Source organism: Gordonibacter sp. RACS_AR68 (assembly GCF_030418485.1).
Taxonomy (GTDB): Bacteria; Actinomycetota; Coriobacteriia; order Coriobacteriales; family Eggerthellaceae; genus Gordonibacter; species Gordonibacter urolithinfaciens.
Map to the genome: position 1 here is coordinate 57,380 of NZ_JAIPUP010000006.1, position 55,851 is coordinate 113,230.

The following is a 55,851-nucleotide window of genomic DNA, read 5'->3' on the forward strand; positions in this document are numbered from 1 at the left end:
CAGCTTCTTGAAGCGCGCCATGGCGGCGTCGTTCGTGTGCGAGGCGTCGCGCATGAGGTCGCGCTCCTCGGCGCTCTTGTGGGCGCGCGCGTCGTCCACCACGTCGGAGGCCAGCACGAAGGCGCTTGCCGCCCCGCGCTCCATGAGCGGGATGAGGAAGCGCGCCGCAAGGTTCTTGTCGCAGCCCAGCGGGCGGGACGGGCCGAGCAGCCCGGCGGCCAGCGCAAGGGGGTCCTCCGTGTCGTTGAACGTGAGCGTGGCGCAGGAGAGGTCGCTCGGCACGGCGAACATCTCGTTATAGACGAGCGTCGGCGCGCCGCCTTCGGCCAGAACCAGGCCCAGAAAGCGCTCGCCCGGCTCAAGGTATGCGCCGGTCAGGTACTGGATGGACCGCGGGTCGCAGACGAGCATCTGCGAGAGCCCGCGCCGGGCAAGGTTCTGCATGACGGTTTCGATACGCGCTTCGTACATGGCTGGTTGCCTCCTTCGTGTCGCGCCGTGCCGCCGCCGTGCGGGCGGGGGGCGGGTGTTTTGCGTTCAAGGCGATGATAGGGCAAAAGCGATGCGTCGCGATGAGAATTCTGCCGCGGCGCCCGTTCGGCGGCAGCCCGCGCGCCAGCGGCCGCAGGCGTCTCGCGTTCCGTACGCCGGCGGGCACATGGCCTTCGCCCTCCCGTGTGTTGGCGGCCGCGCCGTACGTCCTCTTCGCTCGCCTTCGCCTGCGCCGCGCGTGCCAATGCCGCACCATGGAAGATTCCCGATTCCCCGCCGCCGTCGTGGCCTGGGCGGTCGTGTTGGCGTATCATACGCACCATGGCTAACGGACTGACCTACATACGCAAGACCACCTCCACGGAGGCGACGAAGCAGCTGGCCTCCACGCTTGCGCCCTATCTGCACGCGGGCGACGTCATCGTGCTCTCGGGCGACCTGGGTGCGGGCAAGACCCAGTTCGTGCAGGGGGTCGCCGCTGCACTTGGCGTGCGCGACCAGGTGACCAGCCCCACGTTCAACATCCTGCTGCAGTATCCGGGAGGCCGGCTCCCGCTGTACCACTTCGACCTGTATAGGCTGGAAGATCCCGACGAGCTGGAGGACATCGGCTATTTCGAGACGATCGACGGCGACGGCGCCTCGTTCGTCGAATGGGGCGAGAAGTTCCCCTCGGCCCTGCCGTACGGCTACCTGGAGATAGCGGTCACCGTCGACGCTGACGGAAACCGCGACGTGCGCGCGCAGTCGTTCGGCGACCGTGCGCGGCAGCTGCTGTTCGTATGGGCGAAGGACTCGAAATCGCGCCTGATGAAGGCAGCGGGGTGCTGCGGGTGAGCGATCGAGAGTTCCCGGCTGCGCGTGCGGCGGAGGCCGGCGCGGCGCACGGTGCCCCAGCAGGCGCACGGCCACGCTACGCGCTTGCGTTCGACACGGCCAACGAGGTCATCGCCATCGGCTTGGGCGTGCTGCACGCGGAAAGCCTCGAGGTGGAGGTCGTCGCTTCCGCCGAGGCGTCGGCGCATCGCGCCTCGAACACCCAGCTGCTTCCGCGCATCGACGCGCTGCTGGCCGAGCAGGGCGTGGCGCGCGGAGAGCTGGCATGCATCGTCGTCGGCCGCGGGCCGGGGTCGTTCACCGGCGTGCGCATTGCCATGGCCACGGCCAAGGGCGTCGCGTCGGCGCTGGGCGTGGGGCTCGTGGGCGTGTCGTCGCTCGATGCCGTGGCGTGGAACGCGCAGGCGGCGGGCGTGCGCGGCCCGCTGGCCGTGGTGGCCGACGCCATGCGCAAGGAGGTGTATCCCGTCCGCTACCAGCTGACGGACGAGGACGCCTGCCGCCTTGGGGCCGACCGTGTGGTGAAGGCCGAGGCTGCGGCTGCCGAGCTGGTCGCGCATGCGACTGAAACGCCCCACGCGGCCGTCACCGGCGACGCGCTGGCGAAGTACGCCGACCTGTTCGCACCGGCGGGCGAGGCCCTGCCGTCGGAGCTGTGGGCTCCCACGGGCCGCGGCCTGCTGCGGGCGCTGCAAGCCGCCTGGCGCGCGGGCGAGGCCGATCCCTTCGACGCCGCCCGGCACAACCCTGCCTTTGCGCTCCCCGTGTACACGCGCCTGTCCGATGCGGAGGAGAACGAGCGCATCCGCTTGGCGAAGAACGATCCGAAGAACCTCGCCGCCGGCGTGCAGGACGTGGCCCCGCGCCGCGACCAGCGGGCGAGCATGCACGACACCGCCATCCTGAACGCCCGCCCAGCCGCCGACGGCATCGTGTACAAGCCGCTTGATGCCGCGCATGCCGCCGCTGTCGCCGCGTTGGAGGCGCAGGTCATGGGTTCCGACGCCTGGAACGAGCACCTGGTTGCCGACGAGCTCCCGCGCCCCGACCGCATCTGGTGGGCGGCTTACGATGGCGAGCAGCTGCTCGGCTATGCGGGCGGGTGGGTCGTGGACGGGCAGGTGCAGATCCTCAAGGTGGGCGTCGACCCGGCGCAGCGCCGCCGCGGCATCGCGCGCGAGCTGCTGGCCCGCGTGGTGGCCGACGCGCGCGACCTGGGCGCGGCAACGTGCTCGCTCGAGGTGCGCGCGGGCAACGCCGGCGCGCAGGCGTTCTACGGGGCGCTCGGCTTCCATGCGCTGGGCACGCGTCCGCGCTACTACTCGGACGGCGAGGACGCCCTCATCTTGGAGGGCCCGCTGCCCCTGGCCCCGCACGACGTGGCGGGCATGCAGCTGCAGGTCGACGCCGCCCGCGCCGAGGCCTCTCGCAAGGAGGTGCCCCGCACGGAATCTGCCTGCCCCGCTGTTGCGCGCCCGCTTATCCTGGCTATCGAGTCATCCTGCGACGAGACGGCCGCCGCCATCGTGGACGGCGACGGCAACCTCGTGGCCGACATCGTGGCCTCGCAGGTGGACTTCCACGCGCGCTTCGGCGGCGTGGTGCCCGAGATAGCCAGCCGCAAGCACATCGAGGCCATCTGCGGCGTGTGCGACGAGTGCCTCGACGTGGCGGCCGACCATCTGGGGCTCGCACACCTGACATGGACCGACCTCGACGCCGTGGCCGTCACCTACGCGCCCGGCCTCATGGGCGCGCTCGTGGTGGGCGTCGCCTTCGCGAAGGGCGCGGCCTGGGGTGCCGGCAAGCCGTTCATCGGCGTCAACCACCTCGAAGGCCACTTATACGCGAACAAGATCGGCGCGCCGGACTTCGAGCCGCCCGCCGTGGTGTCGCTTGTGTCAGGCGGCAACACCATGCTCGTGCACATGCGGGGCTGGGGCGACTACGAAACGCTCGGCGCCACCATCGACGACGCGGTGGGAGAGGCGTTCGACAAGGTGGCGAAGGCACTCGGCTTGGGGTATCCCGGCGGCCCCGTCATCTCGAGGCAGGCGGCGCTCGGCAACCCGGATGCCATCGCCTTCCCTCGTGCCATGATGCATTCCGGCGACCTGCGCTTCTCGCTCTCGGGCCTCAAAACGGCGGTCGTCACCTACATCAACAACGAGCGCGCCGCCGGCCGCGAGCCCCACGTGCCCGACGTTGCCGCCAGCTTCCAGCAGGCGGTGGTGGACGTGCAGGTGAAGAAGGCGGAGATGGCGCTGCGGCAAACGGGCGCGCGCACGTTCTGCCTCGGCGGCGGCGTGGCGGCGAACCCGGTGCTGCGCGACGCCTACAAGGCGCTTTGCGAGCGTCTGCATGTGCGCCTGACCCTGCCGCCCTTGAGCGCCTGCGGCGACAACGCCGGCATGATAGCCCTTGTGGCCCTCGATCGCTTCCGCGCCGGGAAGTTCTACCCCCTGGACGCCGACGCCCAAGCCCATGCGAATCTGGACGATCCCTACTAATTAGTATAGAACATAGGTTCGTTTTATGATATACTCGCGTCATCGATAAATCGCATGGCGTTGTGCTCGACCAAGCACCCTCCTGTCCAAAACGCCCCGGACCGAAGGAGGGAATCATGGTCGATTCTTCCGTAAAGCTATTTGAAAGCCAGGAAATCCGCTCGGCATGGAACGAGGACGAGGAGGAGTGGTACTTCTCTGTCGTCGATGTGGTCGGCGTGTTGACGGAGAGCCAAGACGGCCGAAAGTATTGGAACAAGCTCAAACAGCGCCTCAAGTACGAGGGAAATGAAACGGTGACAAATTGTCACCAGTTGAAATTGAAGGCCGCCGACGGCAAGATGCGCCTAACCGATGTGGCGACTACCGAGCAAATCCTGCGCATCGTGCAGTCCATTCCCTCCAAGAAAGCCGAGCCGTTCAAGCTGTGGCTCGCGCAGGTGGGATCCGAACGCATCGACGAGATCATCGACCCCGAGTTGACGCTCGACCGCGCTCTGGAAACGTACCTCAAAAAGGGCTACGACCGCAACTGGGTCAACCAGCGCCTGCAAACCATCCAAGTGCGCAAGGGGCTCACCGACGAGTGGGAGAGGCGCGGCGTCGAGAAAGGCAAGGAGTACGCTATCCTCACCGACGAGATAACGCGCGCCTGGTCGGGGATGACCACCCGCCAGTACAAGGATCTCAAAGACCTCAAAAAGGAGAACCTTCGCGACAACATGACCACGCTCGAGCTGGTGCTGAACACGCTGGCGGAAGTGACGACAACGGAGTTCTCGAAAGCCAGCCAACCGGAGGGCTTCGAGGAGAGCTGCCAGGTGGCACGCGAGGGCGGGAGCGTGGCCGGCGCGGCCCGCGCGCAGATAGAGGCCCGCACGGGCAAGCCGGTGACCACGTCGGAAAACGCCCGCGACTTCGCGAACCTGATAGAAGACGTGCTCGAGACCGATTACGAGCTAACCGAAGGAACGGAGGAGCCCGAAGGGGACTGATCTGCAAAACTGCAGAGCTGGAGAGAGCCCTGCTGAACCGAAAAGAATGCAGTGGACTGAGGAAGGAGACCTCAGCGTATCGTTCGAGGAACATTCGAAGTTGGAAGCAATGCGAGCACCTGTGGGAGGCTGCGCCGAGAAGCCGGTAGCGCGCTGTGAGGAGCGAATCTGCCATGCTCCGCACAGCGCGCCCTGCTAGGCTTTCTTGTGCTCGCGCCTGGTACTCGGGTACGAGAACCAGGCGACCACCCAGGCGGCCAGGATGCAGCCCATGACGCAGCAGATGGTGGCGGGGAAGCCGGCAGCGTCGTTGACGAGGCCCCAGACGATGGAGCTGACGCCGATGCCGACGTCGCTCGCCAGCAGGTAGAGGGCATTGGCGGCACCCCAACGCTCGGCGGGAGTGTTCTTCACGGCCACTGCCTGATTGAGGGGCATGCTCACGCCGAGACAGACGCCGTACAGGATGCCGGCCGCGTAGTAGGCGAGATCGCTCGATCCGGCCACGAACAACAGCAGGAAGCCGGCGAGCCCGCAGGCGGTTGAGGCGGTGCATATCTTGATAGGGGCCACACGATCCATGAACGACTTCGACTTGAGGCGCACGGCTATCATGCTCAACGCCGAGAGCGTGTAGAACAGCCCGGGGTTCGCCACGCCCAGAGACGTGCCGTACAGCCCGACGAAGAAGATGCCGAATCCGAACGCCGGGCTCAGCACCACCATCGGCAACGCACCTGGCAGCGCACTCAGCTCGAAGAAGCGCCCGAGGCCGCGAGCGGAGGGCTCGGGCGCAGCGCCACGTGCCTGCCGGTTATCGGCGACGCGGGCAGCGCACGGGTCGGTCGCGTGGCCTCCCCGCGCGCTGCCGTGCTCCAACTCTCGGTGCTCCTCGTGGAGACGCCGGTATGCCGCGGTGGCGGGCAGGCGCGAGGGGTTGCGCTCGTAGCGGCAGAGCGCGGCGAGCATCAAGCCGAGCGCGGCGATCACGGCGAGGCCCAGGTAGAGGTTGGCGGCGGGGTCGGTGTTCACCAGGAACAGCGCCAGCGCAGGGCCAACGGACATGGCGAGCGCCTGGCCCAGCCCGTAGTAGCCGATACCCTCGCCCAAGCGGGAGAGGGGCAGCACGTCGGCTGCGGCGGTTGCCGAGGCCGTGGTGGCGGCCGAGAAGCCCACGCCCTGCACGATGCGGCAGACCACGAATACGGCGTCGTTGGAGCTTACGGCAGGCACCAATGTTCCGGCCAGCAGCAGCGCCGCCCCGCCGACCATCACGCGCAACCGGCCAGCGCGGTCGACGAGCGGGCCGCACACGATGCGCGCCGCTGCGGCCGCAGCCGAGAACACGGCGGCCAGCACGCCGGCGAAAGCAGCGCTGCCGCCCATGTGCGCGATGAACACGGAGGTTCCCGAGTTGAGGCCCTGGCCCACCATGAAGCAGCAGAGCGTGCCCGCCACCACGATCACGAACAGCGGCGACCACAGGCGCTCGCGGCTCCGCGCCCCGCGGCGGTCTTGCGCCCCGGCTCTCCAGGGAGCTGCACCTGCGCCAGGCGATCCGATGGGGGCGTGGTTGCCGCCAGCGCCCAGCGCGTCGGGGTTGCCGAATTCGGCAATCCCTTCGAGCGCGTCGTACGCGTCGGGCTCCTCGAGTGCGGCGGCACCCTCGGATATATGAGCAGTTTTTGAGTCCATGATGTCATCCTACGCCTTTCGGCGTGCTCCGCATCATACCGAACGCTTGATTTCCCGCTCTGCACGCAAGCCGGTTGCGCTCGGGACGGTCAAAAACCGCGCAGGTCGGGAGCGCGGCGGTTTCTTGGACCGTGGGGGCATGCCCCCCACGGCGAACACAAGTTCTTATCCAAGGAAGGAGCCGAGATGTACTCGAAAGAGGACAGGGAGAGGATCCTGGCCGACCTGGGCGCGAGCGGGCTCACGGACGCCGCGTTCTCGAGGATGCCCGGCAGCCCCGGCAGGCAGTGCCTGCGCGAGTGGCGCCGCCAGGCCGAGGCCGGAGAGCTGGACGTGCCCGAGCGCAGGGTCCCGGGGCGCTGCGAGCACGGGCGGCACGCCCGCTACCCCGAGGCCACCAGGCGCGAGGCCCTGAGGCTGAGGGCCAAGGGCATGGGCTGGGCCGGCATCGCCCGCAGGCTGGGCATCGCATCCGGAGACGTCGTCGCCTCCTGGGCGCGGGCCGCCGAAAGGGCTAAGATGGGCACCGAGGAGGCGGGGCCCATGGAGAAGAAGGACGTCAAGAGCCTCGCGCGCGGGGAGCTGGAGGCGCGCGTGGCCGAGGCCGAGCTGGAGAACGCGGTTCTGCGGGAGCTGATGCGCGACCCAAAAGCAGGAGACCCGGAGAGCCTCTCCAGCAGGCGGAAAGCCGAGTTAGGCGAGAGGCTGAGGAGGGACTTCGGGTACTCCCTGCGAGAGGTCATCGGCTTCTTGAGGATGCCGAAGAGCACCTACGAGTACAACAGGAGGAGGAACGCCGGGCGCGCGGAGAGGGATGAGGAGCTCGCCCGGCGCGCGAGGGAGGCGTTCGAGGCCAGCGGGCGCACCTACGGATACCGGCGCGTGAGGGCCGCGGTCCTCGCCGGCGCCGACGGCGGCGAGGCCATGGTCGTCTCCGAGCGCGAGGTACGGCGCGCCATGCGCGAGGGCGGCATGGCGGCGCGGCGCACGAGGAGGAGGCTCGCGTACTCCTCCTACGCCGGGGAGCCCGACGAGCGCCCGGCCAACGTCCCCCTGCTGGAGGGCGGCGGCCACGACTTCCACGCCGGGCGCCCCGACGAGCTGGTCGTCACCGACGTCACCGAGTTCAAGGCGGGAGGGGCGAAGGTGTACCTATCGCCCGTCGTCGACTGCTTCGACGGCATGCCCGCGGCCTGGTCGATCTCCCTGCACCCCGACTCGGCGCTGTGCGACTCGTCACTGCTGGCCTACCTGGGGACCCTGCCCGAGGGCCACCCGCCCGTGGTCGGGCACTCCGACGGGGGCTGCCAGTACCGGGCGGGCTCCTGGAAGCGCATCTGCGGGGAGAACGGGGTCGTGCGCTCGATGTCCAGGAAGGGGTGCTGCCCGGACAACGCGCGGGCCGAGGGGTTCTTCGGCCCGCTCAAGGAGGAGTTCTACCACGGCCGCGACTGGTCGGCGACCCCGCCCGCGCGCTTCATGGAGGAGCTCGACGGCTTCCTGCGGTGGTACAGGGACGAAAGGCTCAAGGGCTTCCGCGAGGAGGGTCGGATGGTGTACGATACGATCACGGGCCGCAGGAGGCGGCTCGGCTACGCCGTCTAGGCGGTCCAAGCGGGCTGCCGCACTCCCGTCGGCTCTATCTGCCGGCTTCCTCGCCACGTGGACCGCGGCGATGCCGCCGGTATAGTTCTTCCAAGTCACATCTTCGAATCCGGCCTTCTCCATCATGGCCGCCAAGCCCTGCTGGTCGGGGAACGCCTTGATCGAGCGCGCCAGGTACACGAAGCCCTCGCGGTCGCCCGTGATGAGCCCGCCCCAGAACGGGATGAGGTGCTTGAGGTAGAACCCGTACAGCGCGCGCCACACGCGGTTCGGCGGCGTGGAGAACTCCAGGCACACGAGCGAGCCGCCCGGCTTGAGCACGCGGAACATCTCGGCGAGCGCCCGGTCGCGCTCGGGCATGTTGCGGATGCCGTACGCCATCGTGATGGCATCGTAGCTGGCGTCGGCATAGGGGATGTCCTGTGCGTCCACCACCTCGAAGTCAACCGGCACGCCGCCCGCCTTGCCGTCCGCGTAGTGCATGCGCGCCACGTCGAGCATCTCGTTCACGAGGTCGGTGCACTGGATGTGGGCCGGGCGCTTCGCGCGCGCTACGGAGAACGTCACGTCGCCCGTGCCGCCCGCGATGTCTAGCACGTCGGCGTCCGCCTCTATGGGAGCCTGGCGCATCATTCCGGCGAGCCATGCCTTGTACGCGCCGAAGCTCGACACGGCGTTGAACCGCTCGTACTTCTTCGCGATGGCCGAGAATATCTCCTTCACGCGCGCGGACGAGAGGTCTGCGGGCGCTTCCTTGCCGGTGGCGGTGTCGATGCTCACAGGTGGCGCTCCATCAGGTAAACGTGGTCGGTCGATTGGCGAAGCCCCAGTATAGCGCGACGCTCCGAGAAGTCGGTCGTTATCTTGCAGGTTCTCCTTAGATGGTCGGCCAGATACGCCACCGCAAACCCAATGGCTGGACAAAATCGAAGGCTCTGGTAAGGGGGAGGCGGGTTGTAGGAGCGTCCTGCTTACGCGAAAGCACGAAACCGCAGGTCGCAATAATCCGTGACGAAGCGGGCGAACGGGGAGGCCCCAAATCCCCCCGTTATGTCCATGATGAACTTGGTTATAAAAAAGTGCGGTCGCCGGGGAAGGCAGCCGCACTCTCCTACTTCTCCTTGCGATCCCGCAGCTCGCCCAGCTTGCGGGCCTCGCGAGCGCCCTTCGCGCCGCCGGCCCCCTGCAGGCCACCGGCGTCGCGCGGCACCGTGCGCGCCACCTCGCCGCGGGCCAGGGCCTGCTCGCGTTCGCGCTCCTCGGCCATCATCTGCTCCAACAGCGGGTCGCGCTCCACGGTGCGCGCGGCCTCGGCGCGGATGGCGGCGTAGCGCCCGGCCTCCACGCCCGTGCCGGCGCGTCCGGCTTCCAGCTGCGCGTTCGCAGCGTCGAAGGCCTCGTTCGTGTTCGCCTCGGAGAACCCGGGCGCCACCACGCTGCCGAACGCGGCCACCTGCGCGCCGGCCTCGTCGGCGAGCGCGCGCCCGTCGCCCATGCCGTCCACGGCCAGCCCCTTGAACGTGCAGTTGGGCGTGCCGTCGGCGTTCCAGGCGGGCGAGAGCTCGCCGGTGGTCTGGTCCGGGTAGTCGAAATCGCTCTGCGCGGGCCGCCATGTGCCGGTCAGCTTCGCCAGCGCGTTCGCCGGCTCGTTCGTGAGCCACAGCTTTGCCAAGTGCTTCGCGTGCACGGGCTTCACGTCGAACGCCCAGTTCAACTCCGATTTCTCGGCCACCGTGTTCTCGGACAGCCGCTCGAACTCGGCCTTCAGGGCCCCCAGGCGCGCGTCGATGCGGCCGGTGCCGTTGTACAGCACGTCGTCCAGCCGGTTCATCTGCTCGCGCGCCTCGCGGATGCGCTTGTCGGTGGCGGCCGCCATTCCCGCGTCTAGGATGCCGTGCTCGCCCTTGATGCGGTTCAGGTCGAGCGCCGCGTCGTAGGTGGCGTCCACCATCTCGTCCACGCTCATATAGGTGCTCTCGTAGTTCATGATGTGCTTCCACGAGGGCAGGATCATGCGCTCGCGGTGCTCCTCGAACGTGCGGGCGCGCAGCTTGTAGCCGTACTTCTCCGGGTTGTCGAACGCGATGGACCCCACGTCCAGAAACGGCGCCATGGGCGAGGTCAGCACCACGAGCCGCGGGTCGTACCCCACGCGCTCGTACAGGTGCTGCACGTAGGCCCCGGTCTCGCGCACGCTGGCGGCCGTCTGCTTGGGGATGCCCGTCATGAAGTACAGGTCGAACCGCTCGCAGTTAGGGTGCGAGAGCGCGTCGACGATGGTGTCCTCCAGCTCGGCCATGGTGTAATGGCCCTTGCCGAACGCCTTGCGCACATCGTCGTCGTGGCTCTCGGCCGAGATCTCCACCGACCAGTTGCCCAGGTTGTCGTCGAGCAGCTGGTAGAACTCGTCGCCCCCCGGCGGCGGGCCGAAGAACTCGAAGCCGATAGGGTTGTGCACCTTGCCCTTGAGTCCGGTGATGAACTCGTGCGTGTACGCCTCGCCGGCCTGCAGGAAGTCGTTCAGCACGAAGATGGGGCCCCACACGTGGTTCTGCACGTTCTCGATGTCGCGAATGAGCAGTTTCGGGTCGCGCCACGCCACGCGCCGGCGGCCGAAGTGGTTCTTGAACGCGTAGGCGCTGCCGCCGCAGGTGGCGCAGTTGCGCGCGCAGCCGCGGCACGTGAGGCTGGCCGTCACGGGGTAGGAGAGCCACCCCTTCATGGGCAGGTAGCTGGTCATGTCGTGGTGGCGCAGCACGCCCTTCATGGGGTAGGCGTAGTCGAGCGAGATGGCATCCATGTCGTCGGGCACCCAGCTCAAAGGGTTGATGCGGATGGCGCCCGAGGCGTCCTTCCAGGTGAGGTTCGGGATGTCGCTCAGGTCGCCCACCGGCGTGTGCGTCTTGGCCGCCCGCGCCACACGCTCGATGAGCATGCGCATGGGCTCCTCGGTGGAGTCGCCGCGGAACACGTAGTCGATGCAGTCGTACTTGATCAGGTCCTCGTGGAAGATCGACGACGACAACCCGCCGAACGACACCGGCACGTGCGGGTGCAGCCGCTTGAGGATCTTCGCCACCTCGATGGAGCCGTGGCAGTGCGGCATCCAGTGCAGGTCGATGCCGAACATGTGCGAGTCCAGGCGCGCGAGGTTCTTCTCCACGTCGAAGTTCTTCTTGTGCAGCATCATCGACGCCAGGTTGTAGATGCGCGAGCGCAGCCCGTGGCGCTCCAGGTACTCGCAGAGCGTCGTGAGCCCCAGCGGGTACATCTCGAAGATGGGCGTGGAGGGAACCATGTCGGACACGGGCCCGTACATGATGGAGCGCTCGCGGAAGTCGTAGGTGGCGGGCGCGTGGATGTATGTCATGTCTAGTGTTTGCATGCGGCCATGAAGTATAGCAGGTTCCGCCGGCCTTGCGGCCGACGGAACAACTCGACGCTGCGCGAGACAGGGACAGGGCGAGACAGGGGGAGAGACAGGGGGACGGTTCTCTTGTCGCACCGAGTTCGTGCGACAAGAGAACCGTCCCCCTGTCTCGCGCCACCCCGCCACCCCGCCACCCCGCGATCCCGCGATCCCGTGAATCTCGGGCACGAGGGGGCTTCTCGCTGACTTACTGCGCCAACCTGGGGGCGTATGCTTCGCCTCCCGCCACGCTTCTTCCCCCGGCCGATTGCCCTGTGTGCTTTCGCCGGAGAGCGCACCGGCAATGCTATGATACGCAGCACACGATTATTCTTAGAGATTGGTGGGCCGTCATGCTGTTGTGCGCACAATATATTCTCCCCATCACTTCAGAACCGTTCCAGAACGGCGCCGTGCTGGTGCGCGACGGCCGCATCTGCGACATCGGCACCACCGACATGTTGAAGCTCCGCTACCCCGACGAGGAGGTCGTCGACTACGGCTTGGCCGCGCTCATGCCGGGCCTGGTCGATCTGCACACCCACCTGGAGAACTCCGTCATGCGCGGCATCGTGCACGACGTGCCCTACACCACCTGGATCACGTCCATGCTGGAGAAGAGCGCGAAGATGGACGTGGGCGACTGGTACGACTCGGCCATCCTGGGCGGACTCGAGGCGCTCTCCAGCGGCATCACCTGCGTCGCCGACATCACCGCGACGGGTGCGGCCTGCACGGCCACGCAGAAGCTCGGCATGCGTTCGGTCATCTACCGCGAGGTGGGCGCCATGGACAAGCGCCGCGTGGACTACGCCATGCGCGTGGCGGAGAACGACATCATGCACTGGCGCGAGGAGGTCGACTCGTCCCGCATCACCATCGGCATCGCCCCGGCGGCCATGTACGTGTGCCACCCCTCCATGTTCGGCAAGGTGTCCGACTTCGCCCGCCGCGAGAACGTGCCCGTGGCCATGCACATGGCCGGCAACCGCGAGGAGTTCAACTTCATCAAATACGGCTCGTCGCCGTTCTCCGTGCACACCATGGACCAGAAGCGCGGCTACGTGGAGGTCCCGCCGTGGCTGCCAACGGGCACGACGCCCGTGCGCTATGCACTGAACTGGGGCGCGTTCGAATCCGACAACGTGCTGGCCATCCACTGCGTGCATGTGGACGACGAGGACGTGAAGAAGCTCAAGGAGTACGACGTGGCCGTGGCCGTATGCCCGCGCTGCAACGCGCAGCTGGGCATGGGCGTGGCGCCGCTCACCGAGTTCTTGCGCTCCGGCCTGCGCACCGGCATCGGCACCGACTCGCCGGCCGCCACGGACTCCACCGACCTGCTCACCGAGATGCGCATCGGCATGCTGGTGCAGCGCGCCGTGAACGTGGGCCAGTTCCTGGACTCGGCCACCATGCTGGAGATGGCCACCATCGGCGGCGCCCGCGCGCTCAAGCTGGACGACAAGATAGGCTCTCTCGACATCGGCAAGCGAGCCGACATCGTGGCCGTAGACCTGTCCGGCTCGCACCAGACGCCCACCACCGACCCCGTGTCGGCCGTGGTGAACACGTGCAGCGGCGCCGACGTGCTCATGACCATGGTGGACGGCGTGCAGCTGTACGAGAAGAACAAATGGCATGTTGACGTGGAGGTGGCGAAGAACATCGCCCGCGTCATCGAGATCCGCGGGAAACTGAGGATGTAGCAGCATGGCGAAGCAGCAGAAGCTCACGGCGAAGCAGAAGAGCGAGCGCATCAAAGCCGCGCAGGAGCGCGAACGGAAAGCGCAGGAGCAACGCAGGCGCGCGGAGAAGACGAAGCGGATATTCACCGTGGTCATCTGCGTGATCCTCGTGCTGGCGCTGGGCATTCCCACCATGGCCCTCATGGTCATGGGCGGGGGATCGTAGGACGCTGGCTACTGGGGCTCACCTGCCGTGTTCGAGTGATTCGCCCGGCCCGTGCGCGGACGAGCACCGGCGGCGCGCCCGCAATGCACGCGCCCGGCCCGTGGCGCGTATCCGGCTCGTGCTTGCGGCGCTCACGACGCGCCGCCTAACCCCTTGTTTTTTCTGTAGAGCGCCCGCAGATGCGTTGCCCGAACGCGTTTGTGATACTATGAGTCGTTGCCGCGCGGGGCGCGGCTGATACGTTGAGAGACACCGCGCAAAGGGGTTTGCTTTGTTTGGTATAGGTCCATTTGAGCTTTTTCTCATCCTGCTGTTCGGGTTCCTCATCTTCGGGCCCGACAAGCTTCCGGCCATGGCGAAGACGCTGGGGAAGGCCATCGCGAAATTCAGGGACGCCCAGGAGGAGATGAACAAGGTCATCAAGACGGAAGTCTACGATCCGAACTCCGACGAGCCGTTCAAGAACCCGCTCGACGCTTTGGCGAAGGTGGGAGAGATCGGCAAGGACGAAAAGAAACAGGCGCCGGCCGCCTCCGGGAAGCAGGAGAGCTTCTCCGAGCGCAAGGCCCGGTACGACAAGGAGCGCGCCGCCAAGAAGGCCGAAGAGGCGAAGCAGGCTACGACGGCCGCGACGGCCACCGCCGCCGGCACTGCCGCAGCGGCGGCGGCGAAGCCCGTCGCACGGCCCGACGGCTCGTTCGCGAAGCCCGAGGAAGCCAAGCCCGCCCCGACGGCGGCGGCCGGAACGTCCCCGACGAAGGCCGAGGCTGCGAAACCGGTGGCCGAGCCGAAGGCGAAGCCCTCGGCCGACGAGCTGTACGGCACGAAGCCGGTCGCGAAGAAGCCGGCCGCAAAGTCCGCGACGAAGCCCGCAGCTGCGTCGGGGGAGAAGAAGCCCTCGGCAGCGAAGCCCACCGCAGCGAAACCCGCAAAGACCGAGACCGAGAAGGCGGCGGCTCGCTCGGCTGCTGCGAAGAAGGCCGCGGCAACGCGCGCTGCTAAGAAGAAGGCGGCCGAGGAGGCCGCCAAGGCCGCGCCCACGACGACGAACGAGAAGGGGGAATAAGCCATGCCTATCGGACCGGCACGTATGCCCCTTTTCGACCATCTGGGCGAGCTGCGCATGCGCCTTGTGCGCATCGTGGCGTGCCTCGCCATCGCCGTGGTGGTGTTCTACATGGCCACGCCCACGATGGGCCAGTTCCTGCTCCAGCCCATCTTCGATTTCCTGCCCAAGAACGCCGACGGCTCGCTGGCGCTGATCGCGCTCGACCCGTTCGAGTCGTTCGCCACGCGCTTCAAGATATCCATCTGGGCATCCATCGTGGCCTGCTCGCCGGTTATCCTCTGGCAGATCCTTGCATTCTTCCTGCCGGCGCTCAAGCCGAAGGAGCGCAAATGGTTCGTCCCGACATTCGGAGCGGCCGTGGCCCTGTTCGTGTTCGGAACGGTGTTCTGCTATTTGGTCATCCTGAACCCGGCGTTCGAATGGCTCACCGACCAGGCGGCCGGCCTGGGCGAGATAGCCCCGCGCATGTCGTCCTACATCGATATGATCATCAAGTTCGAGATAGGCTTCGGCTTCGCCTTCGAGCTGCCATTGGTGGTGTTCTACCTGGTGATCTTCGATATCGTGCCGTATAAGAAACTGCGCGGCGCGTGGCGCACCGTGTACGTGGCGCTCATGGTCATCTCTGCTATGGTCACCCCTGACGCCTCGCCCGTCACCATGCTGCTCATGTTCGCGGCGCTGCTGGTGCTGTACGAGGGCAGCCTGCTCATCTCGCGCATCGTGCTGGGCAAGCGCATCAAGAAGCAGAACGAGGAGCTCGCGCGCGAAGAGGCCGAGGAAGAGGAGCTGAAGCAGGAGATGCTGGCCAGGAAGAAGGCCAGGGCAGCGAAGAAATAACCGTGCCGACAATCAGGCCCGCCGCTTGATCGGCGGGCCTTTTCGTTAAGGAGCGCATCATGCACGAACTGGGCATCATGACGGGCGTCCTGGACGCCGTTCAAACGTCCGCGAGGCAGGCCGGCGCCGACCGGGTGCTCAAGGTGAGCCTGTCGGTGGGCGAGATGACCGAGGCCATCGAGGACGCGCTGCGCTTCGCCTTCGAGGCGCTTTCGGAGCAGCAGGAGTACGCGCTGTGCGCCGGCGCCGAGCTGGACATCGCCATGGTCCGTCCACGCAGCCGCTGCCTGGAATGCGGCGCGGAGTACGACCACGACCGTTTCCATATGCTGTGCCCCGAATGCGGGAGCTTCGCCACCGAGCTCGTCGCCGGCCGCGAGCTGCAGATCGACTCGATAGAGGTGGATATCCCCGACGGCGAGGAAGAAGGGGCCGCCGCCGCGGAATCCGTTTCTGCCGACGCGTAAGTTTGCTATGCTGGGCGCGACCAATAAGGAGCCATCATGCAGATAGATATGAAACAGCCCATCCTCGACAAGAACGACCAGCTGGCCTCCGAGCTTCGCGCGCGGTTCGCCGAGAACCGCGTGTTCGTGCTCGACCTCTTGGCCAGCCCCGGATCGGGCAAGACATCCACCATCCTGGCCACCATCGACGCGCTGCGCGACGAGTTCAACATCGCCGTCATCGAGGGCGACATCGCCAGCAATGTGGACGCCGAGCGCATCAAGGCCCAGGGCATCCCCGCCGTGCAGATCAACACGGGCGGCGCGTGCCACCTGGAGAGCGCCATGCTCAAGCGCGCCGTGGACGTGCTGGATCTCGCGCGCCTGGACCTCATCATCGTGGAGAACGTGGGCAACCTCGTGTGCCCCACGGATTTCGATCTGGGTGAGAACGCGAAGGTCATGATCCTGTCCGTTCCCGAGGGCGACGACAAGCCGCTCAAGTACCCCGGCGTGTTCCAGGTGGCCGAGGCCGTGGTGCTGAACAAGGTGGACACCCTGCCCGTGTTCAACTTCGACCGCGAGGCGTTCGAGTCCGCCGTGCGCCAGCTGAACCCGCAGGCTCCCATCTTCCCCATCGCCGCCACGAAGGGCGACGGCGTGGAAGCCTGGGCCGAGTGGCTTGCCGACCGCATCCGGGAGATCCAGTAACGGGGGAGCGCCCGCAACCGTGTTGAAACAATCGGCGCCCATACTGGCCGCAACGGCAGGCGCGAGCGAAAGGCTGGCATATGGAAACGAGCGAGCGGTACCGCCTCTGCGTCGAGGCGCTGCAAGGCTATGCGGACGACGCTGGGTTCTCCGACGTGGTCATCGGGCTGTCGGGCGGAATGGATTCCAGCATCGTGGCGGTGATGTGCGTGGATGCGTTCGGCGCCGATCACGTGCACGGCGTGCTGCTGCCGGGGCCGTACTCGAGCGAGCACTCGGTGGAGGATGCGCGGGAGCTGGCGGGCAACCTGGGCATCGAGGCGCAGGTCGTGTCCGTCTGCGAGCCGTACGAGGCGTTCGAGCGCGTGCTGGCGCGCGCGTGCGGCGGCGAGCTCTCGGGGTTGGCGGCCGAGAACACGCAGGCGCGCTGCCGCATGGTATGCCTGATGGCGCTGTCGAACGCACATGGCTGGATGCTGGTTAACACGAGCAACAAGAGCGAGGCCATGATGGGCTACTCCACGCTCTACGGCGACACGGCCGGCGCGTTCGCCCCCCTCGGCGGCCTGTACAAGACCGACGTGTACGCTGTGGCCCGCTGGCGGAACGTCCAGGCCGAGGCCGCGGGCGCGGTGCCGCCCGTGCCCGAGCGCGTGTTCGCGAAGCCGCCCAGCGCCGAGCTCTCGCCCGGCCAGGAGGACGAGAAGAGCCTGGGGCTGGACTATCCCACGCTCGATGCGCTGCTGCTGGCGCACGTGGAGCGCGGCCTAGGCGCCGACCGGCTCGTTGCCGAGGGCTTCGACGCCGCCACCGTCCAGCGCGTGCTGTCCACCGTGCGCGCCACCGCCTTCAAGCGCGCGCTGGAGCCCCCGTTCCCCGACGCGGCCTTCTACGCGTAAAGGGGCGCCACGCCTTTATTCCTTGGCGGCTTCCTTGCGAAGATTGCGTGACAACCCTCCGTCGTCCTGCCGCGCCCGCCCGTGCGGTCACTATACTCGGCGCATCCGGTAATGAACTGCAATTCCCATCAAAGGAGCCGCCGCCTCATGGAACGTCGGGCATTCTTCAAACTCGTGGGTGCGGGTGCCGTCGTCGCGGCGGGCGGGGGCTTGGCTGCCTGCTCGTCGGGCGCGGTGCCGTCGCCGCTCGCCCCCGCCGCCTCGGAGGAAGAGGGGCCGCGCGTCTTCGAGAACCCCGACGTCAGCTTCTCGTCCGACGTGGACGTGCTCGTGGTAGGCAGCGGCATCGCCGGGCTGTCAGCGGCCATGGCGCCGCTCGAGGCTGGGCGCTCGGTCATGATCGCGGAGAAGCTGGAGCTGCTGGGAGGCGAGAGCTACTCGTCCACGGGCGTCATGCACGTGTCCGGCAGCGCGTTGCAGAAGCAGGCCGGCATCGAAACCACGGCCGAGCAGGCATGGGACACACGCCGCCAGGAGTTCGCCGATGCCGGCATCACCGATCTCGACTTCGCCAAGCGGTTGTTCGTGACCGCGCCGGAATGGGTCGACCATCTGGTGGACGAGTACGGCGCCCAGTTCGAGAACCCCGGCGACCACGTGAAGGCGGGCGCGTCGGATCGTATCCTGTTGCCGAAGCGCGGATTGGGCGACATGGAGAGCATCATGACGCCGCTGCGCGACGGGCTCTCGTCGAAGGGCGCCGCATTCGTCACTGGCTTGCGCGCCTCGGCGTTCGTGGTGGATGCGTCCGGCGCGGTATGCGGCATGCGCTTGCGCGATGCGAAGACGGACGCCGCCACCGACGTGCGGGCGCACGCCGTGGTCATGGCCACCGGCGGGTTCGCCTCGAGCCAGCCGCTCGTACACGCAAACGTGCCTGCCCAGGAGCGTATCGGTTGCTACACCACCGCCTCGATGGGCGAGGGCCAGCTGCTGTGCGCTCACCTGGGAGGCCAGCTGGGCGATATGGGCAAGGCCGCGCCCCTGACGAGCGACCTGCCCGAGGCTGCGGCCTGGGGCCTGTTCGGCCCTGTGCTCATCGTGGATGCGCTCGGGCGTCGCTTCGCGCGCGAGGACGACCTGAATGCCGCCGCCGATGCCTGCGTGGCCGACGACCGGGGCTACTGGTGGACGCTGTTCGGCAAGAAGCTGTCCAGCGGCGCCCAAGCGCGCAGCATCGCGCAGGTTACGACGAAGAACGCCAAGCGCTTGGCAGGGCCGTTCGACGACGTGGAGGCGCTGGCGGGCGGCCTGGGCATCGCGCCCGAAGCGCTCAAGGCGGTGTTCGACGGTTACGGCGAGGCGGTTGACGCCGGCAAGGACGATGCGTTCGGCCGCACGGCGTTCCTGCAGGAGATCGAGCCGCCGTACTACGCGCTCAAGCAGTTCCCCGTGCGTTACAAGACACGCGGCGGCGTGCGCACCGATGCCGACGGCCGGCTGCTGAACGCGGCGGGCTCAGCCATCGCGAACGTGTACGCCTGCGGCTCGGTGGCGGCCGGCAGCGTGGAGGGGTTGGCGACGAACGGGGCGTTCGGGTTGATCGTGGGACGGGCGGTGGCTAAGGCGCTCGACGAGGGGGATGCGGGGAAGTAGCTTTCGGCTCGAAGGATGGTCGCGACCGCGGCGGGGAGGCCTGCGGCTCGGGCAGTCCTGGGCTCGCACGAACAGCCCGCTGGGCTGTTCGGCTCGTGCGGAACTCGCTGCAGGCCTCCCCGCCGCGGTCGCGACCTCGCCTTTGCCGAAGACGAGCAAGGGCGCCTCGTTCGGTCGGCAGGTAGAGAGAGGGCGGGGCCCCGGCCGGAACGGCCGGGGCCCCGCTTGGGGAGGGGTGGAGGGTCGCCTCGTTTACGCCTTCAGCGCCTCGACGACGGCCTTGCCGCTGACCAGGCCGCTGCCGGCGTTGGGGGAGAGGTCGCTGCCGCTGTCGGCGACGGTGGAGCCGCAGCAGTACACGTTGGGGATGGGGTTGCCGTCCTTGTCCGTGAGCTGGCTGTCCGTGGTGATCTTCATGCCGCCGTGCGTCTTATAGCGGAAGGGGAAGTGCTTCATGGCATAGTAGGGCGCGGCGAGCGACTTCAGGAACAGCTTCTTGCCGAACTCGGTGTCCTCGCCGGCGGCCACCATGGCGTCGTACTTCTCGAACGTCTCCTTGAGCGTGCCGGCAGGCACGTCCATGGCCGCGGCCAGCTCGTCGAGCGAGCCGCACGGGCCCACGAGGCGGTCGGGGCTGCCTTTCATGTTCAGCTCGACGTTCCACTTCTGACTGCCGTTGATGGTCTGGTCGTCGAAGATGGTCCACCAGTAGCCCAGCTCGAGCTCGGCGGCCTTGTCGGGCGAGTCGTGGCTCTGGTCCTCCTTGATGAAGCGGCGGCCCTGCGGCGTCACCTGCACCTGTGGCGAGAAGTAGCCCCACACCGTGACCTGGGCCAGGTCGCTCATGCGGTTGGCCTCCATGTCCATGTGCGTGTACACGCCGCCCAGCGCCCGGCACATCTGGTGGCCTTCGCCCATGGAGTGCACGGTGAGCGGCCCGAGGCGCTGCTGGCTGGGCAGGTAGGCGGACACCATCTCCTGGTTGCACGAGAAGCCGCCCGTGGCCACGATGATCTTCTGCGCCTTGATGTCGACGGGCTTGTTGTTCTTCTCGTCGTTGAAGCGCACGCCGATGGGGGTGCCCTCGCCGTCCACGATGAAGTTCGTAGCGCGCAGGTTCAGCTTGTACGTGGCGCCCTTCTCCTCCAGGCCCTTCTGCAGCGGCGTGAGCACGGCCTGCATGTCGCCGATGCCGTTGCCGGGCAGCAGCATGGACGTGGGCGCGCCCGTGTCCATGTAGTCGGTGATGGGCTGGAACACCGCGCCGTAGTCGGATGCCACGCGGTCGGCCCATTCGGTCTGATAGACGTAGACGTTGTGCTTGTAGTCCATGTCATCGGTCTCGCCCTTCTTTTCCAGAATGGGAGCGTAGGCCTGCCACTTCGTCTCCGGGTCGCCCTCGATGCCGGCGTCCTTCTGCATCTTGGAGCCCGCCACGTTCATGACGCCGCAGGCGATGAAGCTCTCGCCGCCCACGCGGTCGAGCTTGTCTACGAGCATGACCTTGTGGCCCGCCTCCACCGGGTCCATGGCCGCCGACATGCCGGCGATGCCCGTGCCCAGGATGAGCACGTCGGTCTCCTCGGTGAAGTTGACGGGCGCGGTGCCCACCACGGCGTCGCCCTCGCTCGCGCTGCCGCCCTTGCCGCCGCCGTTGGGCGCGCAGCCGGCCAGCGCGCCGCCAGCCACGAGCACGGCACCCGAAGCCACGGCTGCCTTGAGGAAGTTGCGTCGGTTCATGCTGCTCTCCATAATAATCCTCCCTGTTCCCTCTGCTTGTCCGCCTTGCGCCGGTCGTTGCCGGGCGCAAGGCGGAATCCCTGTCGATCGTCCTCGCGACGATGCCCCCACTCTAGGTCCGCGGGCCGCCCCCGTCACCGTCCGTTTCGGGCTATATTGCCTTCTGCTGCCGTTATCCTGCGGTTTCGCCTCTCGCACGTGCAGGCGTTTCCGGTATCATGGGCGCATGATGAATGCGGGGAGGGGAAAGCGCGCCGCAGGGCACGCGTCGAGCGCAGAGGGGTCGGGGCGCGCAGCGCCGGCCGCTTCGCCGCGCGCGGTGGACCCGCGGCTGTTCTCGCTCGTGGTGATCGTGGGCTACGGGCTGTTCCGTGGCGTGAACGCCAACTCCTACCTGTCGGCGTTCGCCTCGGTGGAGGCGCCGTTCCTGTTCGTCCCCGACCTGTTCTTCAACGTGGTGGTGGCCTGCTCGGTGGTCGTGTGCTCGGTCACCGTCATCGCGCTGGTGCTGCGCGGGCGGCTGGGCCCGCTGTCCATGCCCTACGTGGCGCCCGCGGCGCTGTTCGTGGCGGCGAGCCTGTGCGCCCTGTTCGGCGTTTTCTCATGGATGCCATCCGATCTGGCGCTCATCGTGCCGGGCGTGCTGCTCGGGGCGGCGTCGGTCATGCTGTCGCTCGTGTGGGTGGAGGTGCTGGCCTGCCAGGAGCCGCGCGCCATCGTCACGCAGATCGCGCTCAGCATGCTGGTGAACATGGTGACGTCGTCGGTGCTCTCGGGTCTGTCCGGCGGCGCGCGGGCGGCTGCGAGCTGTGCGGCCCTGGTCGTCATGGTGCTGTGCGCGCGGTACGTGCGGCGCGCGTTGCGCACGGGTGCGGCGGGCGCGAGGGCAGGCGGCGCGGTCGTGACGATGGCGGTGGGAAAAGGCGCGGCGGGCGATTGCGCGGGCAAGGCGGCGCGCGGGCATCTGAAGGCCGCGCCGCGCGGATCGTACCGCGACGCGTTCTTGGAGCTGGGAGACTCGCTCGTTGCGTTCTGCGTCATGGAGGCCGTGATCGGGCTGCTCAACAGCTTCATGCTGGCCGGGTCCGTCACGTTCGCCGGGTCGGGCTCGGTGTCGGGGGTGGGCATGCTCATCGGCATCTTGGCGTTCTGCGTCGTCGTGTTCGTGGTGCAGCGCATCCCGCGGGTGTCCACGGCGTTCCGCGTGCTCATGCCCATCATCGCCTCGCTCTTGGTGTTCCTGCCGTTTCTGGGCGAGCAGTTCAACCTCTTCTTCAGCACGGTGCTCTTGGGCGGCTACTACTTCATCGCGCTGCTCATCACGTATGTGGTGGCCGAGACGGCGCACGTGCGGAACCTGTCGCCCTACGTTCTCATGGGGGCGGCCGCGTGCCTTGCGCGCGTCTGCCTGGCCGCGGCGCTCTTGGGCGGGTACGCCATCGGCTCGCTGCCGGGCGGCCTGTTCGGCGAGAGCGAGCACCTCATGCGCTACCTGGTGGTCATCATGGCCGTGATCTACGCGCTGTCGCTGGCGGCCGTGCTCGTGTCGCGCGACCGGCGCCGCCGACGGCGCGGCGATGCGGATGCGGCGGGCTCGGTTTCGGCGCCGGCGGGTGCGGCCGTGGCGGCGCCTGCCCCGGCCATCGCGGCGGCCGAGGGCGATGACGCATTCGATGCGCGATGCGCGGCCGTGGCCGCAGCGGGCAACCTCACCGAGCGCGAGGCGGAGATCATGCGCTATCTGGCGCGCGGCCGCACGAAAGCTCATATCGCCGGCGTGCTGTACGTCAGCGAGAACACCGTGCGCAGCCATGTGCGCAATATCTATGCCAAGCTCGAGGTCCACACCCGCCAGCAGCTCATCGACCTCGTGGAGGAAGAGCGCGGCGCGGACGGCGGCGGCGAGGCTCCCGGCTCCCGGTAGGCGCGTTCGGATACTCCAATTACCTCGGTTGGTGTATGGCGCGGCGGGGCCGGGTCGCGTACCATGGCAGACATGGAGAACTTCCTTGTGAACAACCGCCCGATGGCGCCCAAGGACTGGGCGGTCGACGTCGCCGTGATGCTGGCGGCGTTCCTGTTCGGCTGCGGGCAGCTCATGCTCACGGCTTCGTCCATCGTGATCCCCGACCTGGAGTTGCGCCAGTACCTGGGCATCGTGAACGTCGTGCCCGACACGTCGGTGTTCGTGGCGCTGGCGCTGACCACGCTGCCGCTCGCGGCGCGGAGGCGGTTCCCATGGCCCGTGTTCCTGTTCGTGCTCATCACGTTCCTGGGGCTGCAGAGCGCGTTCCGCGGCTTCTCGCTCACGGTGGTGGGCCCCGTGGTGGCGCTGTACACCATCGCCTGCGAGCGCGGGCGCACGGAGGCCGCCGTCGCCGTCGCCCTGGCCGTGGCGGGCGTGCTGTTCGCCGACGCGCCCTCGCGCACGGCGAGCCTCGCCTTCTTCACGCGCTTCCAGAACGTCGCGCTCCTGGCGGCTGCGGCGCTCGCGGGCTACGCATACCGCACGCACCGCGCCTACGTGGCGGAGACGGAGCGGCGCGCGCTCGAGGCGGAGCGCTCGCGCGAGGAGGAGGCGGCCCGGCGCGTGGAGGAGGAGCGCGTGCGCATAGCCCGCGAGGTGCACGACATTACGGCGCACTCGCTCTCCGCGGTGAGCATCCAGGCGGCCGCGGCCGAGCGCCTGGTCGACCGCGACCCGGCGGCGGCAAAGCTCGCAATCGCCGCTGCGCGCACGACGGCGAAGGACGCCCTCGAGGAGATCCGCGGCATGATAGGCGTGCTGCGAGCCGGCGACCCCGCGGCCGAGACGGAACCCACGGCCGGCACCGAGCGCCTGGACGACCTCGCTGCCTACTTGCGCCGTGCCGGCGTGGACGTGGCGCTGGATGCGGGCGGGTACGACCGCGCCGCCGTGCCGGCGTTCGTGGACGTGGCACTGTACGGCATCGCCCGCGAGGCCGCGACGAACATCGTGCGGCACGCCGGCGCGCATGCGGCGACGATACGCCTGGCTACGGGGCCGACAGGCGCGAACCTGTCGGTAGAGGACGACGGCAGGGGCGCGGCGGCCGAGACGGACGGGCGCGGCCACGGCATTGCGGGAATGGCCGAGCGCGTGGGGCTTCTGGGCGGCACGTTCGCAGCCGGCCCGCGCCCGCGCGGCGGGTTCCGCGTGGAGGCGCGCATTCCCCTGGGAGCGGAGAAGGAGGCGTCATGATCGAGAGGCATCTGCGAGAGGCGCGCTCGGCGGCGGGGGAGGTGCCGGTCCGCTCGGCGGGCGAGCGTCCTCTGCGCTTAGTGGTGGCCGACGACCAGGACCTCGTGCGCAGCGGGTTCCGCCTGATCCTGTCCTCGTACGACGGCTTCTCCATCGTGGGGGAGGCGCGCGACGGCGAGGAGGCCGTGGAGCTCGCTCGCCGCCTCGTGCCCGACGTGGTCCTCATGGACATCCGCATGCCGCACCTGAACGGCATCGAGGCCACCCGCGCCATCACGGGCGATCCGGCGCTCGCCGACGTGCGCGTGCTCATCCTCACCACGTTCGACATCGACGAGTACGTCTACGACGCGCTCGCGGCCGGGGCGGGCGGCTTTCTGTTGAAGGACGCCGAGCCCGACGACATCGCCGCCGCCGTGCGCGTGGTGGCGGCCGGCGACGCGCTCATCCAGCCCTCGGTGATGCGGCGCCTGGTGGAGACGTTCGTGCGCATGCGCCCTGCGGCCGGTGCCGGCGTGGCCGCAGGGGAAGGCGGCAGCGCGTTCTCCGCGCTCACCGAGCGCGAGCGCGAGATACTGGTACAGGTGGCCCGCGGCATGACGAACGACGAGATAGGCGCCGAGCTGTTCATCTCGCCCGCCACGGTGAAGACGCACCTCGCCCGCATCATGGCGAAGCTGGGCGCCCACGACCGCGCACAGCTGGTGGTGAGGGCGTACGAGGGCGGCCTCGTGAGGCCGGGCGAGCGCTAGCATCGGTCACGGCGCGGCGGCATGTGCGGCCGCGCCCGTCGGTCGGCGATTGCACCGCAGCGCCGCGAAGCGATCGTGCTGCCGCCTCGCGTCCGCTTCGCAACCCCGCCCGCGCCGCCTCGTTCGCGCTGCAGAATCGTCCTGCTCCCGCTCCCGCCGCCCTGCAAGCGCCGCCCGCGTCTGTGCTGCAGCGCTACGCCGCGCCCCTTCGCAACCCCGCCCGCGCCGTCCCGCGCCCGCCTCGCCGGCCACTCCCCAGACCGTTTTTGTGCAAAAGCACAAAAACTTTCAGGAGTCCATCGAACGAATTGTGGCGATTATGCAAAACCTCAGTCAAGGGCACTGAGATTTCCTCAATTTTGCTTGCATTCGCTAACGAGGCTGCTATGATAACGCAATGTTTAGCACTCGTTACCCATGAGTGCTAGCAGTCACCGCAACGGAGTGGTTAAATAGCAAACGTGCTACAACCAGTTTCGGACAAGAGACGGACGAAAGGAAGGCTACGTTATGAACTTGAAACCATTGGGTGATCGCGTCATCATCAAGCAGGACGAGGCTGAGGAGACGACGGCATCCGGTCTGTATCTCGCTACCGAAGCGAAGGAGAAGCCCCAGACGGGCACCGTCCTGGCCGTGGGCGAGGGCAAGCTCGACAAGGACGGCAAGCTCATTCCCGTGCCGGTCAAGGAAGGCGACAAGGTCCTGTACGGCAAGTACGGCGGAACCGAGATCACCGTCGACGGCGAGGACGTCATGATCCTGCGCGCCGACGACCTGTACGCGGTGTTCGCGTAAACCGAAGCAACCCAAGCTAACGCTGAAAGGATAGGCACACTATGGCTAAAGAGATCAAGTTCGAGGCCGACGCGCGCAGCGCGCTCGCGGCCGGCGTCAACAAGCTGTCCAACGCCGTCAAGGTGACGCTCGGCCCCAAGGGCCGCTACGTGGCGCTCGAGAAGTCCTACGGCGCCCCCACCATCACGAACGACGGCGTGACCGTGGCCAAGGAAGTGGAGCTGGAGGACCCGATCGAGAACATGGGCGCCCAGCTGGTCCGCGAGGTTGCCGTGAAGACGAACGACGTGGCCGGCGACGGCACCACCACCGCAACGCTGCTGGCCGACGTCATCGTGTCCGAGGGCCTGCGCAACGTGACGGCCGGCGCCGACGCGCTGGGCATCCGCCGCGGCATCCAGAAGGCCACCGACGCCATCGTCGACGCCATCAAGGCCGACGCGACGCCCGTGTCCACCAAGGAGCAGATCGCGAACGTCGGCACCATCTCCGCCGGCGACGCCGAGATCGGCGAGAAGATCGCCGAGGCCATGGACGCAGTGGGCAACGACGGCGCCATCTCCGTGGAGGAGAACGCCGCCTCGTTCGACTTGGAGCTCGACATCGTCGAGGGCATGCAGTACGACCGCGGCTACATCTCGCCGTACATGGCCACCGACATGGAGAAGATGGAAGCCGTCCTCTCCGACCCCTACATCCTGCTCACCGACCAGAAGATCACCAGCATCCAGGACATGGTCCCGCTGCTGGAGGAGGTCATGCGCTCCGGCCGCCCGCTGTTCATCGTTGCCGAGGACGTGGAGGGCGAGGCCCTGGCCACCATCCTGCTGAACAAGCTGCGCGGCACGTTCAACTGCGTCGCCATCAAGGCCCCCGGCTTCGGCGACCGCCGCAAGCGCATCCTGGAGGACATCGCAGCCGTCACGGGCGCGCAGGTCATCGACAAGGACTTCGGCATGACCATGGCCGACGCCACCATCGACATGATGGGCCACGCCAAGACGGTCAAGGTCACGAAGGACACCGCCCTCATCGTGGACGGCGCCGGCGACAAGAAGAACATCGAGGACCGCATCCACCAGATCCGCGCCGAGCTCGAGCGCGTCGACTCCGACTTCGACCGCGAGAAGCTGCAGGAGCGCCTGGCGAAGCTGTCCGGCGGCGTGGCCGTGCTCAAGGTGGGCGCCGCGACCGAGTCCGAGCTCAAGGAGAAGAAGTCCCGCATCGAGGACGCCCTGCAGGCGACCCGCGCGGCCGTGGAAGAGGGCATCGTCGCCGGCGGCGGCGTGGCGCTCGTGGACGCGCTGCCCGCGCTCGACAACATCGCGTCGGTCGACAAGGACGAGGAAGTCGGCGTGGCCATCATCCGCAAGGCGCTGGAGGCCCCGATGCGCGCCATCGCCCAGAACGCGGGCTTCGAGGGCAGCGTCGTGGTGGAGCGCGTGAAGGGCATGGGCAAGGGCGAAGGCCTGAACTGCGCCAACGGCGAGTACGGCAACATGATCGAAATGGGCGTGAACGACCCCGTCAAGGTCACGCGCACCGCGCTGCAGTCCGCTGCCTCCGTGGCGGCCCTCATCCTCATCACCGAGGCCACCATCAACGACATCCCGAAGGACCCGGATCCGGCGGCCCTGGCTGCCATGGCCGGTGCCGGCGGCGGTATGGGCGGCATGATGTAAGACCCCCCCGGTTCCGGCAGCCGCCCGGCCGCCGGAACCACCTGAGACGCTGTGGGCGCTTACGCGCCCGGCCAGCGTATCCCTAACTCGGAGAACGGGGCGGCCGATGGGCCGCCCCGCTTCGTTTTCTGGCCGGTGCGTTGCTCTTCACGCCAGCTGCCGGGTCGCTTATCGCTTGGGTGCCGAGGCCAACTTCCGAACGGTCGCGAGCGCGCCTAATTTAGAGCAATCAGCTGCTCAGCGCTTCCTGCTCTCCACCAGGTCGATGAGCTCTTGGAGCGAGTGGATGCCTAACTTCTTGTAGATGTTCAGCATGTGGCTCTTCACCGTGTGGTTCGAGATGACGAGCGTCTTCTCGATGTAGGCCGCGTTGCGGCCCTTGGCTAGCAGCACGAACACCTCCTGCTCGCGCTGCGTGAGTCCGAACTCGTCGGCCACGGCCGAGCAGGCGACCTTCCATACGCCGCCGGCGTGGTCGAGCTCGTCCTGGCCGTGCGTGCGCTTCAGGTCGCGCGCGACCCAGATACGGTCCGAACTCAGGCCGTACACCGTGACGATAATGACCACCAGCACCGATGCCACAGTGGGTACGGTGGCATCGGTGCCGCCCGCTGGTCTTTGCAGCGCCAGCCAGCCGAGCAGCGCACCGAGCGCGAGCGTGACGGCGAACAGACCCAGCACCCCGCCTGGCATCCATGCGGGCAGGGCGAACGTTTCGCGCAGGTCGAGCGCCATGCGCGCCATGAGATAGAAGAACAACCCCGCTCCCAGTGCAAACACGCCGAAAGCCACGCCGGCCAGCTCCGGCTGCAGCAGAAACATGAGGCCGGCGACCACGGTCACGAGCGAGGTTCGGGTGATGACGTCGATGCAGTGCGACTCCGAGCCGAGCGAGCCCAGCACGCCCACGGCCGCGCCCGCGCAGGCAAGCCCTGCAGCGAGCCCTGCCTGTGCGGCCTGCCCGGCAAGCCACGTGCTGTGGAACGAGACCATGAGTCCGAATGCGGCGCCGTAGACGGCGGCGTACGCGAGCAGGTACGCGAGTGGCTTCGCTAGCAGCTCCAAGGCGTAGCCGCTCGCCGGTGCCGGAATCCGCCTTACGGCACGTCCCTTCGCGAGCGCCCAAAGGAGGGTGGCGGCACCCGTGCCGAGCACGACGACGGGGAACGCAAGACTGCCCTCGGGCAGCGCGAGGCCGAAGGCGGCCGCGAGCCCTGCAGCCGCAAGGGAGAAGGGTGCGAGCGCGTCGGCGCGCGCAACGCCGTCACGCTGGACGACGAAGGTCCACGCGAAGAGCAGCGCGAGCGCGAGAGCCCCAGCTAAAAGCGCACGCGGGTCGCCCGTCGTGGCACCGTGCAGTAGCGACGAGGCGCCTGCCGCAACCGCGCAGCCGCATCCGAGCGCCGTGGGCATCCAGAGTCCGCCCGTCGGCAGAAGCGTTTTGAACGACATGCCGCCCATGTGCCCTCATCGCCTTTCCCCTGTAGGCTTGCAGGCTCCCAGTTTACCATGCTCCCGCCTTCGCGCGAGCCGGCGTGCGTCCGGACAGGACTCCCAATACCTGCGGAAACGTCAATATCAGACCGCTGGTGTGAGAAGGTTTTGCCCATTCCGGGTGTCCTGGCTGGGGCGTTTTCCGGCACGGTGCCGCACACTCGGATCCAAGGCGACGATCGTTCCGGTCGGTTCGCACGGGCATATCAAGAAGGAGGTTCTGCATGGAGACGAAGAGAACCCGTACTGTGTGCACGGGATGCCATCAGCGTTGTGGCGCCGTCGTGTACGCGGAGGGGAACCGCATCGTCCGCATCGAGGGGGATCCGGACAGTCCGTACTCCAAGGGGGCGTTCTGCGGCAGCGGCATCACGCAGCGCTTCATCCACGAGGATGCGAAGCGCGTGGCGAAGCCGCTCAGGCGCGCAGGTGCGCGCGGCGAGGGCAAGTGGGAGGAGATCGGCTGGGACGAGGCGCTTGACTTGCTGGAGAGCAACACGAAACGTATCCGTGAGGAGTACGGCCCCGAGGCTATCGTGGTGTCGCAGGGCACCAGCCGCACGTCGAACGACTGGGGCCAGCGTCTGAAGGCCACCATCGGCAACAAAGGCTGGGGCCTGTCGCCTCTGCACGTGTGCCTCATCCCCAACATCATGCCACACGCGCTCACGCTGGGAGCCGGTCAGATGCAGGGCGCTGACGTGGCCAACGCCAAGACCATCGTGCTGTGGGGCATCAGCGCCGTCTCCATCCTGTCCGAGATCAAGGACATCCAGAAGAACCGCGACGAGAACGGCGCGAAGGTCATCGTCATCGACCCGCGCTACAGCGACCTGGCCAAGGACGCCGACCTGTTCCTGCAGATCCGCCCCGGCTCCGACGGCGCGCTGGCGCTCGGCCTCATGAACGTCATCATCCGCGAGAAGCTCTACGATGTCGACTTCATCGACAAGTGGACCTATGGCTTCGACGAGCTTGCCGAGATGGTGAGCGAGTGGACGCCGGAAAAGACCTCCCAGGTAACCTGGATTCCCGCCGAGCAGATCGTGGCCGCCGCCCGCATGATGGGCGGTGAGAAGCCCACAACGCTCTATCCGATGCTCGGCCCCAGCTGCATGCACACGAACGCCGTGCAAAGCGGCCGCGCTCTCACCTGCCTCACGGGCCTGCTCGGCCCCGTGGACGTGCCCGGCGGCTTCATGTACATCCCCGGCGCCGGCCCGGCCACGAACCCCGAGCTCACGCTCATTCCGCCCGACTGGGACTTCAACAAGCCAGAGGCGAAGCTCATCGGCTCCGAGAAGTTCCCGGCCTTCGCCGCGTTCGGCAACGCGAACGTGCCCTATGACACGTTCGAGGCTGTGATCACGCAAAAGCCCTGGCCCATCAAGATGATGGTGTTGGTGGCGAACGACGCGCTGAACTGCTACGAGGCGCCGCAGAAGACGGCCGAGGCGCTGAAGTCGCCCAACCTTGAATTCATCGCGGTGAAGGACTTCTATCTCACGCCCACGGCCCAGCTGGCCGACCTCGTGCTGCCGTCGTCCGACTGGTCGGAGCGCGACACCATCGACGAGGAGATGTTCCGCGGACGCATCATCTCGTCGCCGCGCGCCGTGGACCCGCCGGGCGAGTGCTGGGATGACTGGAAGTTCTACCTGGAATGGGGCAAGCGCCTCGACCCGGAGCTCTGGCCGTGGGCCGACGAGCGCGAGATGGTGCTCTGGCGCATCAAGCTGTACCATGGCATCGACCTCACCTGGGACGAGTACGTGGAGCGTGCCTACATCGACACGCCCGCGTCGCTCTCGGCCGCCGAGTTCAAGAAGTACGAGACCGGCAAGCTGCGCCCCGACGGCCAGCCCGGCTTCATGACGCCGAGCGGGCGCATCGAGTTCTTCTGCCCCACCATGCAGGCGTTCGGCTACGAGCCGCTGCCGGTGTACCACGAGCCGAAGGAGAGCCCCTACAGCACGCCCGAGGTGGCGAAGGACTACCCGCTCATCCTCACGACAGGCTTCCGCCTGTATAGCTTCTTCCACTCCGCTTGGACGAACGTGCCCGGCCAGCGCGAGCTGTACCCGCATCCGTTCGTGGTGATGAATCCCGCCGACGCGCAGGACGCGGACATCGTCGACGGCGACTGGGTGGAGATCAGCTCCCCGCGCGGCGCTATCATGGCCAAGGCCGAGGTGTCCCGCGAGGTGGGCCAGGGAGTGGTCGCGCTGCCACGCCCTGGCTGGCGCAGCGGCTGCGAGGAGCTTGGCCTGCCTGGCTACGACTGGCAGGACGTGTGCATCAACAACCTTATCCCCGGCGGCGGCGACAGCACCGACCCGGGCTTCGGAACGGCGCCCATGCGCTCCACGCTGTGCGCCATCAGGAAGATGGAGGGATAAATGAACGATCGAAACATCGGCATGCTCGTGCGGGTCGACGCGTGCCTGGGGTGCCAGGCGTGCCAGGTGGCCTGCCGCGAGGAGAACGGCTTCCCGTACAGCGAGCTGTGGCTTGAGATGATCCGCCGCAAGCCGCAGACCGTGTCCGGCGAACTGCGTAACTACCATGTGGCGGCGCCGCAGCTGGACAAGTGCACCGCCTGTGCGGCCAAGGACCACCAGCCGCTCTGCACGACGGTGTGTCCCACGAAGTGCCTGTTCGTGGGCGAGAAGAATACGCTTCTGCGCGTCATGGAGGGCGCGGGTCACTGGAACCTGCACGTCTAGGAAGGGAAGGGGAGCCCTATGAAACCGAGCTTCGGATTCGTATTCACGCTGAGCCTGATCATGTCGCTTGTGGTGGGCGTGGTCATGACGTTCACCATGACCATGTTCAACGGCCAGCCGTTCATGCTGGTGCCGCTGTGCCTGCAGATCGCCGTGGCCACCGTCATCGGCTTGGTCATCATGCTGGTGCTGCCCGTGGCGCAGGCTGGCGAGAAGTTCGCCGCGTTCTACGGCGCCGAGCGCACGGGCCTGGCCTGGGGACTGCTGCAGTCCCTCGTCATCGCCACGGTCATGACGTTCTGCGTATCGTTCGGCATGACGGCGTTCGCCACCGGCTTCGGCGATATGCCCGACGGCAGCACGTTCCTCATGCGGTGGCTCACGCCCATCACCTCGGTGTGGGGCGTTTCCTACATCGCCACCATCCTGTTCCTGCCCGTGGCGACGTTCGTCGCACGCAAGGTGGGGAAGGCCCCTGGTCCGGTGCCTGCGCCAGTTAAGGAGCCGGGAACGACGCGTTAGCGTTGCCATGGTAGCGGGTCCGCCGCATGACGGCCCCGCTACCTGTGCTCTAGGCTGCGAAGGCAGGCGTCCTCATAGCAGCCTTCCGTGACCTTTTCGCGACGAAATGCGCCTCCTGCCCTCGTTGGATTACAATACGAACCTATGGAAGAATTCATGCACATAGCCGGGCATGTCCTGGAGCATTCCGTCGCGGATACCCTGTACCTCGTTCCGTTCCTCTTCGTCACCTACCTGGTGATGGAGTGGCTCGAGCACAAGACCGGCGGCAAGGCGCAGGCGGCCGTGCAGCGCGCGGGAGCCGCGGGCCCCATCGTGGGCGCGGTGGTGGGCGTGGTGCCGCAGTGCGGGTTCTCGGCCGTGGCGGCCACGCTCTGGGCCGGGCGCGTCATCACGCTGGGCACGCTGTTCGCCGTGTTCCTGTCCACGTCCGACGAGATGCTGCCCATCTTCATCGCCGAGCAGGTGCCGCTGGACGTCATCCTCAAGATTCTCGGCGCGAAGATCGTCGTCGGCATGGTCATGGGCTTCATCGTGGACGCCGGCATGCGCCTCGCGCGGCGCATCGATGTGCCGCTGCACATCCACGACCTGTGCGAGCGCGACCACTGCCACTGCCATGACGGCGAGGGCGGCATCCTCAAGAGCGCGCTCAAGCACACGCTGCAGGTCACGGTGTTCATCTTCGTCATCACCATCGTGCTGAACGGCGTGCTGGAGGTGGTAGGCGAGGACGCGCTGGGCGAGTTCCTCAGTGCGAACCCGGTGCTCTCGGTGTTCGGATCGGCGCTCGTGGGCCTCGTGCCCAACTGCGCGGCCAGCGTGGTCATCGCGCAGCTGTACGTGAGCGGCGTGCTGGGCTCGGGCGCGATGCTGGCGGGCCTTCTGGTGAGCGCGGGCGTGGGCCTGCTCGTGCTCGTGCGCACGAACCGCCACTGGAAGCAGAACGTCGCCATCATTGTCGGCCTGTATGCGATGGGCGTGTTCTGGGGCCTCATCGCGAATGCGCTCGGCATCGTGTTCTAGGGCCGCAAGCGCGGTGGCAAATGCAGTATTCCGGTCATTTCTGTGCAAGCTTCTGATCTGGAATGATAGTGCGTAATACCAGTTCAAAGCGCAGAAAATGAAATGCACAAAAATGCACGGTATATTACATCCAGGCCAGATCTTCTTCGGAATCCGAAGAAGATTGCCGTTGGGCCTCTGGCATCCGAAGCGCCCTCACCGCTATAGTATGACCAGACCGCAAAACGAGAGGAGCATCGCCCATGACTGCACTTGAAGCCGGCATGACGCGCGACGAGGCGTTCGCGCTGTTGCAGGAGCACAACAAGGATCCGTTCCACATCGAGCACGCCGAGACGGTGGAGCAGACCATGCGCTACTTCGCGCGCGAGTACGACCCCGAGAACGAGGAGTTTTGGGGCCTTGTGGGCCTGCTGCACGACCTGGACTGGGAGGAGCACGACGACGAGCCCGAGCTGCACACCATCTACGCGGCCAAGGACATCGAGGCCGCCGGCGGCTCGCCCGAGCTCATCCGCGCCATCCAGAGCCACACGTCGGATTTCAACCCCGAGCTTCCCAAGCCCGAGCTGCAGATGGAGAAGGTCCTGTTCGCCACCGAGGAGCTGACGGGCCTCATCGGCGCGGCCATCGTCATGCGCCCCAGCAAGAGCGTCATGGATTTCGAGGTGAAGTCGCTCAAGAAGAAGTTCAAGGACAAGCGCTTCGCCGCCGGCGTGAGCCGCGACGTCATCCGCAGTGGAGCCGAGATGCTAGGCTGGGAGCTGGACGAGCTGTTCGCCCGCACCATCGAGGCCATGCAGTCCTTCGCGCCGGACAAGGACACGTTCGTTCCCGCCGAGGGGTAAGGGATACCTCCCGACATCGCTCGCGCCCTCTTGCCGCAGATGCAGCAGGAGGGCGCACGTTTTGCGCTTGGGCGCACGCTCGGGCAGAGGCGCGGCCGGCAAGCGCGCGGCCGGAGGTCTTCCGAGCCCTTCCCAGGCCCTAAGATTCGTCCACTTCCCTCAGCCGGCGCCGCATGGTGCCGTGCTTGCGGCTGACGAACAGGTACGCCGCCAACGCGACGATAGCCACCAGCGACATAGCCTCGAACAGGCCGCGGAAGCCCAGCACCGGCTGCACCAGGCCCAGCAGCAGCGGGCCCAGGCCCACGCCCACGTCCAGCAGGATGTAGAACGTGGAGTTCGCCAGGCCCAGCCGATCGTCGGGGGCGATGCGCACAGCCAGCGCCAACCCGCTTGCCTGCACGGTGCCCACGCCGAAGCCCAGCAGCGCCGCCGCCACGAGCATGGCTGCGGGCCGGTACACGGTTGCCAGCAGGCCCATCCCGACGATGAACGCGATGAACGCCGGCACCATGACCACGCGGTCGCCCTCGCGGTCGAACAGCTTTCCCGTGAAGGGCCGCGTGACGAACGTGGCCACTGCGTACACCACGAAGAAGAAGCTGGCAGGCTGTTCCAGCCCGCTCTCGGCGGCGAACGGCGTAAGGAAAGCCAGGAGGCTGGAGTAGCAGAAGAACAGCAGCGCGCACACGGCACCGATGGGCAGCACGCTGGACTCCAGGTAGTTCCCCAGGTCGAAGCGCGGCACGCGGAAGTCGCCGGCACGCTCGTCGCGCTCGTCGCGCGCTATCTCCTCGGCAGCCTCCTCGATATCCGCGTCGCTCTCCTGCGCCGCCTCGGGCACCTTCAGCTGAGCGGCGGCCAGAAGGCTCAAGCCGGCTACGGCGGCTGTAGTCACGAACAAGGGGAAGAAGCCGGCGTTTTGCGAGAGGAACATGCCCAGGAAGGGTCCGATGGCCGCTCCCAAGGTCACGGACAGCATGTAGTAGCCCACCCCCTCGCCCTTGCGGCTGTCCGGCACGAGCGCCGTTACGATGGTGCCGATGGTGGTGGAGCACACCCCGTAAGCGAAGCCGTGCAGCAGGCGGATGGCGAACAGGGGGGCGAACCCGAGCCCGGCCAAGTAGAGCACCGAGAACACCACCTCGCCGATCGCGCCCATGACCAGCAGCCGCTTGCGCCCCACCTTGTCCATGATGCGGCCGCTGACGAGGCGCGCCGCGAGGGCACCGATGATGAAGATGCTCGCGGCCAGGCCGGCCGTGGCTGCGGGTGCGTCGTAGGTTTTCATGGCGTAGTCGGCCACCACGACCATGAGGCCGTAGTAGTTCACCATGAGCAGGAAGTTCACCGCCGTGCCCAGCGTGAAGTCCTTCGTCCAGAGCCTCGCCTGCGTTGCAGCCGACATGCTAGCGCGCCGCCTTGTCGTTCGGTGCGCCGGTCAGGTTCGCGCCCTGGGAGCCCGTGCCCGGGGTCTCCGCTGCGGGTGTCGTGGCTGCCGATTCCCCGGCGCCAGGCGCGTCCGCCGCGGCTGCCATAGCCCCGCCGGCCGCTCCTGCGCCGGGTGCGTCCTTCGCGATGAGCACGGCTACGGGCGACCCCTGCACCACGGCATAGCTCACGCTGCCCAGGTACCCCTTCACGCCGCCCTTGCCGCGGCTGCCCATGACGATAAGGTCGCAACCCTCGTCCTCGGCGCATTTCAGCAGCAGGTCGGCCGGCGACGTGCCCTTCAGCAAGTGCGCGTGGGCCCTGTTCGGCACGCGCTCGGCCAGCTGCTGCAGCGCGGCGTGAACGCGGTTCGCCTCCTCGATAAGCGGCCCCTCGGCACCGGTGCCCAGAGCGAACAGCTTCAGCACGTGCACGAACACCAGCTCGATGCGCTCATCCTGCGCGCCGATGGACTGGGCGAGATCGAGGGCTTTCGCAGAAGGGGTCGATCCGTCGTAGGCGACGAGAACTTTAGAGCACCACATGGCTATCACGGCCTTTCGGGAGGGCGGGCTGGCGGAAGACGGCGGGGATGCCGCGCGGAAGCGCCGCAGGTTACGCATACCCCTCGATTGTAGTACCGCCGAGGCGGCGCGTATGTTACGGCTTTATTTCAACTGGGAAGGTGCCGTCCCGTGAAGCATCCTGCGGCAAAGGGGGTGCGGTTTGCTGCACGATGCCGGGCAGGCGGCCTGGATGCCTGACGGGTCATCCGGGGCGATGTTCCGGATACACCGCCTTGCCCGACATCCCGTGCAACCGGACAGCGCCTTTGACGGGATGTGGTCCACGCGGCGAGCGGGGCCTGCAACTTTCTCGTGCACAGGCGGGCGTTGCCAACATTTTCATTGACCGCCCCACCCGCCCCGGCTAGAATAGATACCCGTGCATTGCAGAAGTGGGCCGTTAGCTCAGCTGGTAGAGCAGGGGACTTTTAATCCCAAGGTCGCGGGTTCGACTCCCTCACGGCCCACCATGAAAACACCAGGCCAGCCGGCAAACGGCTGGCCTTTGTATGTGAATGGGCCGGTTGCCCGCTTGCCCGCACCGCGAGACGTTGCCCAAATCCTTATGCCAAAGTATTGTGCAACAGCATCCTTGCACGTTAAGCTGGAGCCGAGCGCAAAGGCGCTTGAGATCGCGAACGATCCCGAAGGAGGCACCAATGAAAAGAATGCTCATGATGGCGCTGTGCGGAACGCTGGCTCTGTTCCTGTTCGGTTGCGGGGGGAGCCCTTCGAGCGGATCTGACGGCTCGTCGTCCGATGCGCCCCAACAGGAAGAGCAGAAGAAGCCGCTCGATCTGACCGGTGAATGGAAGCAGGTCAACTCCAAATCCGAGGACAGCTACCAAGAGGCCACCATACAGGACAACGTAATCGAGATCAACTGGGTGAGCGATGGCGGGGATACGAAGTCGCTCTACTGGTCGGGCACGTACGAGGCGCCGACCGAGGCGACGGAGAACTATACGTGGGATTCCGTCAACGATACCTCCAAGACTGCGAACGCCCTGCTCGCATCGGGAGACGAGACCAAGACGTTCACCTATGAGAACGGCGTCCTCAGCTACGAGGCGTCGGCCCTGGGAACGACGACTACCGTGAAGATGGAGCGCCAATAGCCTTCGGGGCCCTTGCTACCGCGAGGGCCGCAGCTTGGCAATGGCCGGATAACCGGCCATTGCCAAGCCTTTGCTTAACAGGTAAAATCACCAAGCGCGCTTGTGACTTGCCGACGCTGGCTTATAGTAGCGGCGCGTGCCCGCCATCTGATCAGAGTTGCGGTGGGCGTTTCCGAGAGACTGGGCCATCGTCCAACGGCAGGACTCTGGTTTTTGGTACCAGCTATCCAGGTTCGAATCCTGGTGGCCCAGCCAGCTTTATCATTCAGTGCGAATCCAGATATCGAATACCTCGTAAGGCGGCATGTTGTTATGAGGCTGGCTCCCTCCTGAGGAAGACGTAGGGTAGTCTTGGGTATTCCTGTTGATATTGTTATAGGCTTCCAAGTTCCCTCCTGTTGTAACGGTGCTCGCAGAAATGGTTCCTTGCCAGTAACCAGGCGCAATGACAGCGTCCCAAACGTTTGGCTTATGGTCATGAGCAGGCGATTCAGCTAAACTTAACGTATGGACGGCTTCGCCTCCAACTGCTCCGTGCACGCGTGAGCCTGATCCAAGAATGAACCTGTCTTCCAGCTTGCGCCATCTGGTATCCGGCCAAAGGATATGAGGGTCCTCGCTTGCGGCGGTGATGAACGGCTGTCCCACGCGGGGCGGGGCGCTCTCGCCGCCTATCACGGAAATCGCGAGCCATTCGGTGCCGTTAACCAGCAGGATCACGCGATCACCCTTAAGAGGGTGGCAGCATTTCACCGCAGGCGTCGTTTCAGCCTGTCCGTCGGGGACGACTTGCAGCAGGCTTCCTGTGTTGTCGGCCACCGTCCCGTAGCGCATTTTCAGCGGCCTGCCAGGATCTTGGTTGGCCATGAGCAGGGCGATTTCGTAGGCATCCATGGCAAGCTGCCTACAGGCGGACTATTCTGGCCCTGAAGGCGCTGATGATGCCTCCGTTGCCCGCATAGTTGTCGGCCGTTCCGCCCGTGTCTGCCAAGTCGCGCATGTTCGGCAGGAATCCGCAGCCGACGTTTGCGACGGCGTACTCGATGGCGAGCCATCCGGTGGCTGCCGGATTCTGGGTTTCGTAATAGCAGCGGATGCCGGTAATGGGCGTTCCGTCGCCGGCGCAGCCGTGCTCCAAATCGCCGGTGTCGTAACCGCGCACGGCCGGAAGCCAACCGGACGCTTGCGTGCGCGCCTGGTACCAGCCCGGCATGTCCACCGCCAGGTACACGATGGGGGAACCGTCGCCGGCGTAGTCGTCACCCGAGCCCGAGGGGTCGAAGTGGTTCACCATTTCCGGAAGCCAGCCTTGGGCTTGTGAACAGGCACGGTAGCGAATGTCCGGTATCGTGCTGCTCTGGGTTCCCTGTGCGGGCGTGCCTCCTTCTCCGATGAAATGCAGGATGCCGTCCCAAGGGTAGTCGTAGTAGGGCCGCGTGTTCGACTCGTTTCCGGTTTGGTCGCCCTCCCGGCCGCCGATGATGCCGCCGTTCTCGTCGATGCTGAACTGCATGAGCATATCGGGAAAGGCCGATTTGCACAGCGCAGTGTGGCTTCGCTCGTTCAGGTAGATGTCGCCCCTTCGCGCGGTGTAGCTCATCGGCTTCCACTCGAAGTTGCCCGTGCCGCACAGGCGGGCACGCATGTTGCCGGTGTAGGTGGCGCCCCCGCAATCCACCCCGGCCGCCTCGTAGGCGCTGATGACGCCGGAGGAGCAATCGCGGTCGCCCCCGGCAAAGCGATAGGAGCGGCCATCGATCTCCAACGTTTCCAGCACGCCGTTGCCCCAGCGGTTCGATCCCTGGCTGTAGCCATGGCCTCCGTCGCCGTCGTGGGTCACTAGGTGCTCCATGATGCGCGCGGCCGCCTCGTTCGGCGCGGCCATGTCACTCGCCTCCTTTCGCGAGCGACGGGAGGCTTGACCCTCCGTCTACTTCGGGAAGGCCTCCGATGCTGGTCAGCAGGGAGACGATTGCGGCGAGCGCCGCGGCCGATGCGGCCAGGGGCCAGTCCACGGCGCCGAGCGCCGTCGAGGCCCCGATGATGCCGATGGCGGCTTGCGCAGCCGTCTTGGTGGCGCGGATGGCTGCGGCCCGCAGCCACTGTTTCGAATTATCGTTCATGCGTGCTCCTTAGAGTCCGAAATGGGTGAGTATGATCCCGGCGACGGCGCCGAGTGCGGCGGTCAGCGCATAGTTGGCGACCTGCTCCCAGCGCCTCGCCGGGATTGATTCGAGGGCGGCGAGGCGCGCGGCGTGGTCGTCGAGCGTCTCGTCGTATTTGTCCACGAGCACCGTGATGCGCTCGGTGAACCGCGAAAGCTCCTTGTTCGCGTCCTCAAGCTCAAGGACGCGCGCATCGAGTCTCAACAGATGCTGGTCGTGAGCACTGTGCTCGGAACACTTGTCCATGGGTAGGCTCTCCTTACGTCAAGCGATCCTTTTCCACATATGTACTACCAGATAGGGCGGCATACTGGATTCTTCGTAGGTTCTGTCCTGCCGGGATATCCCATCGGTCCAAGTTCCATCTGTCGATACTCCGCCTCCCGAGGTGTGAAGCACCCTGGAGCCCGTTGCCATTGAGCCATCGGTTATATACAAAGTTGTTTCCCCAGCGCCTTTCCCCAAGGTTTGCCAATGCGCATGGGTTTGGCTCCCGCCGGTTGTTCCCGCTGCGAGGGATCCGGAACTTAAGAGCATGCGATCTCGCACTTGCTCCCAAGCGGTTCCCGGCCAGCGGTCGTGCGGGTCGTCGTTGGAAAAAGTCACCCACACGTCGCCGACCTCGTAGCAGCATTCCCTTCCAATCGTCGCAACAGCCAGCCATTCGATGCCGCTTACCAGCAGTATCACGCGATTTCCCACGGTAGGGTGGCAGCATCGAACAGTCGGAATCGATTTCCTCTCCCCATCCGGAACGACCATCAAGGTATCTTGTTCGACGGACTCGACCGAGCCGAAACGTATTCGGAGGGATCCGTTGTCGCGGTAGGAGGCGAAGAGCTTGGCAATTTCATATACGTCCATAAGCGTGCTCCTGATGCAGTTCGATGCTATACGACATATGAAACCGAGAAGTTCCAATAAGTTCGATTCGGACCTACAGCGTACATACGGATGAGTCCGTCGGGTTCGATGTACGATGACTGGCCAACCGGATCGCCTCCCATGAAATTGAACGTGAAAGGAATGGTGTAATTCGGCCTGAATACCTCGTCGAGCCTCGTTACCTCGTGGTAGGCGCTTTCGCCCACGTCGTAATAGTTTCCAGAGACCCCGATTACCGTGACCGACCTGCCAACGCGTCTTGCTTTGATATCGATTTTCGAATCGCTTGCGTTCACGTAATAGATGTTCACCCACCCGGTGTCGTATTCAAGTTCTGCAATCTTCGCTTTCAGGTTCAATATTTCGCTTTTGTCGGGGACGTCCCCGCCCACTACGCTCACGGCGAGCCATTCGGTGCCGTTCACCAGCAGAACCACCCGGCTCCCTTCGACGGGAAGGCAGCACTTCACGGCGGGCACGGGGGAGTCCTGCCCGTCGGGGACCACCGAAAGCATCTCCCCGTCATGCGCCCCGACGACGGTGCCGTAGCGCATCCTCACCGGGCTGTCGGCATGCTGGTTCGCCATGAGCAGGGCAATGTCGAAAGCATCCATGGCCATCAGCTCCTCGGGAAGCGGCGGAAGCGCGTGGTGCACTCCATGCCGGGCTTCAGCTTCAAGGATTGGCGCACGGCCACGAGGTCGTCGCGGTGCACGCCGGCCTTGCGGTACGTGAAGGAGCAGACATCGCCCATTTCCAGCGGCACGAACGCGTGGGCTATCTCGAACCCTTCGACCATCGACGTCTTGGCGGCCAGCAGCGCCTCGGCTTTGGCCTGCAAGGCCTCCTGGCTGGTGATGTCCGAAACGGTTTCCTTGCGCACGATCTCGCGTCCGCGGACGACGGTGGAGAAGGCGCTTTGCGGATCGTCGTTCACGGCTTTGGCCGTCATCGAGCCGGCTTGCGCGTTCGAGCAGACGACCACCACCACGTTGGGGATGTCGAACGTGTCGTACTCACGCACCACGCCGCTGCGGAAGATGCACGCCCCGTCGTCCTCAAGGGTCAAGACGGGCAAACGCCGGGAGGGATCCTGGTAGGGCTGCATCAGCACCGTGCCGTAGCCGTCGCAGCCCGCGCTGGCGAATCCAGCGAAGTCAAGAAGCCAGTTCACCACGTCCAGCTTGCTCGTGTCCTTGTCGTCGAACACCGCCGGCGACCCGAGCGTTGCGGAGGACTCCGACGCCACGACCGGCAGCCCCGCATCGCGCACGATCTCCGCGGCCTTCTCGACCGACCGCGTGCCGGCCGGCACGACGAGCGGCTCGGCGAAGGCGGCCTCGGCCAGCACGTGCAGCACGCCGTACAGGTCGGCCGTACCCTCCTCGATGGCGCCCCGGTAGGTGCTCGACGGCGTGGATGCCAAATACGTTCCCTGGGCGATGCTCACGCGCTCTCCCGTGGGCGGGTAGTAGCTGTCCGAGTAGATGCGCACGAGGTCGCTGCCCAAGGCGGGCTCCATGAGGTAGTCGAGCGACCCCGAGGCCTTGATGGCGGTGGAGTCGTTCCGCTCGAGCGTGCCGCCGGTGATGCCTTCCAGCTCCTCTGTCTCCGTCCAGGTGCCCCAGCGCACCCGCACGAAGCGGAAGGAGTCCACGCGCCCGCTAGAGAACCAGTTCATCTGCCCTCACCTTCCTCGCCGTTACCTCTACGGACGACACCATACCGTTGGCGGCCGACGTCGCCGTCTTGCAGGCGGTATGCGCCGGCATCACGGAACCGCTCGGATAGCGCACGATCTTGATGCCGGTATCGGCCGCAAGCCGCTCGAACGCCTCCGCGCAGCAAGCCTCGTCGCTCCATCGGGCGGGCGCGTTGGCCGCGTTGCGCCACACGTCGCCCGACACGCCGCCCTCCACCGACTTGGCCGTGCCGAAGAACACCAGCGGGTCCTCTGCTCCCGCCGTGTCGATCACCTCGCTGTCGGTTGCTACCGACGTGCTCCATTCCACCTCCATGGCCACCTTCGCGACGTCGGCATAGCCGTGATCCCCGAAGTTGAAGAACACGGCGCCTCCCGAAGGAACGCGCGCGGATCGCTCGGTGCGCGCAGTGAGCCCGTTTGCGGTGTAGGCGACAGCGACGTAGCGAAGGTCGCCGTCGAGCGGGGGGTACAAGTCGGTCACGCCGGTGCCCGACGCCACGCTGTCGGCCAGGCACAGCAGCGTGCCGTCCGGCCGTGCGCGGAACAAGCCGAGCGAGGCCGTGCGCGGCACACCGGTCGCGGCTGCGCCCTCGAACACGGTAGCCGCCACGCTGCCGCGCACCGGGTCCACCTCCACCTGCAAGCCCGGCTCGGCCGGCTCCTCGTAGTCGGTCGAGAACGTGCGCGAGGCCGAAGCCGCCAGCCCGGACGTGGAGTACGCGGTGAGCGCGATGCGGAAGCTCCCGTGGTTTTCCGGCAGCAGCTCCGACGACGGGATGGAAAGCGAGGCGGCCGGCCCCTGCACGACGGTGCTCCACAGCTCGCGCTCCTGGGAGTCGGCGATGGAAAGGGCGGCGCGCTGCTGCGTGCCGGACTCGTCTGCATAGGTCCAGGCCACGCTCAAGGGCACGTCGTTCAGCACGGTCCCGTCGGCTGCCGGCGAGGAAATGGCCACGCTGGGAACCTGGCAGACCTTGAACGCCTGCACGGACGACCAAGGCCCGTAGTCGGCATGGGCGCCCTTCGTGCGCACGCGCCACGTAACGGTGGAGTTCTTCTCCCAGCTGTTGGCGACGGCCGTCTCCTGATCGCTCCCCGTCACCTGCACCGCCGTCCACGTCGTCCCGCCGTTCACGCTGTGCTGCAGCTGGGCCGCGCTCTGTTCCGAGCCGTCGATGGGGTTGTGCTTCCAGGAAAACGTCACGCTTGCCTGCGTCTTGGGCAGGGTCACGCCCGAGGCCGGCGCGACGAGGCTCGGCGCCGCCGGTGCCACGATGGTCACCACCTTGTTGGAGGCGGCCGACCAATCGGAGGCGAGCGATGCACGGGTGTTGCGCGCGCGGTAGTAGAACGTGCCTCCACCGGGCTCGTCCTCCGCCTCGGTAACGGGGGAGCCGGGAACGGTCTTCACGGCTGCCCAGCCGTCCGCGCCGCTGACCGAGCGCTGGAGCTCCAGCGCCGTGGCGGTGAGAGCGGGGTTGTCGATGGCGAGCGACACGGTGTTCGCGGCCGACCTCGAGGCAGTGATGCCGCGGGGTGTCGCCGGGGTGTTGTACGTGGTGCCGCTCGTCGCGTAGGCGCTGAAGCCGGCGGCGTTCTGGGCGCGCACGCGATAGGCATAGGCGTGGTTCGCCGCGGTCGAGGCGTCGGCGTACGAGGTTGCGGCGCCCGAGATGCTGGCAATCTGGGACCAGCTGCCCCCGTCGATCGCCCGCTCCACCTTGATGGAATCGTAGGGGTGGGTGGCGTCGCCGTGGTTCGCCCAGGCCACCACGTTGCGGCTGTCGTCTTGCCGGGTGTTCGTCACGCCCGTCACCGCGGGCGGCGCGTACACCGGCCGCGCGGGCACGGTGACGGTGGCGTAGACCTCGGCGCTTCCGGCCCAGGCTCCGTAGCCGTTCACCGTCTCGCCCCACGCCTTGCCCCAGCAGGTCACGTTGTAGGCGGAAGCCTCGCGTGCGAAGGGCCCGTAGGTGTGCTGGCCCTGCGCCACCCAGTCGCCTGCGTTCAGCACGCCGCGGCCCGCCTCGTTCCATTCGGCGCCGCGGTTGCCGGCGGCCGCGTGGCCGTCCTGCGTCACCACGCCGTACTGGTAGGCCGCCTCCCAGGTGCCCGCATTGCCCGACTTGGCCAATGCGTTGACGGTGATGTACACCTCGGTGTCGCTCGACGAGCTGATCCAGGCGTCCACGCCCACGGCCATGGCGCGGCTGTCGCCGTAAGGCTTGCTCCATCCCGACCAGGTTGCCATGCTATATCGCCCCCATTCTCATCTGTCGGCGGACGCCGTTCCAAAGCGTGCCCGCTGCCTTCGATGCGGCAGGGTCGCCTGAAAGGTCCACCTTCTCGATCGTGTAGTAGTTGTTCGTGGTCGGCCCGCCCGCAGGCGCCACGGCGAAGGCGGCAGCGAAGCCGAACCCTCCGAGCGACCCCGCCGAGAGCTTCTGCACGTTGAAGCCCAACGGCACCTCGATGGCCGGAAGGTCGGCCTTGGCCGCATCGACCACGTCGCCGGCCAGCGCCTTCATGGCGCCCACCGCCTCGCCCGCCTTGGCCGCGATACCGTCGGCGAAGCCCTCCGAAACGTACCCGCCGATAGAGCGGAAGACCCTAGAAGGGGAGTGGATGCCCAGAAGCGATTTAGCCCACCCGATGGCATCGTTGATAACACCTCCGATGGCATCGATGACGCTGCGGGCCGCATTTCCAATGCCGTCGACGATACCGCGCACGAGGTTCTCGCCTGCGGCCATCATGTCATTGGCGAACTCTCCTACCTTTGCTGCGCCAGCTAAGACCAATTCGCCAAGTGCGTTTTTCAGGTCCTCAAGCACCTTCGGAACAGCGTCGGCGATCTTGCGGAACAGCTCCTTAGCCGCATTTCCCATGTTCTCCAAAAAGGTGGGCAGATGATCGATGCCTGCTTGGATAAGCGCCCCTATTGCAGGTATGAGTGCCTCGAGGATCTGGGGAACCGCCTGCGCAATGGCAAGGAAAAGCTGCACGGCGGCGAAAAGGATCAGGGGGAAGAGCGTTGGAAGCATGTCGCACACTGCTTGGATCACCGTCGGGATGGCCTCGACGAGGGCAGGGATAACGAGCGGCAGCGCTTCTACGAAAGCGGTGAACAATTGCACGGCACCCTCGATGAGCTGTGGCAAGAAGGTAACGAGCATTTCGATGAAGCCCGCGATGAAATCGGGGAGCTGCTCAAGAAGCAGCGGCAATACCTCTATGAGCGCCTGTCCAAGCGCCATGAAGAATTGAAGGCCCGCCTCAAGCAGTGTCGGCATGCTCTCGATCAGGGCAGTGCAGATGCCTTCGATGAACGCCGGCAGCTGCTCGACGAGCAAGGGCACGACTTCGGCAAGGCTCTCAACCAGCCCTGCAAAAAGCTCGACTCCAGCAGCTACCAATACGGGGGTCAGCTCGACGAGCGCCTCGGCCATTGGGGCAGCTATGCTGGCTATTCCCTCCACAAGCTGGGGAATGATCTCGGGAAGGACAGTAACCACCTGGTTGAAAGCGCTGACGAGGGCATCGATAAGTCCTGGCGCAGCATCTGCAACCTGGGCTGCGAATGCGGGCAGGACGGCGGTTGCTTGCGAGGCCAATAAGGGTAGCGAGGCGGTAAGCGTGCCCATGTTGGCGATTACGTCGCTCGCCATTTTCTGGATTCCATCGTTTCCCTGCAAAGCGGACGTACCGAGCGAGAGTAGTTCTGTCGAGGCAGCTTTAACGGTGCCGGCTGCTTTCCCCAAACCCTTCGCCATAGCGCTTGCGGTTTTGCCTATGCTGTCGAACGCGGACGACGCTTTGCTTCCATCGTTGGTTGTTTTGACGAAGGCGCCGTTTGCCGTTTCGAGTGATTTCGATGCTGCGTCTCCAATTTCTCCAAAGGAGGAGATGATCCGCGAAGCAGCATTACCGACGGCATCCACGGCGCCGGCAACGCCATTAAGTGCGGCAAAGGCTGCTGCGAGGGCTTCGATCTGCCGATTTGTGGTGGTGGCGATGGACGCGAGGGCTGCCTCGTAACGGGATGCGTTAATGGTTACTCCGATGGCAACGTTAATGTCCGACATGGGACGCCCCCTTTCCGGTGGTTTCTAGAGAGGCTTTTGGCTCCACTCGCTTCGTTTGCGAGAATTTCGCTATGCGTTCGGGCGGGTGCCCTCGTTTTTTGCGCGCAGTATTCAAGGCTCGGCTCCTTTCCAACTTGAATCTCTTTCGGTTCAGTTCTGGCTTGCTTTGCGCGGCTGTCACCCCTCCAGCGCCCACCGGTACCTTAGGCGGGTTAACTGCAGGGCCTCCTCCTCGGTGCGGGCGGGGAGCATGAGGGCGGCCTTGCGCTTCATGAGGCTCTCCACCGCCTCGCGGCCCATCTTCTTCTCGTCGGGCACGGTGCCGCGCACGCTCACGGCCTGCATGGTGAGCGACGACTCGCTCAGGTTGCGCAGCAGCGACCAGAAGCGCCACCAGTGCAGCCGCAAGCCGCGGTCGGTCAGATCGAGGCCGTATTCACGCTGGAAGTCGGCGGCCACGCGCCCGGCGTCCCAATCCCAGTCGAACACCCGCGTGCCGGCGGCAGGCCGCGTGCCGGGAACCTCGGGCGGCCTCGGCTCGTTCAGGTTGAAGAACGCCAGAGCGGCCTCCACTCCCAGCTGCGGGTTCTCGGCCACGGCGTCGGGGAGGGCGAGCCTCCCCGTGCGGCCGTCATGGCGTCCAAAGTAAAGGAACAGCAGTGCGCGGGCCTTCTCCTCTTCGCCGACGAAGGGGTCGTCGGCGAGGCGCATGGCTTGGATGCCGGTACGGTGGGACGTGTTGAGAGGGACGTATGCGTCGCCGACCGGCACGGCCGACGGCGCCCGCTCGAGCAGGATGTTCGGCTCCATGGCCCTATGCTTCGGCGTCGTGCCAGTCCAGGTCGGGCAGGTATTTGCCCAGCGTGGCCTTGAACGAGGCGTCAACGCGGCTCTTCGCGATCTCGGCGTACAGGTAGGCGAACAGCTCCAGGCCGTCGATGAAGTCGAACGGGCGGTTCTCGAACACCTGCTCGAACTGCTCTTCGCCGAGCAGCGCCATCAGATAGTTGCGCACGTCGGCGGAGAGCGCGTTCAGGCGCCCCTCGCTCAATCCCCGGTAATCGGTGCCGGCGAGCTTGTCGCTCCAATGCTCCACCTTGTCCAGCATGTCCGCATCGCCCATGTTGATGACGTAGGGCTTGCCGCCTATCTCCACGGTAACGGTATGGCTCGAAAACTCGAATCCCACAAGATCCTCCTTCGTCAGTCGGGCGGCCGCGGCTGGGCGGCCGCCCGTTGCATTCGTCTGGTCGTGCTGCCGCGCTACGCCTGGGCCGGTGCGCTGCCGGCTGCGAAGGCCTTGGTCGAGGGGTTCCACGTGCCCTCGGTCCAACCGTCGTCGGCCATGTTCAGCGTGCCGCCCGTCACCACCGGCTGGCCGCCGTTGGCGTTGCTGGGGTCGGCGGGGTTGAACAGGAAGGAGGCCATGTCGGCGGTCTGCGCCGCGGCCGTGCCCAGCCACGTGAACACGCGGCACACCTCGCATGCCACGTCGGTCTCGTTGCGGTGCTCCATGACCCATGCCTCCAGGGCGCCGTTCTTCACCGTGTCCTTCGTCCAGTTGATCGAGCAGGTGCGTCCCTGCACGAACACGGGGGAGACCTTGCGGTCGAGCCAGGCGGGCTCGTAGGTCTTGGGCTCGGCGCTGGGCTCCCACGTCAGAAGCTCCGTCACCTTCGTCCAGGCCGCTGCCTCGCCCGTGCCCGTGTTGATGTAGTATTCCAGCTCGTTGCCCCAGATGGGTGCGGCGTTCTCGCTCATAGTTCAGTTCCTTTCATCGGTTTGTCTGGTACTTCAAGGTCAGTTCCGCTTTCCAGTCGGCATAGTCGGCCGCCGACTCGGCGCGGTAGGGCAGCGTGTCCAAGGACATGCCCCAAGCTGTGCGGCCCTCGCCCAGCTCGACGCCCGCCTCTACGAGCAACGAGGCGGTGCGCTCAAGCAGGGCGCGGGCGTCGAGCCGATCCTGGTCCTCCAGGGCCTGCCGGCGCAGTAGCAGGGCGAAGCGGTAGTTCGCCACGCGGCCTCCGTCCAGGTAGCGGCGCTCCACGGGAGTGCCGTCCAGGGTTTGCATCGTGATGCAGGGGAGCCCCTGGGCATCCGTGGGCGTTTGCTCGTAGGTGCAGGAAGCCACGCCGGGATCGCTTTCGACGATCGTCTTCAACACGTCGAACACGCAGGCGGCGACATCGGCCTGGGCCGTGCGGAAGTCCGTCAATCCAGTCACCTCCTTTCCGGGGGTAGAGCGTTTTCGCTTGTTGCGCGCTCGCCGGGTAGGCGCTCGCGGTGGCCCTAGGATGCCGGAGGTGTCACCCGTTTTGCCGGCCCGCTTTCCGGGGGTTCGTCCCGGTCTTCTCGCGCATGCGCCTCAAGCGGGTCTTGGCGGCGTCGTAGCGCAGCTTGAGCACGCGGTACTCCCATTCCTCCATTTCCGCGAGGTAGCGCGCTTCCTCCATGCGCGGCCTGCCGTCCGGCGCGGTGGAGACGAGCCGCTTGACGGGGTGGGGCGGCAGGCGCTTGGTCTGGCGCTCGGCCTCCGTCTTCTCGTAGACGGCGCGCGCCGAGGGCGGCATGGCGGCAAGGGCCTCGGAGCAGGCTCGCTCGCGCCCCCGCAGCTGCTCGCGCATCGTGCAGATGCGGCACCATCCGGTGCGGCCGTTCAAGCGGGTTCTCCACGTGGCGCAATGGTCGCACCAGACGAAGGACGCCTCGACACACCGTATGTCGAGCCCGAGACGCCCCGCGGCCTCCTCGATCGAGGCCTCCGTGCGACCGAGCGCCCGGCCTAGGTCCTCGAGGGAGAGGAGTCCCGCGGCGTTTACCAGGTAAACCTCCTCGCTCTCGGTCCAGGGCCGCACCGCGTCCCCCTGCCCGCCGGCGGCTGCCTTCACGTTCATGCGCAGTCCTTTCTGCTGGTCAGATAATGAAAGGGGCACGACGTTGAGCGTATGAATTATAGTTGCGTGCTGTGGAAACTATAATTAAACATATACTAAAAGTAAAGTTAAAATATTGTAGAATATAGTCGAAAGGAACCCTGCAGAAGGAAGTGGACGTCATGGCACTGGGCAGCAACATAAAGCGCTTGCGGATCGAGCACGGTTTGACGCAGGAGGAGCTGGGGAGGGTCGCCGGCGTCTCCCCGATGGCCGTCTCCCAGTGGGAGAACGGCCGCGCCGTCCCGCGCATGGGCGCGATGCAGCGCATGGCCGACCATTTCGGCATCAGCAAGAGCTCCCTCATCGACGGCGATGAGGGCGGCTCCGTGGCGGGCTCTATCCATTACGAGGTAACCTCGCTCACCGCCCCCGTGTACGGACGGATATCAGCTGGCGATGCGCTCGAGATGCTCCCGGTGAGCGAGGAGGCCTACGTCATCCCGCCTGTCGCCGAGAGCCACCCGGACGGCTTCTTCCTCACGGTGTCGGGCGACTCCATGGACAAGATCATGCCGAACGGCTCGCTCGTCTACTTCGACAAGAGCGCCGAGGTGCGCAGCGGCGATATCGTGGCCGTCACGGTGAACGGCGACGACGCCACCATGAAGCGCATCTTCTTCGCTGGCGACACCATCGTGCTCCACCCCGAGAGCAACAACCCCTCGCATCGCGACCGCTCGATCGACGCGAGCGACCCGGACGCGCCCCAGGTGAGGATCCTCGGCAAGGCCGTGTGGCACTACCTGGTGAACGACGAGCGGCTGTAGGAAGGCGTCTCTGCAAAACCGGCTGCGCGCGCCGGCTGTCTGCTTCGCAGGCGGCACGGCGAGGCCGTCGCCTGCGGTGCGCCTTCTCGCCAGCTGCCATTTGGCGCCGTCCGTTCGCGACCGCGCCTGCCAACGGACGGCGCGTGGTCTTTTCCGCACGTTCGCTTGACCCCACGGCGGAAACCCTTACAATAGTGCCATCGACAACGGCGTCGCCCCGCGGCCCGTTTCCCCCAAGCCGACAAGGCGGCTGCGCTTGGCGCGAATACCTGGCGGTCCCGTTTCTCCGGCGAGGACCGCGCGGCATCGAACCGCACGCCTGGCAAGCAGGTGACTTCGAACCAGCGGGTTTGTTGGTGTTGTGCGCTCGTTTATTTTCTTCTCCCTTTCCCCGAAACTTTTGGTATCATCTATGGTTGCTGTTTAGTGACGATTTGCTTGAAGGAGCACTTTTGACCAAAGAAGATGTTATCGAGCTCGAGGGGACCGTCCTGGAGGCGTTGCCGAACGCTATGTTTAGGGTGGAGCTCGAAAATGGCCACAAGATATTGGCCCATATCTCCGGCAAGATGCGTATGCACTACATCAAGATCCTCCCGGGGGACAAGGTGACGGTGGAACTGTCCGTCTACGACTTGAACCGCGGGCGCATCACGTACCGCTTCAAGTAAGCGCGCGAATCTGCACGGCCTGTGAACCAGGTGTGCGCATTTTGTGTGCCATGCGGCACACGGCAAGCACGAAAACAACCGCCTGCGGCTGGGCGTATGTATAGATTAAGGTACACATAAACCGAAAGGAATTGATTATGAAGGTACGTCCTTCGGTCAAGAAAATGTGCGACAAATGCAAGATCATCCGACGCCATGGCAAGGTGCTCGTCATCTGCGAGAACCCGCGCCACAAGCAGCGTCAGGGCTAGGAAAGAGGAGAATCATCTATGGCTCGTCTTGTTGGTGTCGACCTTCCTCGCGACAAGCGCGTTGAAATCGGCTTGACCTACATCTACGGCATCGGTCTGACCACCTCCAAAAAGATCCTCGCCGAAACCGGCGTGGATCCCGACGTCCGCATCAAGGACCTCACGGAGGACGATCTGACCAAGCTGCGCGACTACATCCAGGAGAACATCAAGGTGGAGGGCGACCTGCACCGCGAGGTTTCCCAGAACGTCAAGCGCCTCATGGAGATCGGTTGCTATCGTGGCCTGCGCCATCGTCGCGGCCTGCCCGTTCGCGGACAGCGCACGCACACGAACGCGCGTACCCGCAAGGGTCCTCGTAAGCAAATCGGCGGAAAGAAGAAGTGAGGTAGCTTAAGTGGCAGCAAAGAAAAACGTGCGCACGCGCATCAAGCGTTCCGAGCGTAAGAACATCGCCGTGGGCGCCGCGCACATCAAGTCTACGTTCAACAACACCATTGTGAGCATCACCGATCCCCAGGGCAATGTGATCTCCTGGCAGTCCGCCGGCACGGTTGGCTTCAAGGGCTCCCGCAAGTCCACGCCGTTCGCTGCGCAGATGGCCGCCGAGGCCGCCGCGAAGACGGCCATGGAGCATGGCCTGCGCAAGGTGGCGGTGTTCGTCAAGGGCCCGGGTTCGGGTCGCGAGACGGCCATCCGCTCGCTGCAGGCCGCCGGCCTGGAAGTCTCCAGCATTCAGGATTGCACACCCATTCCGCACAACGGTTGCCGTCCGCGCAAGCGTCGTCGCGTGTAACTGAAAGGATCGAAGTATTATGGCTCGTTATACTGGAGCGGACTGCCGTTTGTGCCGTCGTGAAGGTGCGAAGCTCTTCCTGAAGGGCGACCGCTGCTACACGGACAAGTGCGCGATCGAGCGCCGCAACTACGCGCCCGGCGAGGCCGGCAAGAAGCGTATCAAGGAAAGCGAATACCGTCTGCAGCTGCGTGAGAAGCAGAAGACCAAGCGTATCTACGGCGTTCTGGAGAAGCAGTTCCATCACTACTACGAGATCGCCGGCCGCCAGCAGGGCGTCACGGGCGAGAACCTGCTGCGCATCCTCGAGAGCCGCCTGGACAACGTGGTGTACCGCCTTGGCTTCGCGAAGTCGCGCGCCGAGGCCCGTCAGCAGGTGCGTCACGGCCACATCACCGTGAACGGCCGCCGCGTGGACATCCCGTCGTTCCGCGTGAAGGCGGGCGACCTGGTGGCCGTGGCCCCCAAGGCCAAGGACCTGCTGGTCATCAAGAGCGCGCTCATCTCCAACGAGCGCGTGCAGGTGCCGGCCTGGCTCGAGGTTGACATCGAGAAACTGCAAGGCAACGTGCTTGCTCTCCCGCAACGCGATCAAATCGATCTGGACATTCGCGAACAGCTCATCGTCGAACTTTACTCGAAATAATCGCGGCATAGTAAGGAGGCTTACACAACATGACAGAGTTCATGAGGCCTACGGTAACAACGGAAGAAGTCAACGAAACTGTCGCGCGTTTCGTCGTGGAACCGCTCGAGCGTGGCTACGGCTACACCTTGGGCAACTGCATGCGCCGCGTGCTGCTCTCGTCGCTGGACGGGGCGAAAGCCACCGCCATCCAGATCGAGGGCGTGCAGCATGAGTTCACGACGGCCGAGGGCGTCATCGAGGACATCACGGACATCGTCTTGAACGTGAAGGGCCTCGTGTTCTCGGCACTCAACGAGGATATCGAGGAGGCCACGGCCCATGTGTCCGCCGAGGGCCCCTGCACGGTGACGGGTGCCGACCTGGACATCCCCACCGAGTTCACGCTGGTGAACCCCGAGCACGTCATTGCCACGGTTGCCGACGGCGGCCAGCTGGACATGACGATCCGCATCGGGGTGGGTCGCGGCTACGTGTCCGCGGAGCGCAACAAGCGCACCGAGGACCCCATCGGCGTCATCCACGTTGACTCGTTGTTCTCGCCGGTCCGCCGGTGCACGCTGAACGTCACCGACACCCGTGTGGGTCAGCGCACCGACTACGACAAGCTCGTGCTGGAGGTTGAGACCGACGGCTCCATCGCGCCCTCCGAGGCCGTGTGCCGTGCCGCCAACATCATCAATCAGTACATGGGGGCGTTTTTGGGCCTGTCCGACATCGTGGACGAGGAGGAAGGCGAGGTTCCTTCCATCTTCGCGCCCGAGGGGCAGGAGTCCAATGCCGAGCTGGACAAGCAGATCGAGGACCTGGACCTTTCCGTCCGCTCCTACAACTGCCTGAAGCGCGCCGGCATCCATTCCGTCCGCCAGCTCGTCGAGTTCTCCGAAAACGACTTGCTGAACATTAGGAACTTTGGTGCGAAGTCCATCGAGGAAGTGAAGGACAAGCTCATTTCCATGGACCTCAATTTGAAGCTTTAGGAGATACGAGATCATGAGACACTACAAGAAGGGGCGCAAGCTGGGCACCGACACCAGCCATACCAAGGCCATGAAGAAGAGCCTGGTGTGCGCGCTGCTGGCGAACGACCGCATCAAGACGATCGACTCGCGCGCCAAGGAGATCCGCCCCGACGTTGACAAGATCATCACGTGGGCGAAGAAGGGCGACCTGCATTCCCGCCGCCTCGCCATTGCGGCGCTGGGCGACAAGGAGCTCGTGCGCGAGATCTTCGAGAAGGTCGCGCAGGGCATGTTCCAGGACCGCCAGGGCGGCTACACCCGCATCATGAAGCTGGGTCCCCGCAAGGGCGACGACGCCCCCATGGTTATCATGGAGCTGGTGACCGAGCCGGTGAAGGCGAAGAAGGACGAGGCCAAGCCCGCTGCCAAGAAGGCTGCGAAGAAGGCCGCCCCGAAGAAGGTCGAGAAGGCCGACAACGAGGCCAAGGCCGAGGAGACCAAGGTGGAGGCCGAGGAGGCCAAGGCCGAGGAGGCCGCCGACCAGGCCGAGGAAGCCGCCGCCGAGAATGCGGAGGCCGCCGAGGCCGAGGCCGTGGAGAAGGAGAAGGCCGAGTAGCCTTTCCCCGACCTGCGCATAAGCACTGCATCCGAACGGGAGCCCACGGGCTCCCGTTTTTGCGTATGCCAAAGCTCGGCCAGTGCCGCCACCAATGCGTCAAGAACGCGTTTTCCCGCGGTTGCGCGGCGGTTCCGCACGCTGGACTACCATAAAGGGGAGCGGGCGCACGGCGCGGCCCGCCGGCAATCCGCAGCTAGGAAAGAGGCTCCTATGGAAGACCGTGGACCCGCAGACGGGAAGCCTGCAACCGACGGCAAGATGAACGTGGCATGGCACATGAAGGACATGGCGGGCGAGCTGCAGCAGCACGCGCAGGACGCTTTCGGCGACGTGGGCGACCATGCGCAGGGACTCGCCGGCGAGGTGGCGCATCACTCCCAGCAGGCCGCGGTCGAAGTGCGTCGCGAGATACCCGTGCTCATCGAGCACGTGCGGGATACCGTAATCGACCTGTTCGGCAACGTGCGCCACAACGCGTCGCGGAAGTGACGGGCTCGCCGCCCTGCTGGTTCGTCGCGGTAGCGTCGCGCCGCCGCCCTGCCGATGCGTCGGACGCCGTCTCCGGTCCCGAATCCAAGCGTTGCACGTTCGTCAGCGTGCGGAAACCGGTCCTGTCGGGGCGGTGGCTACAATAGGCTGGACAGCTTACCTTCCCCTGGCGGGATTCCCGACGAAAGGAGCCGAACCATGGCCGAGACCACGACGAAAGAGGATATCCGCATCGACGCGGACGAAGCGGACGAGCTGAACCGCGAGGCGGCCGACGACCTCGAGCGCATCGAGCGTGCCGTCAAGCAGGAGGCCGAGGAGTACGTCGAGGCCGTCGACGGCGACGGCAACGAGAAGGAGTCCGTGGAGGCCGCCGCCACCGCGTTCGACTTCGACGAGGCGGAAGGCGAGACGGAGCGTCTGGCCAACGACGCGTCCGAGCGCGACTAGCCGTTCCCGGCAGCGCAACGGGCGCGCCGGTGCGACGCGGGCGTCGCGAAGGGCGCCCGTTCCGGTTCGCCTGGTGCATCCTGCGCTCCCTGTGCGCGAACCGTTGCGGCGCCGTTTTCCCCCGGAAGCCGACGCCGCGCATCCCATCCCTAGAATGGGGATGACACAGAACCTTCCCGAAAGGAGACCAACATGGTCGATCAGGCTTACAAGACGGGCGACGCTTCCGTCGATATGAAGAACGGTGCGAAGGACATGGCCCACGACGTGAAGAACAACGTGAAGGATGCCTTCCACGAGGCGAAGGCGGGCGTGAACGAGCGCCGCGCCGAGGACGCCGCCGCCGACCGCGAGCACCAGGTGGCGCAGCAGACGGGCAGCACCGACGCCGCCATGCGCGCGCAGCAGCACGAGAACCGCAAGGACCAGAAGTCCGAGGGCTTCATGGAGTCCGTCAAGGAATCGCTCGGCAAGGCCGGCGAGGCCATCAAGGAGGCTGCCGTCGACGCCAAGGACAACGTGAAGCAGGGTGCCGAGAACATGAAGGAACGCATGTAGCGCCCTCGCGTCCCCTTGCCCCTCCGAAGCCCGTAGCATGAGCTGCGGGCTTCTCTTTTCCGTCCGTTCGGCCGCACCGTCTGAAAGGCAGTTCCATGGGTTCTTCCGCTGCATCTCCCTCCCCGAGCCGGGCCGTTCGGGCCGGGCATGGCAAGGGATTCGTCCTGATCGCCGTCGTGTACCTGCTGGGCCTGTTCATCGGCGCGCTCGACACCGGCATCGTCACGCCCGCGCGCACCGTCATCCAGGGCGACCTCGGCATCACCGACCAGATGAGCGTGTGGATCATCACCGTCTACACGCTGGCGTACGCCGCGGCCATCCCGGTGATGGGCAAGCTGGCCGACCGCTCGGGGCGCAAGCGCATATACCTGGTCAGCATCGCGCTGTTCGGTGCGGGGTCGCTTTTGTGCGGCCTTGCGCAGGACGTGGGAAGCTTCTGGATGCTGTTGGGCGCGCGAGCCGTGCAGGCGGTCGGCGGAGGCGGCATCGTGCCGGTGGCCACCGCGGAGTTCGGAACCACGTTCCCTCCCGAGAAGCGCGGGTTGGCGCTGGGCCTGGTGGGCGGCGTCTACGGCATCGCCAACATCTTCGGCGCATCGGCCGGCAGCTTGATACTCTCGCTGTTCGGCCAGACGAACTGGCAGTTCATCTTCTACGTGAACGTTCCCATCTGCGCGGCCATCGTCGCCGTGGGGGTGTTCGTGCTGCCGAACACGCGCGCCGAGGAGGTGAAGCCCATCGACGGCTTCGGCATCGCGGTGCTCGTGACGATGGTGCTCGCGCTGTTGTACGGCCTGAAGAACCTCGATTTCTTCGACGTGGGCGCTTCCATCGCGTCGACGGACGTGTGGCCGTTCCT

The 55,851-nt window shown here is 66.2% G+C and carries 56 protein-coding genes, 2 tRNA genes and 1 pseudogene (2 of these 59 only partly in view); 37 read left to right on the plus strand and 22 right to left on the minus strand.

The genetic code is table 11. The features are described from left to right. A protein-coding gene (locus tag K9U15_RS12140; RefSeq protein WP_301156223.1) for a Xaa-Pro peptidase family protein crosses the window boundary here: on the minus strand, positions 1-471 show its 5' portion. Its footprint begins 606 nt before the window's first position; 471 of the gene's 1,077 nt are visible here — the first part of the coding sequence; its start codon is at positions 469-471; the stop codon falls past the left edge of the window. Positions 472-813: 342 nt separating this feature from the next. On the opposite strand from K9U15_RS12140, the gene tsaE reads away from it, so the two are divergent. The 3 genes from tsaE (at position 814) to K9U15_RS12155 (ending at position 4,834) form a co-directional block, all read left to right on the plus strand. Beyond that, positions 814-1,329: a tRNA (adenosine(37)-N6)-threonylcarbamoyltransferase complex ATPase subunit type 1 TsaE gene (gene tsaE, locus K9U15_RS12145; RefSeq protein ID WP_154270116.1), complete on the plus strand. Its 516-nt coding sequence runs from the start codon at positions 814-816 to the stop codon at positions 1,327-1,329. Beyond that, positions 1,326-3,839: a tRNA (adenosine(37)-N6)-threonylcarbamoyltransferase complex transferase subunit TsaD gene (tsaD, locus tag K9U15_RS12150; RefSeq protein WP_301156298.1), complete on the plus strand. Its 2,514-nt coding sequence runs from the start codon at positions 1,326-1,328 to the stop codon at positions 3,837-3,839. Before tsaE ends, tsaD begins: the two co-directional genes overlap by 4 nt. A 116-nt stretch (positions 3,840-3,955) precedes the next feature. Further along, positions 3,956-4,834, plus strand: coding sequence for a Bro-N domain-containing protein (locus K9U15_RS12155; protein WP_301156225.1), 879 nt, complete (start codon positions 3,956-3,958; stop codon positions 4,832-4,834). A 195-nt stretch (positions 4,835-5,029) separates the two neighbouring features. Here K9U15_RS12155 and K9U15_RS12160 read toward each other — a convergent pair whose 3' ends face one another. Further along, positions 5,030-6,529 carry an MFS transporter gene (locus K9U15_RS12160; protein ID WP_206613324.1) on the minus strand — a complete coding sequence of 500 codons (1,500 nt, stop codon included), beginning with the start codon at positions 6,527-6,529 and terminating at the stop codon, positions 5,030-5,032. 186 nt (positions 6,530-6,715) lie between these two features. Here K9U15_RS12160 and K9U15_RS12165 point away from each other — a divergent pair, with 186 nt between their 5' ends. Next, complete coding sequence (locus tag K9U15_RS12165) at positions 6,716-8,134, plus strand: IS3 family transposase (protein WP_301156226.1); 1,419 nt, start codon at positions 6,716-6,718, stop codon at positions 8,132-8,134. A gap of 42 nt (positions 8,135-8,176) precedes the next feature. Here the strand turns inward: K9U15_RS12165 and K9U15_RS12170 are convergent. Together K9U15_RS12170 and K9U15_RS12175 are read right to left on the minus strand one after the other, a co-directional pair. Continuing rightward, a pseudogene (locus K9U15_RS12170) lies at positions 8,177-8,914 on the minus strand (class I SAM-dependent methyltransferase); the annotation flags it as partial. Positions 8,915-9,245: 331 nt separating this feature from the next. Next, positions 9,246-11,504, minus strand: a complete 2,259-nt coding sequence (locus K9U15_RS12175) for a TIGR04190 family B12-binding domain/radical SAM domain protein (RefSeq protein WP_161959439.1) — start codon at positions 11,502-11,504, stop codon at positions 9,246-9,248. Positions 11,505-11,896: 392 nt separating this feature from the next. Here K9U15_RS12175 and K9U15_RS12180 point away from each other — a divergent pair, with 392 nt between their 5' ends. The 8 genes from K9U15_RS12180 to K9U15_RS12215 all read left to right on the plus strand — a co-directional run bounded on the left by K9U15_RS12180 (position 11,897) and on the right by K9U15_RS12215 (position 19,078). Then, positions 11,897-13,252, plus strand: a complete 1,356-nt coding sequence (locus K9U15_RS12180; protein WP_123673343.1) for an amidohydrolase family protein — start codon at positions 11,897-11,899, stop codon at positions 13,250-13,252. Positions 13,253-13,256: 4 nt separating this feature from the next. After that, the gene (locus K9U15_RS12185; protein ID WP_015539463.1) at positions 13,257-13,457 is read left to right on the plus strand and encodes a hypothetical protein; all 201 of its coding nucleotides are present in this window, start codon (positions 13,257-13,259) and stop codon (positions 13,455-13,457) included. Between the two features lie 271 nt (positions 13,458-13,728). Next, a complete protein-coding gene (locus tag K9U15_RS12190) occupies positions 13,729-14,523 on the plus strand; it encodes a twin-arginine translocase TatA/TatE family subunit (protein ID WP_301156230.1) in 795 nt (264 codons plus the stop codon). Between the two features lie 3 nt (positions 14,524-14,526). Then, complete coding sequence (gene tatC / locus K9U15_RS12195; RefSeq protein ID WP_096227778.1) at positions 14,527-15,366, plus strand: twin-arginine translocase subunit TatC; 840 nt, start codon at positions 14,527-14,529, stop codon at positions 15,364-15,366. Positions 15,367-15,425: 59 nt separating this feature from the next. Further along, positions 15,426-15,833 (plus strand): hydrogenase maturation nickel metallochaperone HypA, encoded by a 408-nt coding sequence (locus tag K9U15_RS12200; RefSeq protein WP_096227779.1) that lies wholly within the window; start codon positions 15,426-15,428, stop codon positions 15,831-15,833. 36 nt (positions 15,834-15,869) lie between these two features. Continuing rightward, positions 15,870-16,523 carry a hydrogenase nickel incorporation protein HypB gene (gene hypB / locus K9U15_RS12205; protein WP_087189968.1) on the plus strand — a complete coding sequence of 218 codons (654 nt, stop codon included), beginning with the start codon at positions 15,870-15,872 and terminating at the stop codon, positions 16,521-16,523. 80 nt (positions 16,524-16,603) lie between these two features. Beyond that, positions 16,604-17,422: an NAD(+) synthase gene (gene nadE, locus K9U15_RS12210; protein WP_096227780.1), complete on the plus strand. Its 819-nt coding sequence runs from the start codon at positions 16,604-16,606 to the stop codon at positions 17,420-17,422. Between the two features lie 147 nt (positions 17,423-17,569). Next, a complete protein-coding gene (locus K9U15_RS12215; protein WP_301156232.1) occupies positions 17,570-19,078 on the plus strand; it encodes an FAD-dependent oxidoreductase in 1,509 nt (502 codons plus the stop codon). A gap of 252 nt (positions 19,079-19,330) precedes the next feature. On the opposite strand, the gene K9U15_RS12220 is transcribed toward K9U15_RS12215, so the two are convergent. Next, positions 19,331-20,830: an FAD-dependent oxidoreductase gene (locus K9U15_RS12220; RefSeq protein WP_096227782.1), complete on the minus strand. Its 1,500-nt coding sequence runs from the start codon at positions 20,828-20,830 to the stop codon at positions 19,331-19,333. 217 nt (positions 20,831-21,047) lie between these two features. Here K9U15_RS12220 and K9U15_RS12225 point away from each other — a divergent pair, with 217 nt between their 5' ends. From K9U15_RS12225 to groL, 5 genes are all read left to right on the plus strand, one after another. Continuing rightward, complete coding sequence (locus K9U15_RS12225) at positions 21,048-22,742, plus strand: helix-turn-helix transcriptional regulator (RefSeq protein WP_227153811.1); 1,695 nt, start codon at positions 21,048-21,050, stop codon at positions 22,740-22,742. A 72-nt stretch (positions 22,743-22,814) separates the two neighbouring features. Beyond that, positions 22,815-24,041 carry a sensor histidine kinase gene (locus K9U15_RS12230; RefSeq protein ID WP_096227783.1) on the plus strand — a complete coding sequence of 409 codons (1,227 nt, stop codon included), beginning with the start codon at positions 22,815-22,817 and terminating at the stop codon, positions 24,039-24,041. After that, on the plus strand, positions 24,038-24,793 hold the full coding sequence (locus K9U15_RS12235; protein ID WP_154270047.1) for a response regulator transcription factor: 756 nt from the start codon (positions 24,038-24,040) through the stop codon (positions 24,791-24,793). The genes K9U15_RS12230 and K9U15_RS12235 overlap by 4 nt, the downstream gene beginning before the upstream one ends. Positions 24,794-25,303: 510 nt before the next feature. After that, the gene (gene groES, locus K9U15_RS12240; protein WP_041239244.1) at positions 25,304-25,591 is read left to right on the plus strand and encodes a co-chaperone GroES; all 288 of its coding nucleotides are present in this window, start codon (positions 25,304-25,306) and stop codon (positions 25,589-25,591) included. A 41-nt stretch (positions 25,592-25,632) separates the two neighbouring features. Continuing rightward, positions 25,633-27,273 carry a chaperonin GroEL gene (groL, locus tag K9U15_RS12245; RefSeq protein ID WP_087189963.1) on the plus strand — a complete coding sequence of 547 codons (1,641 nt, stop codon included), beginning with the start codon at positions 25,633-25,635 and terminating at the stop codon, positions 27,271-27,273. A gap of 237 nt (positions 27,274-27,510) precedes the next feature. Here the strand turns inward: groL and K9U15_RS12250 are convergent, their stop codons facing one another. After that, positions 27,511-28,734, minus strand: coding sequence for a helix-turn-helix transcriptional regulator (locus K9U15_RS12250; RefSeq protein WP_301156234.1), 1,224 nt, complete (start codon positions 28,732-28,734; stop codon positions 27,511-27,513). A gap of 257 nt (positions 28,735-28,991) precedes the next feature. Between K9U15_RS12250 and K9U15_RS12255 the strand changes: the two genes are divergently transcribed. The 5 genes from K9U15_RS12255 (at position 28,992) to K9U15_RS12275 (ending at position 33,889) form a co-directional block, all read left to right on the plus strand. Beyond that, the gene (locus K9U15_RS12255) at positions 28,992-31,166 is read left to right on the plus strand and encodes a molybdopterin-dependent oxidoreductase (RefSeq protein ID WP_301156235.1); all 2,175 of its coding nucleotides are present in this window, start codon (positions 28,992-28,994) and stop codon (positions 31,164-31,166) included. Then, positions 31,167-31,493, plus strand: a complete 327-nt coding sequence (locus K9U15_RS12260) for a hypothetical protein (RefSeq protein ID WP_301156236.1) — start codon at positions 31,167-31,169, stop codon at positions 31,491-31,493. It begins immediately after the preceding gene. A gap of 18 nt (positions 31,494-31,511) precedes the next feature. Next, positions 31,512-32,015 (plus strand): hypothetical protein, encoded by a 504-nt coding sequence (locus tag K9U15_RS12265; RefSeq protein WP_301156237.1) that lies wholly within the window; start codon positions 31,512-31,514, stop codon positions 32,013-32,015. 144 nt (positions 32,016-32,159) lie between these two features. Next, a complete protein-coding gene (locus K9U15_RS12270) occupies positions 32,160-33,041 on the plus strand; it encodes a putative manganese transporter (protein WP_301156238.1) in 882 nt (293 codons plus the stop codon). A gap of 242 nt (positions 33,042-33,283) precedes the next feature. Next, positions 33,284-33,889, plus strand: a complete 606-nt coding sequence (locus K9U15_RS12275; protein ID WP_123673335.1) for an HD domain-containing protein — start codon at positions 33,284-33,286, stop codon at positions 33,887-33,889. 139 nt (positions 33,890-34,028) lie between these two features. Here K9U15_RS12275 and K9U15_RS12280 read toward each other — a convergent pair whose 3' ends face one another. Continuing rightward, positions 34,029-35,297, minus strand: coding sequence for an MFS transporter (locus tag K9U15_RS12280; protein ID WP_154270045.1), 1,269 nt, complete (start codon positions 35,295-35,297; stop codon positions 34,029-34,031). Position 35,298: 1 nt separating this feature from the next. Further along, positions 35,299-35,865, minus strand: coding sequence for a universal stress protein (locus K9U15_RS12285; RefSeq protein WP_087189959.1), 567 nt, complete (start codon positions 35,863-35,865; stop codon positions 35,299-35,301). Positions 35,866-36,280: 415 nt separating this feature from the next. On the opposite strand from K9U15_RS12285, the gene K9U15_RS12290 reads away from it, so the two are divergent. The 3 genes from K9U15_RS12290 to K9U15_RS12300 all read left to right on the plus strand — a co-directional run bounded on the left by K9U15_RS12290 (position 36,281) and on the right by K9U15_RS12300 (position 37,259). Then, positions 36,281-36,356 (plus strand) — tRNA-Lys (locus K9U15_RS12290). 189 nt (positions 36,357-36,545) lie between these two features. Further along, a complete protein-coding gene (locus K9U15_RS12295; RefSeq protein ID WP_301156239.1) occupies positions 36,546-37,004 on the plus strand; it encodes a hypothetical protein in 459 nt (152 codons plus the stop codon). Between the two features lie 181 nt (positions 37,005-37,185). Beyond that, positions 37,186-37,259 (plus strand) — tRNA-Gln (locus tag K9U15_RS12300). A 6-nt stretch (positions 37,260-37,265) separates the two neighbouring features. Here K9U15_RS12300 and K9U15_RS12305 read toward each other — a convergent pair. The 14 genes from K9U15_RS12305 to K9U15_RS12370 all read right to left on the minus strand — a co-directional run bounded on the left by K9U15_RS12305 (position 37,266) and on the right by K9U15_RS12370 (position 48,738). Beyond that, positions 37,266-37,898, minus strand: a complete 633-nt coding sequence (locus K9U15_RS12305) for a hypothetical protein (protein ID WP_301156240.1) — start codon at positions 37,896-37,898, stop codon at positions 37,266-37,268. Between the two features lie 10 nt (positions 37,899-37,908). Continuing rightward, entirely contained in the window at positions 37,909-38,889 is a 981-nt protein-coding gene (locus K9U15_RS12310; protein WP_301156241.1) for a hypothetical protein, read from the minus strand. Between the two features lies 1 nt (position 38,890). Further along, positions 38,891-39,127, minus strand: a complete 237-nt coding sequence (locus K9U15_RS12315) for a holin (protein ID WP_301156242.1) — start codon at positions 39,125-39,127, stop codon at positions 38,891-38,893. Between the two features lie 9 nt (positions 39,128-39,136). Beyond that, on the minus strand, positions 39,137-39,415 hold the full coding sequence (locus tag K9U15_RS12320) for a hypothetical protein (protein ID WP_301156243.1): 279 nt from the start codon (positions 39,413-39,415) through the stop codon (positions 39,137-39,139). Positions 39,416-39,433: 18 nt separating this feature from the next. Then, a complete protein-coding gene (locus K9U15_RS12325) occupies positions 39,434-40,033 on the minus strand; it encodes a hypothetical protein (protein ID WP_301156244.1) in 600 nt (199 codons plus the stop codon). A gap of 26 nt (positions 40,034-40,059) precedes the next feature. After that, positions 40,060-40,668 (minus strand): hypothetical protein, encoded by a 609-nt coding sequence (locus K9U15_RS12330; RefSeq protein WP_301156245.1) that lies wholly within the window; start codon positions 40,666-40,668, stop codon positions 40,060-40,062. A gap of 5 nt (positions 40,669-40,673) precedes the next feature. Continuing rightward, positions 40,674-41,735, minus strand: coding sequence for a hypothetical protein (locus K9U15_RS12335; RefSeq protein ID WP_301156246.1), 1,062 nt, complete (start codon positions 41,733-41,735; stop codon positions 40,674-40,676). Next, positions 41,719-44,010, minus strand: coding sequence for a hypothetical protein (locus K9U15_RS12340; RefSeq protein ID WP_301156247.1), 2,292 nt, complete (start codon positions 44,008-44,010; stop codon positions 41,719-41,721). Before K9U15_RS12340 ends, K9U15_RS12335 begins: the two co-directional genes overlap by 17 nt. Position 44,011: 1 nt before the next feature. Next, the gene (locus K9U15_RS12345) at positions 44,012-45,844 is read right to left on the minus strand and encodes a hypothetical protein (protein ID WP_301156248.1); all 1,833 of its coding nucleotides are present in this window, start codon (positions 45,842-45,844) and stop codon (positions 44,012-44,014) included. A gap of 177 nt (positions 45,845-46,021) precedes the next feature. Next, positions 46,022-46,654 (minus strand): Gp15 family bacteriophage protein, encoded by a 633-nt coding sequence (locus K9U15_RS12350; protein WP_301156249.1) that lies wholly within the window; start codon positions 46,652-46,654, stop codon positions 46,022-46,024. A 4-nt stretch (positions 46,655-46,658) separates the two neighbouring features. After that, complete coding sequence (locus K9U15_RS12355) at positions 46,659-47,033, minus strand: hypothetical protein (protein ID WP_278806313.1); 375 nt, start codon at positions 47,031-47,033, stop codon at positions 46,659-46,661. Positions 47,034-47,107: 74 nt separating this feature from the next. Beyond that, entirely contained in the window at positions 47,108-47,605 is a 498-nt protein-coding gene (locus K9U15_RS12360; RefSeq protein ID WP_278852167.1) for a hypothetical protein, read from the minus strand. A 13-nt stretch (positions 47,606-47,618) separates the two neighbouring features. Further along, entirely contained in the window at positions 47,619-48,068 is a 450-nt protein-coding gene (locus K9U15_RS12365; RefSeq protein ID WP_301156250.1) for a hypothetical protein, read from the minus strand. Positions 48,069-48,150: 82 nt separating this feature from the next. After that, positions 48,151-48,738 carry a hypothetical protein gene (locus tag K9U15_RS12370; RefSeq protein ID WP_301156251.1) on the minus strand — a complete coding sequence of 196 codons (588 nt, stop codon included), beginning with the start codon at positions 48,736-48,738 and terminating at the stop codon, positions 48,151-48,153. A gap of 161 nt (positions 48,739-48,899) precedes the next feature. Between K9U15_RS12370 and K9U15_RS12375 the strand changes: the two genes are divergently transcribed. The 12 genes from K9U15_RS12375 to K9U15_RS12430 all read left to right on the plus strand — a co-directional run. Beyond that, the gene (locus K9U15_RS12375; RefSeq protein WP_301156252.1) at positions 48,900-49,547 is read left to right on the plus strand and encodes a LexA family transcriptional regulator; all 648 of its coding nucleotides are present in this window, start codon (positions 48,900-48,902) and stop codon (positions 49,545-49,547) included. Positions 49,548-49,999: 452 nt separating this feature from the next. Beyond that, positions 50,000-50,218: a translation initiation factor IF-1 gene (gene infA / locus K9U15_RS12380; protein ID WP_009306918.1), complete on the plus strand. Its 219-nt coding sequence runs from the start codon at positions 50,000-50,002 to the stop codon at positions 50,216-50,218. A 137-nt stretch (positions 50,219-50,355) separates the two neighbouring features. Continuing rightward, positions 50,356-50,469: a 50S ribosomal protein L36 gene (rpmJ, locus tag K9U15_RS12385; RefSeq protein WP_006363204.1), complete on the plus strand. Its 114-nt coding sequence runs from the start codon at positions 50,356-50,358 to the stop codon at positions 50,467-50,469. Between the two features lie 18 nt (positions 50,470-50,487). Continuing rightward, positions 50,488-50,856 carry a 30S ribosomal protein S13 gene (gene rpsM / locus K9U15_RS12390; protein WP_041239254.1) on the plus strand — a complete coding sequence of 123 codons (369 nt, stop codon included), beginning with the start codon at positions 50,488-50,490 and terminating at the stop codon, positions 50,854-50,856. Between the two features lie 10 nt (positions 50,857-50,866). Then, positions 50,867-51,265 carry a 30S ribosomal protein S11 gene (rpsK, locus tag K9U15_RS12395; protein ID WP_041239256.1) on the plus strand — a complete coding sequence of 133 codons (399 nt, stop codon included), beginning with the start codon at positions 50,867-50,869 and terminating at the stop codon, positions 51,263-51,265. Positions 51,266-51,284: 19 nt separating this feature from the next. Then, positions 51,285-51,911 (plus strand): 30S ribosomal protein S4, encoded by a 627-nt coding sequence (rpsD, locus tag K9U15_RS12400; RefSeq protein ID WP_041239257.1) that lies wholly within the window; start codon positions 51,285-51,287, stop codon positions 51,909-51,911. Between the two features lie 29 nt (positions 51,912-51,940). Continuing rightward, positions 51,941-52,891 (plus strand): DNA-directed RNA polymerase subunit alpha, encoded by a 951-nt coding sequence (locus K9U15_RS12405; RefSeq protein ID WP_041239258.1) that lies wholly within the window; start codon positions 51,941-51,943, stop codon positions 52,889-52,891. 13 nt (positions 52,892-52,904) lie between these two features. Next, complete coding sequence (gene rplQ, locus K9U15_RS12410; protein WP_096227789.1) at positions 52,905-53,489, plus strand: 50S ribosomal protein L17; 585 nt, start codon at positions 52,905-52,907, stop codon at positions 53,487-53,489. 213 nt (positions 53,490-53,702) lie between these two features. Next, entirely contained in the window at positions 53,703-53,981 is a 279-nt protein-coding gene (locus K9U15_RS12415; RefSeq protein WP_096227790.1) for a hypothetical protein, read from the plus strand. Between the two features lie 198 nt (positions 53,982-54,179). Continuing rightward, entirely contained in the window at positions 54,180-54,431 is a 252-nt protein-coding gene (locus K9U15_RS12420) for a BAG1 BAG family molecular chaperone regulator 1 (RefSeq protein ID WP_087189954.1), read from the plus strand. A 192-nt stretch (positions 54,432-54,623) separates the two neighbouring features. Next, positions 54,624-54,989, plus strand: a complete 366-nt coding sequence (locus K9U15_RS12425) for a hypothetical protein (protein ID WP_154248190.1) — start codon at positions 54,624-54,626, stop codon at positions 54,987-54,989. A gap of 95 nt (positions 54,990-55,084) precedes the next feature. After that, on the plus strand, positions 55,085-55,851 hold the start of the coding sequence (locus K9U15_RS12430) for an MFS transporter (RefSeq protein WP_301156253.1). 1,006 nt of this gene lie beyond the right edge of the window; only the first 767 of its 1,773 coding nucleotides appear in the window; the start codon lies at positions 55,085-55,087; its stop codon lies off the right edge, out of view.

Bases quoted from the DNA above. Each gene is read 5' to 3' on its own strand.
- tsaE (WP_154270116.1), top strand. From the start codon at position 814: ATGGCTAACGGACTGACCTACATACGCAAGACCACCTCCACGGAGGCG.
- K9U15_RS12155 (WP_301156225.1), top strand. From the start codon at position 3,956: ATGGTCGATTCTTCCGTAAAGCTATTTGAAAGCCAGGAAATCCGCTCG.
- K9U15_RS12160 (WP_206613324.1), bottom strand. From the start codon at position 6,529: ATGGACTCAAAAACTGCTCATATATCCGAGGGTGCCGCCGCACTCGAG.
- K9U15_RS12165 (WP_301156226.1), top strand. From the start codon at position 6,716: ATGTACTCGAAAGAGGACAGGGAGAGGATCCTGGCCGACCTGGGCGCG.
- K9U15_RS12175 (WP_161959439.1), bottom strand. From the start codon at position 11,504: ATGACATACATCCACGCGCCCGCCACCTACGACTTCCGCGAGCGCTCC.
- K9U15_RS12180 (WP_123673343.1), top strand. From the start codon at position 11,897: ATGCTGTTGTGCGCACAATATATTCTCCCCATCACTTCAGAACCGTTC.
- K9U15_RS12185 (WP_015539463.1), top strand. From the start codon at position 13,257: ATGGCGAAGCAGCAGAAGCTCACGGCGAAGCAGAAGAGCGAGCGCATC.
- tatC (WP_096227778.1), top strand. From the start codon at position 14,527: ATGCCTATCGGACCGGCACGTATGCCCCTTTTCGACCATCTGGGCGAG.
- K9U15_RS12200 (WP_096227779.1), top strand. From the start codon at position 15,426: ATGCACGAACTGGGCATCATGACGGGCGTCCTGGACGCCGTTCAAACG.
- hypB (WP_087189968.1), top strand. From the start codon at position 15,870: ATGCAGATAGATATGAAACAGCCCATCCTCGACAAGAACGACCAGCTG.
- nadE (WP_096227780.1), top strand. From the start codon at position 16,604: ATGGAAACGAGCGAGCGGTACCGCCTCTGCGTCGAGGCGCTGCAAGGC.
- K9U15_RS12215 (WP_301156232.1), top strand. From the start codon at position 17,570: ATGGAACGTCGGGCATTCTTCAAACTCGTGGGTGCGGGTGCCGTCGTC.
- K9U15_RS12220 (WP_096227782.1), bottom strand. From the start codon at position 20,830: ATGGAGAGCAGCATGAACCGACGCAACTTCCTCAAGGCAGCCGTGGCT.
- K9U15_RS12225 (WP_227153811.1), top strand. From the start codon at position 21,048: ATGAATGCGGGGAGGGGAAAGCGCGCCGCAGGGCACGCGTCGAGCGCA.
- K9U15_RS12230 (WP_096227783.1), top strand. From the start codon at position 22,815: ATGGAGAACTTCCTTGTGAACAACCGCCCGATGGCGCCCAAGGACTGG.
- K9U15_RS12235 (WP_154270047.1), top strand. From the start codon at position 24,038: ATGATCGAGAGGCATCTGCGAGAGGCGCGCTCGGCGGCGGGGGAGGTG.
- groES (WP_041239244.1), top strand. From the start codon at position 25,304: ATGAACTTGAAACCATTGGGTGATCGCGTCATCATCAAGCAGGACGAG.
- groL (WP_087189963.1), top strand. From the start codon at position 25,633: ATGGCTAAAGAGATCAAGTTCGAGGCCGACGCGCGCAGCGCGCTCGCG.
- K9U15_RS12250 (WP_301156234.1), bottom strand. From the start codon at position 28,734: ATGGGCGGCATGTCGTTCAAAACGCTTCTGCCGACGGGCGGACTCTGG.
- K9U15_RS12255 (WP_301156235.1), top strand. From the start codon at position 28,992: ATGGAGACGAAGAGAACCCGTACTGTGTGCACGGGATGCCATCAGCGT.
- K9U15_RS12260 (WP_301156236.1), top strand. From the start codon at position 31,167: ATGAACGATCGAAACATCGGCATGCTCGTGCGGGTCGACGCGTGCCTG.
- K9U15_RS12265 (WP_301156237.1), top strand. From the start codon at position 31,512: ATGAAACCGAGCTTCGGATTCGTATTCACGCTGAGCCTGATCATGTCG.
- K9U15_RS12270 (WP_301156238.1), top strand. From the start codon at position 32,160: ATGGAAGAATTCATGCACATAGCCGGGCATGTCCTGGAGCATTCCGTC.
- K9U15_RS12275 (WP_123673335.1), top strand. From the start codon at position 33,284: ATGACTGCACTTGAAGCCGGCATGACGCGCGACGAGGCGTTCGCGCTG.
- K9U15_RS12280 (WP_154270045.1), bottom strand. From the start codon at position 35,297: ATGTCGGCTGCAACGCAGGCGAGGCTCTGGACGAAGGACTTCACGCTG.
- K9U15_RS12285 (WP_087189959.1), bottom strand. From the start codon at position 35,865: ATGTGGTGCTCTAAAGTTCTCGTCGCCTACGACGGATCGACCCCTTCT.
- K9U15_RS12295 (WP_301156239.1), top strand. From the start codon at position 36,546: ATGAAAAGAATGCTCATGATGGCGCTGTGCGGAACGCTGGCTCTGTTC.
- K9U15_RS12305 (WP_301156240.1), bottom strand. From the start codon at position 37,898: ATGGATGCCTACGAAATCGCCCTGCTCATGGCCAACCAAGATCCTGGC.
- K9U15_RS12310 (WP_301156241.1), bottom strand. From the start codon at position 38,889: ATGGCCGCGCCGAACGAGGCGGCCGCGCGCATCATGGAGCACCTAGTG.
- K9U15_RS12315 (WP_301156242.1), bottom strand. From the start codon at position 39,127: ATGAACGATAATTCGAAACAGTGGCTGCGGGCCGCAGCCATCCGCGCC.
- K9U15_RS12320 (WP_301156243.1), bottom strand. From the start codon at position 39,415: ATGGACAAGTGTTCCGAGCACAGTGCTCACGACCAGCATCTGTTGAGA.
- K9U15_RS12325 (WP_301156244.1), bottom strand. From the start codon at position 40,033: ATGGACGTATATGAAATTGCCAAGCTCTTCGCCTCCTACCGCGACAAC.
- K9U15_RS12330 (WP_301156245.1), bottom strand. From the start codon at position 40,668: ATGGATGCTTTCGACATTGCCCTGCTCATGGCGAACCAGCATGCCGAC.
- K9U15_RS12335 (WP_301156246.1), bottom strand. From the start codon at position 41,735: ATGAACTGGTTCTCTAGCGGGCGCGTGGACTCCTTCCGCTTCGTGCGG.
- K9U15_RS12340 (WP_301156247.1), bottom strand. From the start codon at position 44,010: ATGGCAACCTGGTCGGGATGGAGCAAGCCTTACGGCGACAGCCGCGCC.
- K9U15_RS12345 (WP_301156248.1), bottom strand. From the start codon at position 45,844: ATGTCGGACATTAACGTTGCCATCGGAGTAACCATTAACGCATCCCGT.
- K9U15_RS12350 (WP_301156249.1), bottom strand. From the start codon at position 46,654: ATGGAGCCGAACATCCTGCTCGAGCGGGCGCCGTCGGCCGTGCCGGTC.
- K9U15_RS12360 (WP_278852167.1), bottom strand. From the start codon at position 47,605: ATGAGCGAGAACGCCGCACCCATCTGGGGCAACGAGCTGGAATACTAC.
- K9U15_RS12370 (WP_301156251.1), bottom strand. From the start codon at position 48,738: ATGAACGTGAAGGCAGCCGCCGGCGGGCAGGGGGACGCGGTGCGGCCC.
- K9U15_RS12375 (WP_301156252.1), top strand. From the start codon at position 48,900: ATGGCACTGGGCAGCAACATAAAGCGCTTGCGGATCGAGCACGGTTTG.
- rpmJ (WP_006363204.1), top strand. From the start codon at position 50,356: ATGAAGGTACGTCCTTCGGTCAAGAAAATGTGCGACAAATGCAAGATC.
- rpsM (WP_041239254.1), top strand. From the start codon at position 50,488: ATGGCTCGTCTTGTTGGTGTCGACCTTCCTCGCGACAAGCGCGTTGAA.
- rpsD (WP_041239257.1), top strand. From the start codon at position 51,285: ATGGCTCGTTATACTGGAGCGGACTGCCGTTTGTGCCGTCGTGAAGGT.
- K9U15_RS12405 (WP_041239258.1), top strand. From the start codon at position 51,941: ATGACAGAGTTCATGAGGCCTACGGTAACAACGGAAGAAGTCAACGAA.
- rplQ (WP_096227789.1), top strand. From the start codon at position 52,905: ATGAGACACTACAAGAAGGGGCGCAAGCTGGGCACCGACACCAGCCAT.
- K9U15_RS12415 (WP_096227790.1), top strand. From the start codon at position 53,703: ATGGAAGACCGTGGACCCGCAGACGGGAAGCCTGCAACCGACGGCAAG.
- K9U15_RS12420 (WP_087189954.1), top strand. From the start codon at position 54,180: ATGGCCGAGACCACGACGAAAGAGGATATCCGCATCGACGCGGACGAA.
- K9U15_RS12425 (WP_154248190.1), top strand. From the start codon at position 54,624: ATGGTCGATCAGGCTTACAAGACGGGCGACGCTTCCGTCGATATGAAG.